Annotated in this window: 41 protein-coding genes and 1 rRNA gene (1 of these 42 cut by a window edge); 6 read left to right on the top strand and 36 right to left on the bottom strand. The window is 38.8% G+C overall.

Annotated features, from left to right (window positions below; genetic code table 11):
* From ACWM35_RS14440 to ACWM35_RS14420, 5 genes are all read right to left on the bottom strand, one after another.
* Positions 1-98 (bottom strand): 16S ribosomal RNA (locus ACWM35_RS14440); the annotation flags it as partial.
* A gap of 258 nt (positions 99-356) precedes the next feature.
* A complete protein-coding gene (locus tag ACWM35_RS14435) occupies positions 357-506 on the bottom strand; it encodes a hypothetical protein (protein WP_454819477.1) in 150 nt (49 codons plus the stop codon).
* Positions 507-706: 200 nt separating this feature from the next.
* Positions 707-1,393, bottom strand: coding sequence for a BsuPI-related putative proteinase inhibitor (locus ACWM35_RS14430; protein WP_454819476.1), 687 nt, complete (start codon positions 1,391-1,393; stop codon positions 707-709).
* Positions 1,394-1,503: 110 nt separating this feature from the next.
* Positions 1,504-2,541, bottom strand: a complete 1,038-nt coding sequence (locus ACWM35_RS14425; RefSeq protein WP_454819475.1) for an anthranilate phosphoribosyltransferase — start codon at positions 2,539-2,541, stop codon at positions 1,504-1,506.
* Between the two features lie 79 nt (positions 2,542-2,620).
* Positions 2,621-3,820, bottom strand: a complete 1,200-nt coding sequence (locus ACWM35_RS14420; RefSeq protein ID WP_454819474.1) for a CdaR family transcriptional regulator — start codon at positions 3,818-3,820, stop codon at positions 2,621-2,623.
* 165 nt (positions 3,821-3,985) lie between these two features.
* Here ACWM35_RS14420 and ACWM35_RS14415 point away from each other — a divergent pair, with 165 nt between their 5' ends.
* The 3 genes from ACWM35_RS14415 to ACWM35_RS14405 are packed head-to-tail and all read left to right on the top strand — an operon-like array spanning position 3,986 to position 7,616.
* Positions 3,986-5,149, top strand: a complete 1,164-nt coding sequence (locus ACWM35_RS14415; RefSeq protein WP_454819473.1) for an NAD(P)/FAD-dependent oxidoreductase — start codon at positions 3,986-3,988, stop codon at positions 5,147-5,149.
* 15 nt (positions 5,150-5,164) lie between these two features.
* Complete coding sequence (locus ACWM35_RS14410) at positions 5,165-6,130, top strand: ornithine cyclodeaminase family protein (RefSeq protein ID WP_454819472.1); 966 nt, start codon at positions 5,165-5,167, stop codon at positions 6,128-6,130.
* 16 nt (positions 6,131-6,146) lie between these two features.
* Positions 6,147-7,616, top strand: coding sequence for a sodium/proline symporter (locus ACWM35_RS14405; protein WP_454819471.1), 1,470 nt, complete (start codon positions 6,147-6,149; stop codon positions 7,614-7,616).
* 60 nt (positions 7,617-7,676) lie between these two features.
* On the opposite strand, the gene ACWM35_RS14400 is transcribed toward ACWM35_RS14405, so the two are convergent.
* The 7 genes from ACWM35_RS14400 to ACWM35_RS14370 all read right to left on the bottom strand — a co-directional run bounded on the left by ACWM35_RS14400 (position 7,677) and on the right by ACWM35_RS14370 (position 15,333).
* Positions 7,677-9,011, bottom strand: coding sequence for a flavin monoamine oxidase family protein (locus ACWM35_RS14400; RefSeq protein ID WP_454819470.1), 1,335 nt, complete (start codon positions 9,009-9,011; stop codon positions 7,677-7,679).
* Positions 9,012-9,034: 23 nt separating this feature from the next.
* Positions 9,035-10,462 (bottom strand): amino acid permease, encoded by a 1,428-nt coding sequence (locus ACWM35_RS14395; protein ID WP_454819469.1) that lies wholly within the window; start codon positions 10,460-10,462, stop codon positions 9,035-9,037.
* 89 nt (positions 10,463-10,551) lie between these two features.
* Positions 10,552-11,655: an aromatic ring-hydroxylating oxygenase subunit alpha gene (locus ACWM35_RS14390; protein WP_454819468.1), complete on the bottom strand. Its 1,104-nt coding sequence runs from the start codon at positions 11,653-11,655 to the stop codon at positions 10,552-10,554.
* Between the two features lie 192 nt (positions 11,656-11,847).
* Entirely contained in the window at positions 11,848-12,603 is a 756-nt protein-coding gene (locus tag ACWM35_RS14385; protein ID WP_454819467.1) for an amino acid ABC transporter ATP-binding protein, read from the bottom strand.
* A 33-nt stretch (positions 12,604-12,636) separates the two neighbouring features.
* Positions 12,637-13,293 (bottom strand): amino acid ABC transporter permease, encoded by a 657-nt coding sequence (locus tag ACWM35_RS14380; protein ID WP_454819466.1) that lies wholly within the window; start codon positions 13,291-13,293, stop codon positions 12,637-12,639.
* A 39-nt stretch (positions 13,294-13,332) separates the two neighbouring features.
* Positions 13,333-14,490 carry a saccharopine dehydrogenase family protein gene (locus tag ACWM35_RS14375; RefSeq protein ID WP_454819465.1) on the bottom strand — a complete coding sequence of 386 codons (1,158 nt, stop codon included), beginning with the start codon at positions 14,488-14,490 and terminating at the stop codon, positions 13,333-13,335.
* Positions 14,491-14,526: 36 nt separating this feature from the next.
* A complete protein-coding gene (locus ACWM35_RS14370; RefSeq protein ID WP_454819464.1) occupies positions 14,527-15,333 on the bottom strand; it encodes a transporter substrate-binding domain-containing protein in 807 nt (268 codons plus the stop codon).
* Between the two features lie 238 nt (positions 15,334-15,571).
* Between ACWM35_RS14370 and ACWM35_RS14365 the strand changes: the two genes are divergently transcribed.
* A complete protein-coding gene (locus tag ACWM35_RS14365; RefSeq protein ID WP_454819463.1) occupies positions 15,572-16,249 on the top strand; it encodes a GntR family transcriptional regulator in 678 nt (225 codons plus the stop codon).
* 58 nt (positions 16,250-16,307) lie between these two features.
* On the opposite strand, the gene ACWM35_RS14360 is transcribed toward ACWM35_RS14365, so the two are convergent.
* Positions 16,308-17,480, bottom strand: a complete 1,173-nt coding sequence (locus tag ACWM35_RS14360) for a saccharopine dehydrogenase C-terminal domain-containing protein (protein WP_454819462.1) — start codon at positions 17,478-17,480, stop codon at positions 16,308-16,310.
* 213 nt (positions 17,481-17,693) lie between these two features.
* On the opposite strand from ACWM35_RS14360, the gene ACWM35_RS14355 reads away from it, so the two are divergent.
* Positions 17,694-18,896 (top strand): CdaR family transcriptional regulator, encoded by a 1,203-nt coding sequence (locus ACWM35_RS14355; RefSeq protein ID WP_454819461.1) that lies wholly within the window; start codon positions 17,694-17,696, stop codon positions 18,894-18,896.
* Positions 18,897-18,992: 96 nt separating this feature from the next.
* On the opposite strand, the gene ACWM35_RS14350 is transcribed toward ACWM35_RS14355, so the two are convergent.
* The 23 genes from ACWM35_RS14350 to ACWM35_RS14240 form a co-directional block, all read right to left on the bottom strand.
* Complete coding sequence (locus ACWM35_RS14350; protein ID WP_454819460.1) at positions 18,993-19,331, bottom strand: hypothetical protein; 339 nt, start codon at positions 19,329-19,331, stop codon at positions 18,993-18,995.
* Positions 19,332-19,510: 179 nt separating this feature from the next.
* Positions 19,511-19,900 carry a DUF3221 domain-containing protein gene (locus ACWM35_RS14345; RefSeq protein ID WP_454819459.1) on the bottom strand — a complete coding sequence of 130 codons (390 nt, stop codon included), beginning with the start codon at positions 19,898-19,900 and terminating at the stop codon, positions 19,511-19,513.
* A 533-nt stretch (positions 19,901-20,433) separates the two neighbouring features.
* Positions 20,434-21,636 carry an MFS transporter gene (locus ACWM35_RS14340; protein WP_454819458.1) on the bottom strand — a complete coding sequence of 401 codons (1,203 nt, stop codon included), beginning with the start codon at positions 21,634-21,636 and terminating at the stop codon, positions 20,434-20,436.
* Positions 21,637-22,245: 609 nt separating this feature from the next.
* Positions 22,246-23,331: a Ger(x)C family spore germination protein gene (locus tag ACWM35_RS14335; protein WP_454819457.1), complete on the bottom strand. Its 1,086-nt coding sequence runs from the start codon at positions 23,329-23,331 to the stop codon at positions 22,246-22,248.
* A 10-nt stretch (positions 23,332-23,341) separates the two neighbouring features.
* Entirely contained in the window at positions 23,342-24,427 is a 1,086-nt protein-coding gene (locus tag ACWM35_RS14330) for a GerAB/ArcD/ProY family transporter (RefSeq protein ID WP_454819456.1), read from the bottom strand.
* A gap of 10 nt (positions 24,428-24,437) precedes the next feature.
* Complete coding sequence (locus ACWM35_RS14325) at positions 24,438-25,952, bottom strand: spore germination protein (RefSeq protein WP_454819455.1); 1,515 nt, start codon at positions 25,950-25,952, stop codon at positions 24,438-24,440.
* Between the two features lie 158 nt (positions 25,953-26,110).
* Complete coding sequence (locus tag ACWM35_RS14320; protein WP_454819454.1) at positions 26,111-26,659, bottom strand: pyridoxamine 5'-phosphate oxidase family protein; 549 nt, start codon at positions 26,657-26,659, stop codon at positions 26,111-26,113.
* A 335-nt stretch (positions 26,660-26,994) separates the two neighbouring features.
* The gene (locus tag ACWM35_RS14315; RefSeq protein ID WP_454819453.1) at positions 26,995-28,218 is read right to left on the bottom strand and encodes an epoxide hydrolase family protein; all 1,224 of its coding nucleotides are present in this window, start codon (positions 28,216-28,218) and stop codon (positions 26,995-26,997) included.
* Positions 28,219-28,456: 238 nt separating this feature from the next.
* Positions 28,457-29,032, bottom strand: a complete 576-nt coding sequence (locus tag ACWM35_RS14310; protein WP_454819452.1) for a TetR/AcrR family transcriptional regulator — start codon at positions 29,030-29,032, stop codon at positions 28,457-28,459.
* 237 nt (positions 29,033-29,269) lie between these two features.
* A complete protein-coding gene (locus ACWM35_RS14305) occupies positions 29,270-30,349 on the bottom strand; it encodes a tartrate dehydrogenase (RefSeq protein WP_454819451.1) in 1,080 nt (359 codons plus the stop codon).
* Between the two features lie 10 nt (positions 30,350-30,359).
* Positions 30,360-31,355: a hydroxyacid dehydrogenase gene (locus ACWM35_RS14300; RefSeq protein WP_454819450.1), complete on the bottom strand. Its 996-nt coding sequence runs from the start codon at positions 31,353-31,355 to the stop codon at positions 30,360-30,362.
* A 20-nt stretch (positions 31,356-31,375) separates the two neighbouring features.
* The gene (locus ACWM35_RS14295) at positions 31,376-32,569 is read right to left on the bottom strand and encodes a thiolase family protein (RefSeq protein ID WP_454819449.1); all 1,194 of its coding nucleotides are present in this window, start codon (positions 32,567-32,569) and stop codon (positions 31,376-31,378) included.
* A 16-nt stretch (positions 32,570-32,585) separates the two neighbouring features.
* On the bottom strand, positions 32,586-33,734 hold the full coding sequence (locus ACWM35_RS14290; RefSeq protein ID WP_454819448.1) for an acyl-CoA dehydrogenase family protein: 1,149 nt from the start codon (positions 33,732-33,734) through the stop codon (positions 32,586-32,588).
* An 11-nt stretch (positions 33,735-33,745) separates the two neighbouring features.
* Positions 33,746-34,522: an enoyl-CoA hydratase/isomerase family protein gene (locus ACWM35_RS14285; RefSeq protein WP_454819447.1), complete on the bottom strand. Its 777-nt coding sequence runs from the start codon at positions 34,520-34,522 to the stop codon at positions 33,746-33,748.
* A 13-nt stretch (positions 34,523-34,535) separates the two neighbouring features.
* Positions 34,536-35,216 carry a 3-oxoacid CoA-transferase subunit B gene (locus ACWM35_RS14280; RefSeq protein WP_454819446.1) on the bottom strand — a complete coding sequence of 227 codons (681 nt, stop codon included), beginning with the start codon at positions 35,214-35,216 and terminating at the stop codon, positions 34,536-34,538.
* Entirely contained in the window at positions 35,197-35,898 is a 702-nt protein-coding gene (locus tag ACWM35_RS14275; RefSeq protein WP_454819493.1) for a CoA transferase subunit A, read from the bottom strand. Before ACWM35_RS14275 ends, ACWM35_RS14280 begins: the two co-directional genes overlap by 20 nt.
* A 41-nt stretch (positions 35,899-35,939) precedes the next feature.
* The gene (locus ACWM35_RS14270; protein WP_454819445.1) at positions 35,940-36,788 is read right to left on the bottom strand and encodes a 3-hydroxyacyl-CoA dehydrogenase; all 849 of its coding nucleotides are present in this window, start codon (positions 36,786-36,788) and stop codon (positions 35,940-35,942) included.
* A gap of 96 nt (positions 36,789-36,884) precedes the next feature.
* On the bottom strand, positions 36,885-38,366 hold the full coding sequence (locus tag ACWM35_RS14265; RefSeq protein WP_454819444.1) for an aldehyde dehydrogenase family protein: 1,482 nt from the start codon (positions 38,364-38,366) through the stop codon (positions 36,885-36,887).
* A 22-nt stretch (positions 38,367-38,388) separates the two neighbouring features.
* A complete protein-coding gene (locus ACWM35_RS14260) occupies positions 38,389-39,561 on the bottom strand; it encodes an LL-diaminopimelate aminotransferase (protein ID WP_454819443.1) in 1,173 nt (390 codons plus the stop codon).
* A gap of 190 nt (positions 39,562-39,751) precedes the next feature.
* Positions 39,752-40,981: a DUF438 domain-containing protein gene (locus tag ACWM35_RS14255; RefSeq protein WP_454819442.1), complete on the bottom strand. Its 1,230-nt coding sequence runs from the start codon at positions 40,979-40,981 to the stop codon at positions 39,752-39,754.
* Positions 40,982-41,165: 184 nt separating this feature from the next.
* Positions 41,166-41,909, bottom strand: a complete 744-nt coding sequence (gene map, locus ACWM35_RS14250; protein WP_454819441.1) for a type I methionyl aminopeptidase — start codon at positions 41,907-41,909, stop codon at positions 41,166-41,168.
* A 151-nt stretch (positions 41,910-42,060) separates the two neighbouring features.
* Positions 42,061-43,422, bottom strand: a complete 1,362-nt coding sequence (brnQ, locus tag ACWM35_RS14245; RefSeq protein WP_454819440.1) for a branched-chain amino acid transport system II carrier protein — start codon at positions 43,420-43,422, stop codon at positions 42,061-42,063.
* 326 nt (positions 43,423-43,748) lie between these two features.
* Positions 43,749-44,675: an alpha/beta hydrolase gene (locus tag ACWM35_RS14240; RefSeq protein ID WP_454819439.1), complete on the bottom strand. Its 927-nt coding sequence runs from the start codon at positions 44,673-44,675 to the stop codon at positions 43,749-43,751.
* A gap of 213 nt (positions 44,676-44,888) precedes the next feature.
* Here ACWM35_RS14240 and ACWM35_RS14235 point away from each other — a divergent pair, with 213 nt between their 5' ends.
* On the top strand, positions 44,889-45,041 hold the 5' portion of the coding sequence (locus ACWM35_RS14235) for a hypothetical protein (RefSeq protein WP_454819438.1). Its footprint extends 108 nt past the window's final position; the window shows 153 of its 261 coding nt (coding positions 1-153); the start codon lies at positions 44,889-44,891; its stop codon lies beyond the right edge, outside the window.

The following is a 45,041-nucleotide window of genomic DNA, read 5'->3' as shown; positions in this document are numbered from 1 at the left end:
CTAACCAAGAGGTGCAAGCACCTCAAGATTCGCTCGACTTGCATGTATTAGGCACGCCGCCAGCGTTCGTCCTGAGCCAGGATCAAACTCTCCAAGAAAGTTGATATAGCTCATAAAGTTACGTTGGTTTAGTTTCTATAGTAGAAACTAAAATATTATTGTTTGTTGACGTTTTTGTTTGTTTAGTTTTCAAAGAACAAGTTTACTAGTGTTTCAAAGTGACAAGAAATATCTTATCACATCCCTTTTAATTGAGTCAACACTTTTTTTAGTTGTGAACTCATCCGCGAAGGGAACTTTTATATATTAACACCATTACCTGTACCTTACATCAGGAAATTCATTCCAATTCTTTTCTAATGAACTCGAATGACTTCTCTCATATCCTCATCATGGCGAATTCTCGTATGCTTTGACTCAATACGTTGAAATTCATCTACCCCTGTTTCTTCTATTGAATTAACCTTCCACCAATTCCTAAATTCCAAAAGAAAATCATCAAACATGCTAAAACCTCCTGTATGTAACTTCCAATTACTTATCTTCAATCGTCTCCGCATATTATTTACAAAAAGCCACATTTTTAAAAGCAGTTCTTTTACATTATTTCTTAGTGCATTGTCTAACAAATAACAATATTTCCGGATGGAATCGCGTTGCTTAATTCACATACATTAAAAAAAGTGCACTGGGTGCACTTTTTTTCTTATTCTTCCTCAATGATAAATTTTGCAATTGTTTTTTGGATTCCATCATCGGAATAAAGAAAGGAAACGGTGCTGCCTTCTTTTATCGTCGTGATTTGTTGGATGGCTTCCTCTGACAACTGAAAGGCTGTCGTTTCACCATCGACGACTATTTCGATAGAGTGAGGATCCATTCTACCAACATATTCTCCGCTGCCTTTCGTATACTTAGACTCTTTGACGATTAAATCCTTTACAACTTTCGCTTGCTCCTCTTTTGCTGTTAAAAAAACTTCCATTTTATATTGGCCGTTGGTCAAGTCCGAAATCGTAAATCCATTTTCAAGCTCTTGGTCTTTTTCTAAGACGACTTCCTGAATGGCTTGTGTGGATGACACCTCATCGGAGAATTGCTTCACCTTGTTTCCTTGTTGATCATATATAATGAAATCGGCTTTTAAACCACTTGAAAAAGTAAGCTTTTGAGATTCTTCGGAAACATTTTTTACTTTATAATTGACAATTACAGCATTATTTTCTTCCTTCATTTCAATAAACGTTTGGAATTTTTCTTCTTCCTGTTTCGGAGTTTCCTCTTTCACTTCCTCTTCAGAACCTCCTTTTGAATTTGCTTCCGTTCCACAACCTGTTAATAGTCCAAAAACGAATAAGGTACTGATGATAAACATCCATCTTTTATTAATCATAGTGAGAATCTCCTTTTTCTAATTGCTTTAATCTAATAGTCGAAGTTTATGAGCGAGAAGTTACAGCATAGACTAGATAAAGTTTTGAAAAAATGGATTCCCTTTGTGGATTAAATCTTGGATGTTGCTCTCCATTTATCTAGCTGAGCCATTCCTCTTTGCGATTGCAGCTGTTCTTTGGCAATGGCTATTCCTTCTTCTATCGTGGAAGTAACACCAAATAGAAAGTAGCGAATTCCAGTGTTAAATATAACCTGTTTGTAATAATATTCTAGTTCCTCTGACCTCTCGCCGCTCAATAGTGCAAAAATCAGATCTGTCTGTTCTTTTAACGTAAGTTTTTCTTTTCTTTCTTCTGCCAGCATGCCATAGTCTTCAGGTTTAACAATGAAGGAATCGGTTTCCCCGTTTGATAATCTATAAATAAAACTGTTGCGGTGGACAGGGAGATCCTCTGATCCTTCTACACCTTGTACAATATAAACTTCTTTATAGGACAATCTTGAGAAAATAGGTGCGATTTTATTAATGGCGGTTCTATGAAAAGCACCTAGCAAAATCGAATTCGCATTACCTATATTTAGAAGTTTCTCTACTGTATTTAATAAAGTTCGTACACCAATCTCCTCACGAAGCCCACGTAATTTTGCTAACGGCGGACAAAATGCATCTGTCCAGGCAAATCCAAGTTGATTCGATTCTATTGATTCAGAAAGTGCGTCACTGTCTAGATTTGTGTTCACCCCAAGGTCGTGAATCATTTCCTTTAATGAAGTACCATATTTCGGGGGAAGTGAATCACTGCTATGAAGAATTACGGGAATTCCGAATTCTGAAAGTAAAATAGCGCATGGAATTGTGGTTGCAAATAGATTTCTTCCGGTATAAGGTCCCGCAAAATCGATTAATTTTTTGTTCGTTTCCGGCGTTGTATGTATTCTTTCACAGCTCTCCTGAAAAGCATGAACAAATGCTAATAGCTCATCCGAGGATTCAGTTTTTAATCGCTGAGCAATGAAAAAGGCCGCAATTTGTGCATCAGATGCTTCTCCCCTAATAATCGTTCCAGCAGCTTCTAATGTTTCTTCATAAGTTAAATCTCGAGAACCCCGTTTTCCCCTTGCTACTTCCTTAATCCACTGCTGCATTCTAATTAGCCTCCCCAGTTTAGTAAGTATAATGTAAATTATTATACTTTTCGTGATCTGATGCAAAGTAAATGTTGCTTCAAACCTCATATATTCCTTTTTTTATTTTACTTCCTCTAATCGCTAAATAGAGAAACATACTTTGCTCAAATGAATTTATATTAATATGAAGAATCTCATTAATTTGGTTCAAGCGATATAATAAGGTATTACGATGAATATACAGCTTACGAGCTGCTTTACTCATGTTTAGTCCTTCCCCACAATAGGCAAGAAAAGTCTCGACTAGCACCTTCCCATTGGGATGATTAAGCAAATCGCCTATGTTATCCACAATGGATTCCATAAAGGATGGATTAATTTCTTCAATCATACAATTCACTAAAACATCCCAGTCATAAAAGGAATAAACCGTATTCCTCATCGAAAATGCTTTATCAACATTTAGTAGTTTTAACGCTTGTTGATAGGAACGACTTATCCCTTCTGCCCCTTTATAACAGTTCCCCAACGCCAAAATTGCCCTACAATTAAATTGATGTTTATGTAAGAATTGATTAATCACGTCTATTGCCTCTTTACTTTTTTCAATCATTTTTTCTTGCCCATTATCTTTTATTTCCTTTAACACTAGCCACTGCTTGATATTGATGGAGGTTACAATATCACCTGGTTGTTCATTAAATTGCTTACAAATTAAATGAAAAAGTTCATATTGCAAGATATTCATCAAACGTTTGTTGGTTTTTGATTCCATGACTTGGTGAGGAATATGAATAAGCAGACATATTCTTGGAATATCAACATTAAAACCGAGCATTTCACAATAACTATTCAATTCTTCCTTATTTCCAGAATCTCGTTGATGGAGCAAATAATGAATAAAGTTCTCGGTTATTTTTAATTGCAACGATAAGGATTCCGCCTTCATTGTTTCCTTGAGCAACATTTCAACATGATTACGGACTAAATACACATATTTAATAATATCTTTTGGGTCTCCTATGATACCCAATACACCAATAGGCTGCTTCTGATAGAAAATAGGTGTTGCCACTCCCGGTAGGACATTTTTTCTCCCTTTTACCCTTTCCACTGAATACTCCATGGCCTTCCCAGCTTTAAAAACTTCTCTTGTCGCCTCATGATAGGTACCAATCCTTTTGCTATCCGTACATCCAATAATTATTCCTCGTTCATCTGTTATACTCATGGGTGCCTCTAAAACGGTAGAAGTTTGTTCAACAATGGATTGTGCAATTTGCTCAAAAAATCTCAACCGCGTCACCTCTAGTTTTCCTATTATTTTTTTCCATATTTATCAATGATTTCAAGTTGATTATATCAGAATTTTGTGTAAATTATACATTTTCTCTCGTTTGTTTTTGCAGTATAAATATAATAGTTAGAATTATCAAATAAATGCAAATTATGGAGGTTGCCTATGCAGAAGGCTGATATTATCATTGTCGGAGGTGGAGTGATGGGTTCTAGCACTGCTTACTCACTTCGAAAAAATGGGTATACAGGTAGAATCATTGTATTTGAGAAAGATCCAATTTATGAGTTTTCCTCCACTTCCCGGAGTGCAGGTGGGATTCGGCAACTATACACAACGGCCATTAACATCCAAATTAGCCGCTACAGCTTGCAAGTTTACAAAAACTTCCCGAAGAGGATGGAAATTGATGGTGAACCTTTTGAAATCAATTTTCGTCAACGAGGCTATTTATTTTTAGGCACCGCCCATATGTTGCCTGCACTACAAAAACAAGTTACTCTCCAAAATCAATTCGGCGTTCCATCCGTAGTATTATCGGCCAATGAATTACTCAACATCATTCCAGAATTGTATATCGACGACTTAGCCGGAGGTCTTTACTGCTATGAGGATGGTTATCTAGACCCTTACTCCGTCATGCAAGGATATCGCAAAAACGCCCAACGGATGGGAGTTGAGTACATTTCCGAAGAAGTTGACACGATTTTAACCGAACAAAATCAGGTAACTGGAATTCGCTTAGTCAATGGTGCAGAGTACAAATCTCCAATTGCCATAAATTGCGCTGGTGCTTGGGGAGTTTACTTAAGCGATAAAATGGGTATCCCACTTCCCGTTCACCCATTAAAACGGCAAATCTTCCAATTCGATACCACTCAGCCGCTCCAGAAGGAAATGCCGCTGACAGTCGATCCTACTGGTGTTTACTTCCGTCATGAAGGTGATAAGATTCTAACTGGTTTCTCAGAAGATGTAGAGCCTGGAATTGATTTTTCTGTAAAACGTTCCCTCTTCTACGATGAGATGTGGCCAATTTTAGCCAGTCGTGTAAAAAACTTTGAGCAAGTAAAAGTGACATCAGCCTGGGCGGGATTATACAGCTTTAATACAGTTGACCATAATGCAATTATCGGAAACCACCCAACGATGAAGGGTTACTATATGGCATTAGGCTTCAGCGGACATGGAATGCAGCAAGCACCTGGAGTAGGTCAAGGATTAGCCGAGTTAATTCATAATGGGAAATATGAAACCATTGATTTCACTCCGCTACGATTTGAAAGATTTGCAGAGAATGATCTTGTTTTGGAGGATGCCATTGTATAAGGAGGACTTTACCCGATGCTAATCCTGAATGAAAATGATATTTACCAATCTGTTACTATGAGCGAGCTTATCCAGGCAATTGAAGAAGCCTATCTTCTCTATGAAAACAATGATTTTAACATGCCTGTAAGAAATCAAATTCCTGATAAGGAAAATACCCTCCTTCTTATGCCCTGTGTAGCGAAAGGTTCCACAGGGACGAAAATTGTAAGCGTTTTCCCGAATAATCATGAATATCCTGTAACCCAGGGTGTTGTGGTACTTAACGATCGTGCTAATGGGACAACAAAGGCGATCCTAAATGGCACTGTCTTAACGGGTCTAAAAACGGGTGCGGTCGGTGGTGCGGCGATCAAATATTTATCTCCCCCTCATGCACAAACTATAGGGTTAATCGGAACCGGTTTTCAAGGCCTCTATCAGTTATTGGCTGCCTGTGCTGTCCGAGATATTAAACAGATTTACCTATATAATCGAACTTCAACTAAGTTATTATCATTTGTTCAATCTCTCAAACTGCATCTGAACAAAGAAGTAGAAGTTCAGATAGTAGAAAATTCCCTAAAGTTAGTGGAGAGGTCCGAGATCATCATAACCGCTACTACATCACATACACCGGTTCTGCCTGAAAGTGAATCTATTTATCATGGGAAGCTAATTGTTGGTATTGGATCCTATCAACCGCAAATGCGAGAGTTCTCACAAGCGGTATATAGGAATCTAGATAAATTATATATTGACACCCTAGACGCCATCGAGGAAACAGGAGATATTATTGATCCAATCGAGAATCAATGGATCGACAAAACACAAGTCGTCTCTTTTTCTAAAGTGATTTCAAAGAAGGTCCATCCGGATTTAACAGAAGTCCGCCCTATCGTATTTAAATCAACTGGAATGGCTCTGTTTGATCTCGTTGTTGCCGATGCTATTTATCAAAAAGCCGTACAGCTAAAGATTGGACAGTCTGTTAATTTCTAAAAGGGAGTTGGTTACATTGAATACGATCATTATGGTTGAATTTATTCTTTATTGTATCCTCATGCTGGTCATCGGCTATTTATTTAGCAGAAAGGACATGGGCCATTCGGATTTCCTCCTAGGGGGTAAAAAGATTCCGGGCTGGGTCTTAGCATTTTCAGAAAGGGCTACCGGTGAATCTGCATGGCTGCTCTTAGGATACACCGGATTTGTGTTTGCAACTGGCTTGTCAGGAATTTGGGTAGCAGTAGGAATTTCGTTAGGAATTGTTTTTTCTTGGCTGTTTTTAGCCAAAAGGTTTATGATCGATGCAGAAAAATATAAAGTTATGACTCTTCCAGGTTATTTAGCAAAAAGATTCCCAACACATGGAAAAATCATCGTGTGGATGTCAACGATTCTTATTTTTAGTTTTATGATGTTCTATTTTGGAGCACAAATTGCTGGTGCTGGAAAAACCCTTCTAACCGTATTCAATATTAATACAACGATTGGAATGCTTTTAAGTATTGTGATTGTCATTATCTTATCTTATGCTGGCGGTTTTATTAGCGTTGTATGGACCGACATGATTCAAAGCATCATGATGCTGGCGACCCTTGTCGTCCTTCCGATTGTTGCCCTTTTCCAGATTAGTGCCAACGATTTATCCATTAGCCAAGCATTAATCTCATCAGGGCCGGAAATTAACTCATGGACAGGCGGCGCTATTGGATTTGCTTTAGGACTTTTATTATTTAATAATTTTGCCTGGTTCTTCGGATTTCTTGGAGGTCAACCACAATTAAGTGCCCGCTTTATGGCCTTGAAAAATAAAAAAGAGGCTACTACAGGCAGTGTTGTGGCCATCCTTTGGACTTTGCTTGCCTATGCCGGTGCATTCATGATTGGGATTACCGCTTTAACGCTTTATCAGGATCGTAGTTTTGCCGATGTTGAAACGATTTTACCATTTATGGTCCTAGACCTTCTGCCGCCTTGGATTGCTGGTCTTTTACTAGCGGGTATTTTAGCCGCGATTATCTCTACTGCAGATTCACAGCTCCTTGTTATCACAAGTTCTGTTAGTGAAGACATAGTACGAAATGCAATGGGTAAAAACTTATCAGAAAAGCAGCTGGTTAAAATATCGAGAATAACCATCATTGCAGCGGGATTAGTTGGTTTACTCATCGCCTTAACCTCAAAATCACTGGTTTATTTAGTCGTCAGCTGGGCATGGGCCGGTGTGGGCTGTACCTTATCACCTGCGATCATCCTAACTTTCATATGGAAACGGTACTCTGGTGCCGGTGTTATTGCCACTATCATTTCAGGCTTTCTCAGCACCGTTATTTGGATTTCAACACCCCTTGAGGCGATCATCAGCTCTCGTTTTACAACTTTCTTTATAGCAGCTATTTTTGGAATCGTTTTCAGTCTCCTCTACCCAGAAAAGCAAAATATGCATAAACAGGCAAAACACTCAGATGAGATAACAGCGTAGCGTTTGATAAAAAAACAAAAGTGTTCTCTTTCAACAAAGAACACTTTTGTTTTTCCTCTATTATATAATTGGCAGCTTATGCTTTTGTGCAACATCAACAGTAAGATATTTATGAACTCTTCTGCTGACGGTTAAGCCATTTTCAATCGCTCCATCAATAAATCCTGCCCAGCCATTCGCATACGTTGTTCCACCTAGGAAGACTGCATTTTCAGGGGTATTCCATTCCTGATGATAGGTAGTTAACTGATTCGGCTTCAGCATTGGCCATGTCTCTCTCGAGAATTCATCATTTACCCAATCATGACCAGTGCTTTCAACCACTTCTATGTCTGGTAACCAATGCTTTAAGGCAAGTTCTACAGCGAATCTATCCTTCGGATCAAGAATTACTGCACTTGGCCCGAATCCGACAACAATACTATCATCACCGACATAACGGTCCAAATGAACCGAATTTAATGGATAATTTCCTGGTGCCAAAGCATCAAATGGAGCTAACTTCCCTTTCACCTGTGCCCACACTTTCACACCTTTGGAGGTTTGACCTTCTCTTGAAGATGCCTGTTTCTCATGAGACAGGGCAGGGCTAAACTCAATATCTTGTAGAGTAGTTAATGGCACCGTTACGATAACAGTCTGTCCTTTATAATAGGTTCCATCTGCTGTAATAACTTCCACTGAATCTTTCGTGTGGACGATTTTTTTTACAATCGTGGACAGTTTAACCTCAGCATCTGCATCTGCGGCAATGGCTTCGATCAGTGCTGAAGTTCCATCTTTTAAACGGTAGGAGGAAACCATGGCACTATGTGTTTCCCAGTTTCCTTGTGAAAATGCCCACCAGCGAAGAATTTGGGTCGCTGCGCCTGCTTCAGGTGCCCCGCAGAAATCGGATGCAACCCAGCCATGAATGATATCATACTCCTCTTTTGTTATATCGAACTCTTTAATAAATTGATCTGCTGTCATTCCATCTAACTCTCGAAACTTATCTGAAGTCATTGGCTGGAAAGGCTGGGGCAGATACTTATTACCCTGTTTTAATAATTTTTCAATCGCATTTCTGAGTTGATCTTTAAATTCGGCTACAGGAGTACAATAGGATTTTCCATCGGCAATCCAATACACTTTTTCCGTACTTGGTCCTGTTGTTAGCTCCATTCCATAACGGGTGATTTCCGTCCATACATGCGGCTGATGCCAATGCACATACGTGCCTCCCATTTCTAACCGGGAGTTCAATCGATCGTCCACCCATGTCCGCCCGCCAATTCGGTCACGAGCTTCTAAAACTAGTACTTTATGCCCTAGCATCCGAAGTTCCCTTGCAGCGGTAAAACCGGAGAAGCCTCCCCCAACAACAATCACATCATATAAATTGGAATCAACCATCTTTTCTGACCTCCTAAACCTTTCTAGATTTCTTCCGTTTCAATTCGAGTTGCGGGCGTATCAATGGGAAGCTCGATATTTTTCCGTTTAAACATTAGGTAGTAATATAAATAACAGGCACCAATAAAACCAAATCCCCAATACAGAGAGGTACGCTGTGTTTCGTCGTAGAAAGTAAAGGCAAAGATAAATAAACACATGACAATACAAAGAATCGGAACCAATGGGTATAACTTAACTCTGTATTTTAAATCTTCGACTTTGCCGCCATTTTTAATATATTGCCTGCGGAATCCGATTTGGGCAACGGCGATCGCAAGCCATGTCAACGTTCCACCAATACCACTAATCGATAACAAAACAACAAACAAGGTGTCTTCTGCGACAAAACTAGTAAGCAAAGAAAGTAACGCGAATCCTAGTGTTAGTAATAAAGCATAGGAAGGGACGCCGCTTTTATTTAATTTGGAAAAAATCTTTGGAGCCATCCCACTTTCTGCAAGGGAATACATGACCCGTGTACAGGCGAATAATCCCGTATTCCCAACCGAAAGGATAGCAGTGAGAATAACAAAGTTCATGATGTCAGCAGCGTATGGGATTCCTACCATATCAAAAACAGTCACAAATGGACTTTCTAGCACCCCCGCCTCTTGGTATGGAACAATAGCAGATAATACAAAAATAGCTAAAACATAGAATAATAAAATTCTAAACACGATTGTCCGAATCGCCTTCGGAATATTTTTCTCCGGTTCTTCTGTTTCTCCAGCTGCCACACCCATAATTTCAGATCCTTGGAAGGCAAAAACAACGGTCATCATCGAAATAAAGACTCCTACCATTCCAGCTGGAAATAATCCATCGCCGATGAAATTAGATAGATATGGCGTTGGTTCACTTTTTAAATCAATCATACCAAAAATAGCAGCGCCACCAATGACGATAAAGAGAATAACGGCAAGTACTTTAATTCCGGCAAACCAATACTCTGTTTCCGCAAACACCTTCGTTGTCAATGAATTGATAGAAAATAGTAAAATAACGAAAAATGCACACCAAATCCAAGTTGGGGTATCCGGAAACCATCTTTTCATTAGAAGCCCTGCTGCAATAAATTCAAGTCCTACATACATGGCCCAACTTAACCAATAGACCCAGCCAACCACAAATCCTGTTGCCGGACCAATAAATTTTGTCGCGTGAGCTTGGAACGAGCCGGAAACAGGCATGACAACCGATAATTCTCCCAAGCAAACCATAGCCAAATACATAAGCAGCCCGCCGACCAAATAGGCCAAGATCGCACCTAATGGACCCGCTTCACCGATGGCGTAACCAGAACCTAAAAATAGACCAGTCCCAATGACTCCCCCTAAGGAAATCATAAATAAATGCCTGCTTTTCATCTCCCGCTTTAACCGTGGTTGTTTTTCTTGACTAACTGCCATTATAATTTCACCTATCTTCCATTAATAGTTTCAATAATTCGGAAGCGCTTACACAATGGTGATAATGAAAAGAGATAGTTAACTATCTCTTAAAAAGCTGTAGTTGTTTTTGATTTTGGCATCGGCAGTACCGTTTCTAAATCATTTTGTAGCAATAACTGAAAATGATGGACTAAATTTTCTGTAAGTGAGAATCTCCCCTGTGTATAGGCACCAGTCTCCAGTCCCTTTTGAACAACCTCACAAATATCAAGATCCTCTTTTCTAACTAAATCGTCCATGGCTAATAGCTCTTCCTCTTCCGCAGTCATTTCATCGTTCATAAAAAAAGTAGTATAAACATACTTCGTGGTTCTATGATCAATTGGAATTGATTGATGAATCGAAAGATTAGCAGGACCTGGATCAAATGAGAACCAAGTATTTGGATAAAGCCAGTAGTAGCGGCCCCCTTGACCTAAACCGAAATCGCTTGACTTCCCTTTAAGCGGGGTACCCTGGTAGGAATAGTAATCATACATCGCCATCTCATATTTCTTCATATCAAGCTTAGAAACAAGCGTTTTATGAACAATCGAGCAATGGTCACATTCAAGATAATTATCAATCCCTATCTTCCAGTTTGATTGACAGATCGTTTCCTTCACACGTACTCTTTTTAATTGACTAAGGTCATATTTTGCCACATGCTGAAATAAGTCAGGAAATTGTGTAGCCATCGAAGGGGCCCCAGGATCTAAATTCACAAATACAAAAGATTCTACCACTTCGAGCTGGATGTTTTTCAAACAAAAGTCTTGATGATCAAAATTTTCACAGCCGCCCATATTAGGTGCTCTCAGAAGTGAACCGTCTGTTCGAAATGTCCATGCATGATAAGGACAAGTAAAAACCGATTTATTGCCCTCACCTTCAACAAGCTTTGCAGCACGATGGGTGCAGACATTATAAAAAGCCCGTAATTCTCCATCATTTCCATAACTGATGATAATCGGACGATCGGCTACTTCTGTTGTAATGTAATCTCCTGGTTTTTTAAACTGACTCAAGTGTCCAACATATTGCCATGTCTTGCTAAAAACCTCTCTTTTCTCTACTTCTAGTACTTCAGGCTTTGTATACATCCAAGCTGGCAAGGTGTGTGCTTCACTAAGCTTCTCACTAACACGTACTTCTCCTTTATTCAATTGCATAACCTCCCCTACTTATTAAAATTCGCATTAACCACATTACTATAGTGATAATAAAATTATTGTAAATTAGAAATATTCTGAAAGATATGTACATTTTGAACGAAAATAGGTGGAAAGTTTTATATGTTTTTGTTTTCTTTCACCAAAAAAAAACTGCAGTAACCATGATGGTTCTACAGGTTCATCTCCTATCTATTCCTCTACTACCATTGCTAAAAATCGCTTCGTTCTCTCTTCCTTGGGGTGATTAAATATTTCTTCTGGAGATCCTTCCTCTACAACCACACCCCCATCCATGAAAATAACCCGGTCCGCTACATCCTTTGCAAATTTCATTTCATGGGTAACAACGACCATCGTCATTCCTTCTTGGGCTAGATTCTTCATTACTTGAAGAACTTCTCTAACAAGTTCTGGATCCAAAGCGGAAGTTGGTTCATCGTAAAGCATAACCGAGGGGTGCATGGAGAGTGCTCGGGCAATCGCCACCCTTTGCTGCTGTCCCCCTGAAAGCTGTGAAGGGTAGTGGTTCTGCCGGTCACCAAGACCGACTTTTTCCAGCAGAGTTTTGGCAATTTCTCTCGCCTCTTCTTTGGTTGCACCCTTCACAACAATCGGACCCTCCATAACATTTTCAATGGCTGTTTTATGGGGAAAAAGATTAAATTGTTGAAAAACAAAGCCCGTACTCTTACGTAATTCTCTAATTTCACTTTTTCGTTTCCGATCTAGTTTTTCACCAGCTTTTAATGTTTGTTTTCCTATTCTAATCATTCCATCTGTTGGTTCTTCTAAAAAGGTTAAACAACGCAACAGCGTTGACTTTCCGGAGCCACTAGGTCCCATCAGTACTACCACTTCACTCTTATTAACAGAGAGATCAATCCCATGGAGGACTTCATTATCTCCAAACCTCTTTTTAAGGTTTTGCAGTTGAATAATACTCATATCTATCCCCCTTTTGAAATTTAATAACGAATCCTACAGTGCAATATGCTGAGATGTTCGTTTTTCAAGTTTGTCTAATAAGGCAGAGAATACGGCAATAAGTATCCAGTAAAGTGCAGCAGCTATTAAATAGATCGTTAACGGTTCAAAAGTCTTAGCGATGAGCAGGGAAGACATCTGGAGTAATTCTGTGACGGTGATTACCGATATAAGAGACGTATCTTTAATTAATACAATAAATGTATTTGATAAGGTTGGGATCGCAATCCGAAGACTTTGCGGCAAGATTACTCTTCTTAAGGCTTGACTATAAGTCATCCCCAATGAAACTGCTGCTTCCATTTGACCCTTATCGATGGAAAGAATGGCTGCACGAAAAGATTCGGATAAATAGGCTCCTGCATTTAAACTTAATGCGAGGATTCCAGAGGGGATTGGATCCATCTCAATATTAATCTGAGGTAACCCATAATAAATGACGAACACTTGTACAAGCAATGGAGTTCCCCGAAAGATCGATACATAGAATGCAGCCAATTTAGCTAAAATTTTTATGGTGGATATTCTTGCTAATGCTGTGAAAAATCCAAGAATTAGCGCGATAATTATGGAGACAACTGCTAAAAAAATAGTCATTAAAGTTGCGTTTAGTAAAGATGGTAAGGAATCTATTATGATTGTAAAATCCATGAACTTTCCTCCAGTCTAGCAAACTACAAAACAAAGCTATTACGGTACTAATACTTCTTCATTAAAGGTAATTTCAATACCTAAATCTCTCAATTCCTCTAAAAATGAACTAAATCGATCACCGAATATGATATTTTCAATCGGTACAATCCCTACTTCTTTAATTTTCCCCATTGCGATCCAATTCGCAGCTAAAAGAGCAGGGAGTGCTGTCGTTTTCGCCATCGATGTAATATCTCGATCATGATCATATAAATCAACCATTTCCCATGTGTATTTCGTTTCTATGCCTGCTTTAATGCCGCTGACTTCAACGCGTAAAACGGTAATGTCTTCCTTGGAATTCCCTTTCATTTTTGGGGCTAATACTTTTTCTGAGAAGGCTCGAGGACTTATCTGGTGTCCATCAATCTCAATGGGCTGATCATCCAAATAGCCTAGTTGGCTTAGGATATTCATCCTCTCCCAATGCCCTTCATATCTCACAGTTTTCTCATAAACTCTCTTTACTTTATCCTTTAGGGTAAATGCTGTGCTGTGAGCATCTGTGATAACAGCTTCGCAATCTCCCACAGGTTCAGGAAAGGTTAGCTTTTCTAAACCTGAAAAAGGTGGATATTTAACTAATTCTCCATTTTCAGCTGCTAAAGCTGGTTTTGTATAAAGCCCTAACACGCTTTCTAGTCGAAAAACGACCTGATACCATAGTGGGGGAAGTGGAAATCTTGGGATTCCTCCGCAGATCATCACGGCTTCATCCGCCTCATCAAGCATATGAATACCTTGTGCCGCTAAAAAGTTTGTGATTCCAGGAGCGACGCCACACCCAGGTATGATCACGACACCAGCCTTTTGGGCTTCCTCATTAAGGTTTACTTTTTCTTCAAACTTAGAACCTACCAAGTCCACTAGATGACATTTAGCAGAAATCGCTGCTTTAATAGCAGTAAAACTTAATGAGTGTGGTAAACAAGCAACCGCAACGTCAGCACCTTGTAAAACTCTTTGGATGTCTTCTTCCGTTTGTAATGTTGCACATTCGCCGATCACTTTGAAGTTATTGGCTATTTTTAAACACTTATCAACACTTTTTTGATTAACATCAACGGCAATGACGGAATCGATATTCTGAAATTTTGCTAATTCAGTTACAACTGTAGTGCCAATCATTCCTGTTCCTAACACGACTACCCGCATTTTATCAGTACCTCCCTAGTAAACTCTAAAATTCGATTATTCAACTTCTAAAGGCTCTGTTCCAAACCATTTTTTATAAATTTCGCTATAAGTTCCATCCTCTCTTATTTCAGCTAATATGCCATTCACCTTTTTAACAAAATCTTCGTTATCCTTTTTTACGGCCATACCAATTTCATCTTTGTTTAAAATATCGCTTGTAATCTTGATTGGCAGATCTTTCTCCTGAATATTAAAGCTCATGAGTAATTGGTCATTGATAATAACATCTAAGCGATTATTCATTAGATCTGTTATATAATCATTTACTGCTTTATATAACTTAACATTTGCCCCATCTACGCTATTTGCAACTTCCTCAAAAGTTGTCCCTCCGCCTACTCCAACATTTTTCCCTTTGATATCCTCCAGTACCTTGATATCATTGGTATCTTTTCTTGTAACCAATACGGAACCCGTTACAACATAGGGATCAGTAAAATCTACACTCTTTTTTCGCTCTTCGGTTACCGTCATTTGACCGATGATAATATCAAATTTATCGGATTTTAAACCGCCAAGCAGACTATCCCATTTTGTTGCAACAAACTCTGCCTTTACTCCAAGGCGTTTTGCAATTTCATTCGAAATGTCTACATCAAACCCATCATATTTCTCGTTATCATTTAAATAATTGAAAGGTGGATATGTACCTTCAAAGCCAACCTTTAATACTTTTGATTCTTCAACACGATCTAGGACACTATTCTTTCCGTTGCCACTTGCTTCTTCTTTTCCACCACAACCAGCTAAAACTCCAATTATGAATAAACAAATGATCGACAATAGCCACCTTTTCCTCATCATTGAATCCCCCTTATTAACTAATAAAATCTGTTAGCGCTTACAAAATTTACGAATTTCCTCCTTTCTGATTAACTACACAAAATTGTTGTTCGAAATTGTAGAACTAAATTGTAGTACAATTTAGTTTAGTGTATACTGATTGTGAGTTAGTTGTCAATATTTTTAGAATATTAAAAATAATGATTTTGGTATAATGTAAACAACTATTTTGATAAAATATAGTGGGTGAAATTTTATGGAAAAACAATCAATGGAAATTCATGTATACAATCATATTAAAGTAGCGATTCTCTCTCGTAAGCTAGCACCTGGGAAACAATTAGTAGAAAATAGCATTTCTTCTACTCTTGGGGTTAGCCGTACTCCGATTCGAAATGCTATAAAAAAATTATCCCTTGAAGGGTTAGTCGATATATTCCCGAATAGAGGTGCTTTTGTAACCAATCCTAGTAAAGAAGAGATTATCCAAGCTTATGAATTACGAGCAAACTTAGAATATTTAGCAGCCAGTATCGCAATGGATTTTATGAATGATGATGATTTTCTTAAAATCAAGAAGATTATTGAAGAAGAGAAACTGGGACTTACCAATACTAAAAACTCAGAAGAATATGTCATGCTTAATAAAGCCTTTCATATTGCGATTACCCAAAAATGTCATAATAAATTTTTAAATGAGTTTATTGAAAAACTGATTAATCAAACAAATATTTACCTGATTCTTTATGATGAATATTTTGAAAATCCTCAGCAGGAACCGTTTAGTCCCGATGAACATACGTATATTGTTACGTTAATGGAAAATAAGGACAAGGACGGATTAAAGGTTGCTTTAGAGAATCATTTCCAACATTCGATTAAGAGTTTAGATATTCGCAATAGCGGGTACAAAGAATTGGATGAAATTTTTTAGAGTTACATCAATAAAAAAATAGCTCCCTCTACGTTACTAGAGGGAGCCTTTCAACTATTTATGCCTTTACTGCTGATTTTTCTTGTTTCTCAATTTCAGTGATAATAATGCCACGTTTCGCCATTTCTTCGATATATTCCTTACCAGGGACTATTTGTTCTGGCGGGTATACGCCTTTTTTAGAAATGGTAGCGTTTCCAATCATTTGTGCAACAACGGAAATTGTATTCGCTGTGGCACGCGCCATCGCTGTCACTTTATTTACACGGTCTTTTACCGTAGTCATTTCATATTCATAAGTTGTTTTCACACCATTTTTTTCCCCTGAAACAATCACACGAAGTAACACGGCATCGTCTTTGTCTTTTAAATCAACAATCGGGTCGAGAACCTTCAATAATACTTCTCTAGGGTTGATCTTTTGCCCTTTTACTTCTACTTCATAGTCATTTCGTGTAAGATTAAGATCTACTAATAATTGGAATTTCGATGCATGACCTGGGTAGCGGATCGTTTTATATTCCAATGTATTTAAATTCGGATAGGATATAGGCAGCGTTGAAGTTCCTCCTGAAGTATGGAACGCTTCTAGTGGTCCGAATTTTTCAAAATAAATTCTTTCAACCTCTGATAAAGATGGTACTTCTTGCTTGACACCGCCGCGAATGATTAAAGATGGATCGGTATAATGGTCGAATAACCCTTCCATTGAAAAAACATGATTATATTCAAGCGGCGCTTCAGGTCTAACCGGAATTCCGCCTACATACATTTTAATCGAATCGGTCTTATCCAGTTTGCTTGCCCCATACCCTGCTAAAATATTGATCATTCCCGGAGCAACGCCCAAATCAGGAATAATCGTAGAATGTGCAGCCGCTGCTGCTTCTTTAAGTGTTAAAACTTTATCAGTAATATGACCAATGTGCCCACCAAGATCAACGGAACTTACCCCTGTTTCAATCGCTGTTTTGGCAACAATTTCATTAAAGGAATAAAATAGCGCATTAATCACAACATCGTATTGACCGATAAATTGTGCAAGCTCATCACGATTTCCGGCATCGACACAATAGGCCTGAATCTTTTCCGATTGCAATTGACGGCAAACTTCCTGCGCACGCGCAAAATCTATATCAGCCAAACCAACGGCTTCCACTCCATCACTATTTACTAAATCACGTGCTGCTTCTTTCCCCATTAATCCAGAACCTAATACAGCTACCTTCATGTAAATCCCTCATTTCCTTTAGTATCTATTCACCTTCAAAAGGATTTCTTCAATATAATATTATTGTAAATTAACAATCTTCAAAATTGTATGTACATTTTAACCAAAAATAAATATAATTAGAATGAATAATTTGGTTTTTTTTACTAATTATTCAACATTTCACATACTTCATTTCGTGCGTATTATTAATGAAAGGAATGGGAATTTTGGATGAAAATACTCGAGCATATTGCACAGGAAATCGTCGAAAAAACGAATGAAATCTTAGACTATCCAATCAGCATTACGGATAACGAGGGGATTATTATTGGGTCAACCGATAAAAGCAGAATTGGGATTTTTCATCAGCCCTCCCTCGAAGTCATTAAGAATAATATAATGGTAGATTGTAAGAGCCAATTAGAGAAAAAAATCCTCCCTGGTGTTTCCGCACCAATAAAATTTAACAACAAAGTAATTGGTGTACTTGGAATCGTTGGGAACCCACGTGAGGTCGAAAAGTACGTTCAACTCGTGAAAAATCAAGTAGAAATGATGTGCCAGGAAGCCTTTCGAAATGAGATGGTCGAGTTAAAAGAAAAAATGGTGGAAATGTTTGTACACCAAATGATTAATCTTCAAGATAAGGATCCCGAAAAAATCGAGCCTATCGCCCATTATGCGAAGCTTCTTGAATATGATTTACATAAAGATCGTGTCTGTCTTCTGATTCACATCCATAATTTGTCAGAAAAAATCGCCGAAAAAAACGAGGTTTTCGGGACCTTCCAGTACTTTCAAAAAGAGGTACTAAACTTTTTACATTTAATTTTCCATGAGAATAAAGACGACATTGTCTCATTATTAGATTTTGAACGATTTATCATCATCAAATCACTCCCTTACCAACAATCCTATTCTACATTAATTGCTAGTTTAGAAGAAAAGCTATACAAGATAAACGCCTTTCTGAAGACAAAATATCATGTTTCTGCCTCTATTTCTGTCGGTGATGTTAGCAATGGTTTAAATGGAATTTCAGAATCCTATCATAATGCATTAAAAGCATTAAGCATTGGAATAAAGTTTGAGCAAGAAACCAATATTTTTGTTTACAACGAACGTGAAACCCTGCTATGGCTGATGCCAAAAGAGCTAAATCACGCTTACCAAAAAAAGCTCATTAAGACGATTTCACCTTTAATTGAACATGATAGTTATGAAGTATTATCCACAACCTTTCTCGGCTTCTGTAAATACAATATGAATCTAAGTGAAGCTTCGAGAAATTTATTTATTCATCGAAACACGATCATTTACCGGCTGGAAAAAATCAGTGAACTTACGTCCCTGAATACGAGCAGCTTTGAGCATTGTATGCTGCTCTATACTGCGATTCAGTCTTATGAGGAAACAAAACATAAAAACAATTAAATATGGTAAATCGATTATTAAATGTGGAAATAAAAATGCTCGAAGCGAATCAAGGGCTTCGAGCATTTTTTCTATATCTAATAGAACCAAGTTTGTTTAATTAGGTGGTTGCTTTAATCCTTCTTTTTTTGAAAAATAGAGGGTAAGATTGATTATCCCCATGCCTGCAATCGCTAAAAACAAATAAAAAGATACAGAATCTCCCCCTAATCCAATCTCATCAACAAAGAATCCCTCATAGAATAATAGTTGAGCAGCAACCAAAATAGAGATTGCTGACAAACTAAGAACGGTAAATCCATTAATCATTTTATTGTTAAATTTCGGGATGATAATCATGAAAAATATAAACAAGGATACAGTCAAAATAGTGATAAAAGTAGGTCTTAGCAAGGTAAATACTCCTAAGTTTTCAAACGGTTCGTATGTATACAATTCCAGTCCTCCTCCTTCAACCATAGTTCTAATTATTTGAGTGTAGGTTATTTCCATAAGATGAGGGTCAATTGCTTCCTTAGAGAACGCACATTTATTTGATAATTCCCTTTTAAATAATGGGGAGAAGCAACTATATCAAAAGACTAAACTCACTCCCTTCCATTCATACCTCCTCTTTACTCTTCCTTATCTATTATCTCAATCTTTAATCCTTTAGTTTGTGGTGGATATGATTCAAGAATTTTGCCTCCATGCCAAACCCTAACATTCTGACCTTCTTCTAAACTATTTACGATTGTTTCATTATTTATACTGATATTTACTAACGTACCCTCCGCAAATGAAGAATTCCCCTTTGTTACTTCAAGTAAAAATCCATTTTCAGATAACAACTTTGTTACTTCCCCCTCAACAACGGCTTCATCATTTATCTCCTCATCAAGATTCTTATCGGTGATTTTTTTATCATCACTCTTTTTAGTTTTAGAGCTTAGATTTATAGAACAACCTGCAATCATTAGTACAAGGCTAACTAACACGAATGTAACTGTTACCCTTTTTTTCATTATATCTCCCCCTGTTTAAACAGACGGAATATTATGGAATTGAGTTTCACCTTACCTTACAATAATAAAATATAATGACCACCATGACTGACAACTGCAATTTGAACGGACGTTTTTTCCAATTTATTTTAAAATAAACTTATAAATCTCTGGGGGTTTTATATGTCACTACTATTTTTTGTCTTAACACTGATTATGATTGGTATTTTTCTTATTTACCGTTATAACAAGTTACCCCACCCAGTAATTACATTTTCTCTCGTATTTGCAATTATGTGCTTGATTTATGCGTTACGATTTGTTTTTATGTTCCTAACAGGATCCTAATTAAATTACAATAAGAAATCCCCTGAATAGGGGATTTCTGCGGATTCTGCTAATGAAAATTTGAAAACCAAAACCTTGAATCTTTTGATTTTTACCAATTTCTTTTGTATTAAAAATCCAGCTGCGGTCCCAAGTGTATTAGCAAAATGTCATTAATATCTGAGATTCTGCCGCTTCCCAATGTGACTTCGATTATTAACTTTTGTTTAGTTAGTTAACCGAATTAGATTGTTACTAGCCATTTTTTTCGAATAGTAACGATTAAATCTCAGTGAATAAATCAACACATAAATAACAATAAGGGTTGCAAAAAAATTTAGTACAATCAATGAGATGTTCAAATTGAAAAATTGAGTCAGTACTCCCACTACAACAACCGGAACAATAAATCCGAAGTATGCACATATATAAAAAGCCGAAATCACTCGTGGGCGCTCAACTGGTTTTGGTAATTCACTAGCTAATCTTAAAGTAACTTGAAACGTCCAACCGGCCCCAATCGCTTGAAGGAATATCCCTGCCCAAAGTAAAAATAAATTCGCAGTCTGACCAGAAAAAACTATAACCCATGATCCAATGGCAAGAAACAGGATACCTAATCTCATTCGAGTAACAGTATTACCTGGCCAAGGAAAGAACTGCACCAAAGCCCCTCCGCCCAGAAGCAACAATATTAACAACCCAGAAATAGAGAGATTATCGGTGTGAATGACATTCTTGGTGAAAGCAGGAATCAGTGAAATTACAATCCCGCATAAAGTAAAAACAGTAAAGATTGGAAGTCCAATAAAAGACCAAAAATTGGATCGAATATCGTCCGGAACACCCATCGAAATCTTAGTTTTAGACGGTTTTTGCACTTGGGGATCTTCGTGCTTCGGTAATATTTCTAAAAATATCAAGGAACTTAATAACATGACTAGCAAGAACCAGTAGGGTAAACTAAGCGGTTGAAAATGTATATATTGTATGATTAAGCCTGAAATAGCTGGACCCAAGCCAAAACCAATATTTACTGTTATTCCTGACAATTTAAGGGCTGTACTCACTTTATCATGAGAGATTTGTTTTATTAAGAACGCACTCGCAGTACCCGTAAAAGCCCCATATGCGATCCCTTCTAATATCCTCGCCACATATAAATGCCAAACCTCAAAACTCACAAGAAAAATCAATGTCGAGACAATCGAAATCCATATACTGAAACGAATGACTCTTTTTAATCCCCACTCGCTCCCCTTGGCCCCTACTAAGAGCAAAGTTGGCAGCAAAAATGCAGCATAGATCGCAAAGAGGATGGTAATTTGCAAACTATTTAACTGATAGAATTCACTATATAAAGGAAATAACGATGAAATAAATGTTGCACCACAAGACATCATCAGAATAATCCAAAACATTTTTTTCATTATGTTTCCTACCTTTACGAATTTAGTTTTATTCAATAGAACTCCTTTCAAAACAAATTTAACATATTCAAGAACGTTCGGTCAATAATAATTTTGAACGTTCATTCTTAAATGAACAGAAACTAGCTCTCACTTAAAAAAATGGATGTTTCGCAAACTTTGTTATTTTTCCTATCAACCAACTACATTATCGTTTCTACACTTAGTAGAGCTGATTTATTAGGTTTAATTGGTAATAATACGCGACCACTGATACCCATCCACAATTTTTTTCTTATTAAACGGGCATCAGATTTCTTCTCTAATGCCCGTTCAAATGATTTTTCTTGTATAACGGGTATCAGATGTACTCTCTGATTCCCGCCCACACGCTTTTTCTTGTAAAACGGGTATCAGATTTCTTCTCTGTTGCCCGTTCAAATGATTATTCTTGTATAACGGGTATCAGATGTACTTTCTGATTCCCGGCCACACACTTTTTCTTGTAAAACGGGTATCTGATCTCTTCTCTGTTGCCCGTTCAAATGTTTATTCTTGTGAAACGGGAAACAACATTCTTTTAGAAAAGAGCAAAAAAATAAAGAGCTCCAAAAAGCTCTTTTTTAACCTCTACTTTGATTTTCCTGTATTAACCAAATCGATGTTTACCTTAATTTCAAAATCCAATTTTGAGTAAATTTTATCCCTTTTCAACTTCTTCCATTTTTCATAGGAAGTATGATTGCGTACGACTGTTCCTATGCCAATTGGATCTGTTTGATATTTTTGCAATTTTTTTAACAGCCTTTGTGATTGGGTTATGAGATAATTTTCAACTTGTTTTTCCAATTGTTTTTGATATTTTTCATTACTTAAATCCATGGTACCTGTATATTCAAGTACAGTTCCTTTCAAATTTAATAAGAATTCGAGCGACACATTCTTTCTTTTTCTTGTATTCACTTTTTTATTATTATCAGAATGGATATTACTTAAGTAAAGCTGTTCAGCTTTCCCAGTCTCTTCATTATTCATAGTTATCATTAAACTGCCATTATTGATGTCTCCGCTTAAAAGATTTAGGATGTGTGTTTCACCTAAAGTTAGCCGTGTAACAAATTGATCTCCTTTAAAAGTACCCAAGCCCTTTAATTCAATATTCCCGCCTTCATTTGAAAAAATAGGTAAAACCGGATCTATACCATCGTCATAATAATCTCTTAAAAAGCGATACTTATTTGTGTTTAATATTTTATTCTGATTGCTTATTTTCTCCATAAAAGTATAGAGGTACGCAGCATTATCTGGAATAGAAGGCATCTTACTTTTAAGCAGTGCTTCTCCTTTTCCCTCGACAATCGCAAATTTAACGCGCGTTCCCACTTGAGGATCCCTTGTAAACGACCCAACAACGCTCATAAGGCCATTTTTCGCCAGTTCTTCCCCAAACAGAATCGTACTTTGCCCTCCAACTAAATTTAAATTTGTTAGATTCTGAAGCTTAATGTAGGTATCATGAGTTGATTTTCCATTAGCAGTAAGAGTCTGAGTATCAAATTTTCCTTCTTTAGAAACTGTGGGAAATAGGACGGTTGTTTTTATAGGATTATCTTTACTTTCGGACAAATCGAATGCAACAGATTGAATAATTCCTAAATCTTCAATAATATTACTTGTTCCACAACTTGTTAAAAACAAACAAACTATCACAATCAATACAACCCTATTATTTCGCATGATCTATCTCCCTGATCAAACGACGTTGAATAAAAAGGAGGCATAGTACAAAGAAGGGTAATGCCCATGCGATACCAATTGCACATTTACTCAGCCATATTAACCACTTTTCAACATCAACCATAGAATCTGGGATTAATGCAAGGATAAAACCAGTTGCTAGTATTAGGGTTATCCAAATATTAGGTTTAACCCTTTTCATCATATTTTCAAAAATCTGCTGACATCCCCAGTAATAGATGACAATGGTTGTTAATACCTTAAAAGCGAAAACCGAAAAACAAAGATTTTCGGCTCGTGATAGAAAAGGAACTTCTGTATATTCAAATAATGTCATTATTGGGTATTTATCATTTAATATTTGATCGAAGCTAAAAAAACCATAACTTAAAAAGAGGATGGAAAGATAAATTACCGTGGATATAATATTTCCAATAAACAGCGCCTTTGTCCATTTTTTTTCAACCATAGGAAAAAAAAGAATGGAAACCTCAATACCTAAAAATGCTGTATAGACATGAAGTGCTCCCTTGAAATAATCTGTTTCTCCTTTGAAAAAGAAAGTAGTAAAACGTGAAAAATTAAATTCAGGAAAAAGATAAAAGACTAAAAAAATCATCAGCTCCACGAAGAAGAATAAAACGACACTGGCTTTCGCGATCTGGTAAATCCCACCTCTTAGTAATTGAAAACTAATAACTGTAAATAAAATGATAAAAAGGGTTTCAGGTAAAGCTGGAAAAAACATCAACTTATATATAAAGATATATTCCTTCATAATCATGCTTGCGATTCCGATCCAAACACCAATGATAAACAGATAGATGGGCGCCATTACCCATTTCGGAACCGACTCCTCAATGATTTCAAAAATGGACCTGCCTTTAGCGAACTTATAAATGATCGCAATCATTAAAAGATTAATATTAACGATGAGGAAAATGAAAATGATACTTATCCAGCCATTTGTCCCGAAATATTCGGCTGTTAGTTGCGGTAAACTATACAAGACGAGACCATTTTGTATCATCATGGTTAATATAGATAGTTGAAGTGGATGGAGCCGTTCTTTCATATGATCACCTTTAATTCCTCTTTTTTTCACCATCGTTCTGGATCAAAGTTTGTGCTGGCTGCCCCTTTTTTATTTTATTAAAAGGCCCTCTGACAAGACTATCCAGCCAATCTTTGAAGTAGGTAGGAGAAATCGGCATAAAATAAGGTGAAGATAAATTCGTTAAGCCAGTTAAGTGGACGATTAATATTCCAAAAGCGAAAAAAATTCCGATATTCCCTAAAAAACCTGCTACTAAAATAAATAGGAACCGAACAATTCTAATGGAAGCACTCATAATATAACTTGGGACAATAAATGAAGCGATGGCCGATACCGCTACAACAATGATTAAAATATTACTGGTAATTCCAGCTTCAACTGCTGCTTGGCCTATGACAATACCACCTACAATTCCAATCGTTTGACCAATTTTGGTCGGCAGCCTTGCCCCCGCCTCTCTTAGTAGCTCAATGACTATTTCTAAAAAAATAGCTTCAACTAAAGGTGGAAAAGGCACTCTACTCCTAGATTGCATAATGCTTTGTAAGAGCGATTGCGGAATCATCTCGTAATGATAGGTACATATAGAAACATAGAATGCTGTAAGTATTATTGTTATAAATAAGGCCAAATATCGCAGTATCCTAACCGCTGTTCCGATAATCCATCGTTGATTATAGTCATCTGGAGACTGAAAAAAATCAAAAAAACTAGAAGGAGTACAAAAGATGTTTGGACTTTCATCGACAAGTCCAATTATTTTACCAGAATATAGTTTGGTCACAGCGATATCTGGCCTTTCAGTGGTATAAAATTGTGGAAATGGTGATTGTTGATGATCATCAATCATTTGAATCAAGACATTAGAATCCGTGATGGAATCCACTTTTATGGATTGAATCCTTTCTAATAATCGCTCCACCATATCCCTCTTTGCCATACCCTCAATGTAAATTAAAAGAACCTTGGTTTTTGAAAACTCCCCAACAGTTAATTGAATCATTTTTAAACGAGAACTTCGGACTCTTCTTCTAATTAACGAAACATTTGTTTTTAATGTCTCGTTAAAGGAATCGTGAGGACCATTAATTACAGTTTCTGTTTCAGACTGAGCAATGGATCGTTTCTCGAATCCAGCTACATTAATTAAGTATGAATGCTTCCCAAAGAACAGTGCCACATTTCCGTCTAGTATTCCGTTTAGTATTTTTTCCTGACTCTTTTCTCGTTTAAACAAGGATTGTTGAAAAGCTTTTTCCATATTACTAAATGACATTTCCCTTAAGGGTGAAAGTATTTCCCATTCTAAGGTTTTGGAATCTACTAAGGAATCTAAGTAGATAATGTGTATTTCATCTTGATTAAATGAACGATGAACAAGGTCAAAGGAATCCGATAATTCGGCAAGGGTCTTGTCAAATGTTGATTCCGGAAAGGCTTCTTCTTTGGATACTTGTCTATGAATATTCAATTGAAGTGGTTGATCATTTTCAGTTTCCTGTTTGAACAAAAACTGTTTAACTTTAATTCGAAAGCGACCCATTCAAGTTCCTTCCTTTAAACCAAGATAATTTCTATTGTTTACCATTATTTTCATTATTATGTATTTAGAAAATTAGAATAAAAATGTAGCCCTGAATATTTGAATATCAAAAAACTGCCACAAAAATTTTGTGGCAGTTTTTTGATGGGTACTCTCCGTTATCCTTTATCGGTTAGAATGGTCCTGCCTTCATAGAACATACGATCAGGGATCACTTCTTTCTCCTTGGCAGTAACGGATGTTGCAGGTAATTTATAAATCAATGTTTTACTTCCTGAGGGAGAAATATATCGTTGCAAATGACTCTTTGCCAATGAACGATCATAATACCCTGGCACATATTTGTTCAGCATGACTTGCATAGCAGCTGTTGCCTCGTTAATATCAGTTACACTTTGCAATGCACCTTCAATAATTACACTCATATAAGCTGTATCTGTTAGGGCGGGAATGGGACTCGTAATTGTCCCATAACTCTCGCTTACGGTGAAACAAGCCTGAGGGTTCCTCCCGATGTAAGCTCCTTTTCTGCCTTCTTCTGACCCATGAAAATAGATGGCGTCATTCAGCCAAACAAAATTGAGTGGAATGACATACGGAACATCCTCTGAAGATAATCCGAGAAATCCAGTTTGGGCAGTTTGTAGAAAGTGCTGGATTTTATGGGTGTCCGTACAATTGCGAATCTGATTGCGAATTGGAAACATCAAAATCCTCTCCTTTTACGAGTCGAAAGGCGTAATAAATTTTTTAATAGGCTTTTGTTATTATTCATTGTTGATTTTCGTTTTGGCAGGAGAATTCATAAGGGAAGAATTTTCCGTTAATGCATATCAAGGAAGTCTATGAAGCCAATATAAGCGAAGAAATTTCGCTTATATGCTCTTAATAAGTCAAAATCCAAATATTTAGATCCTATAAGCGAAAAAACTTCCCTTATTATGAAGGAAATATAGATTTCCCAATTTAAACGAAATTTTTTCGTTTATTTTTCTAACACAACAAAATCAACATTCAGTAATAACATTGTCTTTTTAAAATACTAGCGTAACGACTTGAACGCAGTACGTAATTCCGAGATGATGTACCCCGGTTGCTCCCAAGCTGCGAAATGTCCACCCTTAGGAAGCTTGTTGAAATGGATAAGATTCGGGTAAGCCTTCTCTGCCCAGCTCTTTGGTGCTACGTACATCTCATCCGGAAATACGCTTACCGCAACCGGGAGCTTGACACCTTTGACGGCGAAGAAGGAGATTCCGGCAACAGTATTCTCCCAATAGAGGCGAGCCGCGGAAACCGCTGTGTTCGTCAACCAGAAGAGCGTGATGTTGTCGAGAACATCGTCGCGCGTGAGGCCTTCTGTGACTCCTTCAAAAGATCTCGCAATCAGGGCATGGCTCTTCCAGTCATGGTCAATCATAAAGGCAGCCAAACCAACAGGCGAATCTACCAATCCAGTCAGTGTCTGCGGACGTGTTCCCATTTGAAATGCGTAGGCGAATTTATTCTCGCGAACTTGCTCACACGCTTTCTTCTCTTCTTCTGTGAGACCAGCAGGCAACGGGTTTCCAGACCAGATCGCCGCATCAACTTCTGGCGGTATTACTTCAGGCATATTGGTATGGATGCCTTTCAATCCTTTAGGCTCTTCAACCCCCATAAAGTTAACAACAATTGAGCCCCAGTCGCCCCCTTGGGCTACATACTTCGTATAGCCCAGACGTGTCATCAGCTCACCATAAGCGCTTGCGATACGTTTAGGATTCCAACCTGTTGTGGTCGGCTTTCCTGAGAACCCGTAGCCAGGCATTGATGGAATGATCACGTGGAAAGCATCGGCCGCACTTCCGCCATGTGCAGTCGGATTAGTAAGTGGTTCGATAAGCTTCATTTGCTCAATAATCGAGCCAGGCCAACCATGCGCAATCAGGATTGGCATTGCATCCTCATGCTTCGAACGCACGTGAATGAAGTGAAAGTCTAATCCATCGATTTCGGTCACGAAGTGAGGGAACGAGTTAATTCTCGATTCGATTTTGCGCCAGTCATATTCATCCGCCCAATACCGAGCAAGTTCTTGAATCGTTGCGAGTTGCACCCCTTGCGATTGATCTAGGACTGTTTCCTTCTCAGGCCATTTCGTTGCTTTAATGCGGTTCTTCAATTCTAAGAGTTCCTCTTCTGGAACATTTACATGGAAAGGTCTAATTTCGTGCTTGTCTGTAGATTGCTCATTAATTGGTTGTTGAGTACTCGTTTGTGTCATTTCTCTATCTCCCTTTGTGTATATTTTTGGATTGTATTATGTCAGTTTCTGAGAAAACGCCATATTGTGGTTCGAGCATTATGCATGTCCCACGATTTCTCAATCATTCCTCCTTGCGAAAATAAATTTAGCATATTCAAGAACGATCGGTCAAGAATTATTTTTGAACATTCGTTCTTGAATGTGTTTAAAAAAGATCGTAAGGCCTGTGCCTTACGATCTCAATCATATCAACCATTCATTCTAATACCGACAAATTCATTTCAATAATTTGGCGTAATTTATCCTTATCAGATATCGTCTTAACCATAACACGAAGTCCGATTAAGGCATTAAGAAGATAAGAGGACAGTTCTTCCGGGTTAAATGTCTTGGAAAATTCCCCCGATTGTTGTCCTTTCACAATAATGTCTTGAAATAATTCTTCTGTCGTGGTCCATCGCAGATGAACCCAATCTATGGCCTCAGAATCATGTATGGCCAACTCAACTGCAGTATTGACCAGTAAGCAGCCCTGAGGAACCTCTTCTTGAGGTTGAATAGCAATTTCAAACAACACTCGAATTGCCTCCTTGGCAGAATGGGTATCGGCCATACGTTGCTTAACCATTTCCTCCAACATTATACTGTATCGTTTTAATGTTTTAATATATAAGGATTTCTTATCTCCAAATGTATCATACATGCTCCCTTTATGTACCCCCATATGTGAAACCAGTTCCTGCATTGATGTCTTCTCATATCCTTGTTCCCAAAATAAGCGCATGGCTTTAAGAAGAGCAGCATCTTCATCAAATTCTTTTTTTCGTGCCACCTTAATCCTACCTCCTTAATAAGTGGTATCTGTGTTACTATCCCACAATATAAATGAGGATCCAAATCCCCTAACCCTCGTCTTCCTTTAATAAAAAACAGATTAATAATTATTTTCCGTGATATAAAATATAATAGCATAAGTAATTTACATAGTCTTAATATACTATTCGTAATCTCCATATAACTAAAAAGGGAAAACAAATCAACGTGACTTGTTTTCCCCTTTGCCTATTTATTATCCCAGCTTACTTTTAAGCTTTTCACAAATATAATCCCCAACCAGCTCGGTCGTTGACTGGCCACCAAGATCTGGAGTCAGAACCTCTTTCTCCTGCAGGACATCCTCCATCGCATCCATAATCGCTTTGGCTGATTCTGGCTGCCCTAAATGATCCAGCATCATACTTGTACACCAAATCGAAGCAAGTGGATTGGCGATTCCTTTTCCAGCAATATCTGGTGCCGAACCATGGACCGGTTCAAACATCGAAGGATACTTCTTTTCCGGATTGATATTCGCCGAAGGTGCAATTCCCAGTCCGCCAACAATCGCTGCGCCCAAATCTGTTAAGATATCGCCAAATAAGTTAGAAGCAACCACCACATCCATTGTTTCAGGTTTGCTGACGAAAAAGGCGGCAAGTGCGTCAATATGCACCGTGCTGCTTTCTACATCCGGATATTCCTGATTGATTTTCTGAACATACTCATCCCAAAATGGCATCGTATGATTAATTCCGTTGGATTTTGTCGCTGCCGTAACATGCTTTCTTTTACCCTGCTTCTGAGCAAGGTCAAAGGCGTAGCGTAATACCCTTTCTACCCCTTTTCGAGTAAAAACACTGTTCTGGATGGCCATGTCCATATCAGTACCTTCATACATCCGGCCGCCAATACTGGAATATTCCCCTTCATTGTTTTCCCGAATGACAATAAAGTTTAGATCGTCAGCGGTTTTGCCCGCAAGTGGCGATTGAATACCTTTTAATAATCTAACTGGACGCAAGTTAATATACTGCTCAAATTGCCGTCTGATTGGGAGAAGCAGTCCCCACAAAGAAACATGGTCAGGTACGCCAGGATAGCCGACAGCACCGAGAAAGATAGAGTCAAAATCTTTTAATATTTCCAAGCCATTATCCGGCATCATTTTTCCGTGTTTGGCGTAGTATTCACAGCTCCAGTCAAACTCTTGATAGGAAAGCGAATATCCCCCATGAAGCTGACTAACGGTATCTAATACTTTTTTCCCTTCCCTAACGACGTCTACGCCAATTCCATCACCAGGTAGTAAAGCGATTGAATATTGCTCCATGATTGTACTCCTATTCTAGTATTTTCGAATTCAGCACTTCGGGATTTGCAATATACTTAGGCATTTTTCCTTCAAGTACTTTTAAAACATTTTCCGCTACTGTAGTTGACATAATATAATTACACTCAATTGTCGTCCCGCCTATATGAGGGGTAAGGACGACATTCGGTAAGGATAATAGTGGAAGATCCTTTGCTGGAGGTTCCGGGTCAAATACATCCAATCCGGCTCCTGCGAATCTTCCCTCTTTCAATCCATTAAATAAATCGTCTTGATTGATAACCGCACCGCGTGCTGTATTGATTAAAAAGGCAGTTGGTTTCATAACAGAGAAAAACTTATGATTGATTGAATGTTTCGTTTGCTCATTTAATGGAATATGAAGAGAAATAAAGTCCGACTGCGCGAATACTTCTTTCATATTCGTATTAATATGAACTCCAATTTCATGGGCCATTTTATGTTTTGCAGGATTATATTCCCTCACCCATGCCGTAACATCCATTTCAAATCCAAGCTTTAATCGCTTGGCTACCTCTTGGGCAATATTGCCAAAACCAATTAAGCCTACCTTTTTTCCTTTTAATTCAAGCGTTGGGATACTCATGCGAGAATCATAGTTTCCTTTCCTCATATTTTCATGAAAAGGAATGACGGATTTCGCCAAGGCCATAATTAACATAACCGCATGCTCGGCAGTGGATACCTTGTTCACCGCAGGTGCGTGTAGGACAGGTATCCCTTTTTTCGTTGCGTAAGCGACATCAATATTATCGAGGCCAACTCCTGCGCCAGAAATGACCTTTAAATGAGGATTGGCATCAATGACTTCTCGTGTGATTTTTGCTGGAGCTCGGAGAACAATTCCTTCAACATTCTGTACCGCTTCACACAAATGTGGAAGATCATACTGATTGGTTTGAATCACCTCTGCGCCCTGCCCTAAAACTTTTTCCCCCTCATGATGATACATTGAGAGAATCTGGAGAACCCGTGGTTTCTTCATATTCTTTAACCTCCAGCGGTTTAGACTCTTAAGTTTTCTACGATGGTTGCAATTCCCTGTCCACCGCCGATACAAGCTGTAATTAAGCCGTAACGGCTTCCACGCCGCTCCAACTCATTCATCATTTTCACGGTCAAAATCGCCCCAGTACCGCCAATTGGATGCCCTAATGCGATAGCACCGCCATTAACATTTAATTTCTTTCGATCAATATTTAATTCTTTTACACAGGCTAGTGCCTGAGCGGCAAATGCTTCGTTTAACTCAATCAAATCGATATCTGCTAATGAAAGACCTGCTAGTTTAAGTGCCTTCAATGTCGCAGGAACCGGCCCAATCCCCATGATTTCTGGTGAAACGCCTGCCACGGCTTGTGAGACAATCCGGAGACGAGGTTTGAGTTCCCGTTTTAATGCCTCTTCTTCCGACATCATGATGAAAGCGGCTGCCCCATCATTACGACCGCTTGAGTTTCCAGCTGTAACCGTTCCACCTTGTTTAAAAACAGGCTTTAATGAAGCAAGCTTTTCAAGGCTTGTGAGACGTGGATGTTCGTCTGTTTCAAAGCTAATTTTCTCTTTTTTCACCTTGACTTCATATGCGACGATTTCATCCTTAAATTTCCCAGCACTAATGGCGTTAGCCGCTTTCTGCTGGCTTTCAAATGCAAATTCATCTTGTTCCTCGCGGCTGATGCTATATTTTTCCGCAAGATTTTCTGCTGTCATTCCCATGGTTAACTGACCGTATACCTCAATCGGCTGTGCCCGAGGTTGACTTTCGGTATTGGAATCAACGATTTCTGCATTTCCAGCACCATATCCATATCTTGCTTTTCTTAAATAATAAGGAGCGTTACTCATGCTTTCCGCACCGCCAGCCAAGACGATTTCAGAAAGACCGCAAATAATTTGCTGTGCCGCATTATTAATTGCTTGTAGACCGGAACCGCACTGGCGATGAACGGTATATCCAGGCACTTCAATTGGAAGATCTGCTCTTAAGGCAGCTAAACGAGCTAAATTGGGCACGTCGGAGCTTTGTTTTGAATGGCCCCAAACTACTTCCTCAACGTCCTTCCCCGCAACACCGCTTTTCTCTAATGCCTCTCTCATAACCTTTTCCGATAAAAAATCAACCTCTACATCCTTCAGGGTGCCACCCATTCTTCCAATCGCTGTCCTGACTCCATCAATAATGACTGCATTCCTCATTCTCAACACCTCCGTTTTATCGAAACTCTCGTTTTAATTCATTGGCAATGATATTCTTCTGAATTTGGCTTGTGCCTTCATAAATTTTTGTAATCCGGGCATCACGGTAGAATCGCTCGATCGGATAATCCTTCATATATCCAATTCCTGCATGAATTTGTACAGCTAAATCAGCGATACGGTTGTATACCTCGGAACCATATAACTTCGCCATCGCCGCCTCTTTCACGACCCGCATTCCTTTATCCGTCATCCATGCTACACGATAGGTAATCGAACGAAGCAACTCGATTTCCATCGCCATATCCGCTAACATATGCTGAACCGCCTGCTGTTCAAAAATCGGCTTATCAAATTGAATCCTTTGCATCGCATAATCCATGCTGTGCTCAAGTAGCTTTTCGCAAGAGCCTAAATTACGTGCCGCAAGGCCGGCCCTGCCATTCGCGAGGATTTTTAACGCGTTCACGTAACCTTGTCCTTCTTCGCCGAGGACATTCTCTGCTGGAACTTCCAAATTTTCAAAGAAAAGCTCAGCCGAATGAGAACCACGAAGCCCCATTTTTTTCTCGACATTTCCAACAATAAAACCAGGGAAATCCTTTTCTACGATAAAAGAGGTAATTCCCTTTGCCCCTTTACTTGGATCGGTTACGGCCATAACGGTAAATACATTACCGCAAACCGCATTGGTAATATAATGCTTGGAACCATTTAGGATATATTTGTCGCCCTTTCTCTCCGCTCTTGTTTTTAAATTAGCGGCATTCGAACCGGCACTTGGCTCGGTAAGGGCAAAAGCACCAATCCATTCCCCACTTGCCATCTTTGGAAGATACTTTTCTTTTTGTTCCTTCGTGCCAAGCTCAACAATTCCGACCGAACCGATTCCTGTGTGGGCACCGATTAACGTGGTATAACCATTATGTGTTTTTCCTAGTTCCTCATAAATCGCGCATTTCCCCACCATATCAAGGCCAAGACCGCCGTATTCTTCAGGAATACTTAAGCCAAATAACCCCATTTCCTTAGAGGCTTCAATAATTTGACTAGGAATTTCATCCTTCTCTTCTATTTCCATGGCGACCTTTTCTACTTCACCCTGAACAAAATCATGCACAGCTTTCTTTAATAATTGAATATCTTCCGATAATGTGAAATCCATTTTATTTCCCCCTATCTCCCTTGAAATTGTGGTTGTCTTTTTTCCAAAAAGGCTTGTGTCCCTTCCTGTTTATCTTCTGATCCGATTAAAATCGTCTGTGATAATTTTTCTAAGTACAGGGCTGTTTCCATTTCGATGTCTGCCCCGCGGTTAACGGCCGCCTTCGCTAATCGTAAAGCTAGTGGAGCCTTTAGACTAATTTTTTTAGCATATTCCTTTGCTTTTTCCAAAAGCTCCTCTTGGGGAACTGCCTTACTTATGAGGCCAATTTTCTCGGCTTCCTCTGCTGAAATGATGTCCCCTGTTAAGATCAGATCCATCGCTTTCCCTTTTCCTACGATTCTCGTAAGTCTTTGTGTCCCACCTGCACCTGGGATAATTCCTAAGGATACTTCAGGGAGACCTACCTTTGCATTGTAGGAGGCGATGCGGATGTCACAGGCTAGTGCGAGCTCTAATCCGCCACCAAGAGCAAATCCATTAATCGCAGCAATTGTTGGTTTTTCATAGTCTTCGATTTTCCGGTATGTCGCTGTCATATTAGGTTGAAGCGCTTCCACCATCGTCCGTTTATTTAATTGACGGATATCAGCACCTGCTGCGAATGATTTTTCTCCTGCTCCGGTAAAAATAACGACGCGGATCTGATCATTCATCCTCAGCTGTTCGAGCGCTCGCTCAATTTCTAACAAAGTCTCTAAATTTAAAGCATTCCTTTGTTCTGGGCGATTAATGGTGATCAACCCAAGTTCCTTTACCTCTTGTACGATAATATTCTGAAACGACATTCCTTCCCCACCTTTACACAGGCATCTTTGTTAAATTTTCAGAAACAACGAATTCTGCTTCTGTCAGTCTGCGAACTTCCTCCACACTGCTGTTCTCGGCTACTTCTTCAAGCATTAACAGACCGTTTTCGATCCGAAAGACCGCTTTTTCAGTCACAATCATTTCTGCAGTCCGAATACCACTAGTTGGACAGGTTAGTTTTTTTACAATTTTCGGTTTCAATTCCTTCGTAACATGGGAAATCGCGATGATAATTTTTTTTGCGCTGGCAACTAAATCCATTGCTCCGCCGACTCCAAGAATATCCTGTCCTGGAACGGCCCAATTGGCAATTTCTCCTGTCTCACTTACTTGTAGAGCCCCCATAACCGCATAATCCACATGTCCTCCGCGAATCATCACAAACGAATCCGCACTTGAAAAAATCGATGAGCCATGACCTAACGTAATCGGATGTTTACTAGCACTGATTAAATCCATATCGAGTTCATCCTCAGGCGGTGTTGGTCCCATCCCTAGTAACCCATTTTCGGATTGAAGGTAAACCCGGCTGTCCTTCGGTAAATAGTTTTGGATCAAAGTCGGAATTCCGACTCCTAGGTTCACAACCATGCCGTCCTTTAGCTCCATGGCAATCCGTTTGGCGATTCTTATACGGTCTGTGGCTTGCTCCTTACCGGTTACGTTCAACATATACACCCCCTACTTTTTCATAGCGATCATTTATAACAACGATGTCAACATAGGAATGAGGTGTGACGATTTGTTCAGGATCGAAGCTGCCTGCTTCTACAATTTCATCGACTTCCGCAATCACGATTTTCGCGGCTGTTGCCATCATCGGGTTGAAATTTCGCGCTGTTTTGGAATAAATCAAATTCCCCATCGTATCTGCTTTTGCTGCTTTAATTAATGCGACATCCGCTTTGATTCCTCGGACAAAGAGATAGCGTTCCCCGTCAAACACTCTCTCTTCCTTCCCTTCGGCAAGCTTCGTTCCTACGGCTGTCTTCGTGTAAAAGCCTGCGATTCCAGCCCCGCCAGCTCGGATGGCTTCGGCTAAGGTTCCTTGAGGAATCAGCTCAATTTCGAGTTCACCGCTTTTCCATGCTTTTACCGCATCCCGATTCGAAGTAAAATAAGAGCCGACTGCTTTTTTGATATGTTTGGAGATTAATAGTTTTCCAAGTCCTTTGCCTGCTTCGCCAAGGTTATTACTGATAATCGTTAATTCTCTCGCATGGTCAGACTCTGTTATCGTATCGATTAACGTAAATGGCGTGCCGCAAAGCCCAAAGCCGCCAACTAACACACGGTCGCCCTTTTGAATCCAATTAATCGCATCTTCCGCTGATTTTAGCTTTTCACAATTCATCGTTTTTCCCAATCTACTTCCCTCCAATCATTGTGAGCTGGTTAGTTCTCATAATGATAGAATCCAGACCCTGATTTCCGTCCGAGCCGGCCTGCCTTTACATATTTAATCAGCAATGGGCATGGACGATACTTTTCCCCCAATGTCTTATAGAGATATTCCATATTCCGCAGGCGAGTATCTAATCCAACGAGGTCCGCCAGTTCTAACGGTCCCATCGGATGATTTAATCCCAGCTTCATCGCTTTGTCGATATCTTCTGCAGAAGCCACACCCTCCATCAGCAGATTCATCGCTTCATTCCCTATTAAGCAATTCATCCGGCTCGTAACAAACCCGGGGAATTCATTTACTTCAACTGTTTCTTTTCCTAACTTCATTCCAATTTCTTTCGCTTTTTCAACCGTTTCATCTGAGGTCTCCAGCCCTCGAATGATTTCAATCAGCTTCATTTTATGAACTGGGTTAAAGAAATGCATCGCTACACATTTCTCTGGTCTTGAGGTTTGTGCCGCGATTTCTGTCGGACTCATTGTTGAGGTATTGGTAGCAAGAATCGTATGCTTCGGACAAATTTTGTCCAATTGTTTAAAAATATCAATCTTCAATTCCATCAACTCAAAAACAGCTTCGATAACCACATCCGTATTTCCTGCTGCATTTTCTAAATTATTTGTATATTCAATATTTTTCAAAGCTGCTGCCGCTTTTTCCCGATTGAGATAACCCCTGTCTGCACTTTTCATCATTTCTTTTTCAATATATAATTTAGCCTTATCCAAATTTTCTTGGTTAACATCATGTAAAAAAACATGAAAGCCACCAAGTGCCGCGACATAAGCAATGCCTCTGCCCATGACTCCTGAACCAACAACCGTTAACTTTTCCATTCCCGTCTCTCCCCTTTAACGAATGAACAATTAACCTGTATTCCTTTGCTCTTATAAAAAGAACCTACAAGGACGTACAGGTTAATTATCTATAAATTAGTTGTTATCAATTTGTGCTCTTTGCAGTTTTCCACTGTAGTCAACATAAATCGATTTCCATTCTGTATACACATCCAACGCAGCCACACCTGAATCTCGATGTCCATTTCCTGTCCCTTTTGTTCCACCGAATGGCAAATGGATTTCAGCTCCCGTTGTACCTGCATTCACATAGACAATTCCTGTGTCTAAATCTCTGATTGCCACAAAAATTCGATTCACATTAGCAGAATAGATCGCACTGGAAAGACCAAATTCTACACTGTTATTGACTTCAATCGCTTCTTCCAAGCCTTTTACCGCGATGATCGAAACAACCGGTCCAAAAATTTCTTCTTTCGCAATTCTCATGTCTGGAGTTACGTTCGTGAAAATCGTAGGAAGATAGTAGTTCCCGCCTTCCAGTCCTTCAAGGTTCGCAATTTTTCCTCCAGCAAGAAGCTTTGCTCCCTCTTGTTGACCAATTTTTACATATTCGTCAATCCGTTCTAGAGAAGAGCGATTGATGACAGGACCAACCTTTACCGTTTCATCAAGACCATTACCTAGCTTTAATTCCCCAATGCGATTTAGAAGCTTTCCTTCTAATTCCTCTTTTACAGACTCATGGACAAGTACTCGGCTTGTAGCGGTACACCTTTGTCCGCTTGTTCCAAATGCTCCCCAAAGGATACCTTCTACGGCAAGGTCGAGATCAGCATCTTCTAGAACCGTAATCGCATTTTTACCGCCCATTTCAAGGGAAGTTCTTTTTAATAACGCACCTGCGCGGCCGTTGATTTCTTTTCCAACCTCATTGGAACCCGTAAAGGAAATTAGATCGATGTCTGGGTGTTCAACCATGGCATTTCCTACTACACTTCCGGAACCGTTAACGAGATTTAATAAACCTTTAGGGAGACCTGCCTCCTCATATATCCGGACAAATGCTGCGGCAACCATCGGTGTTTCCGTCGCTGGCTTCCAAACTACGGCATTTCCGCTAACAAGTGCAGGAAGGGATTTCCATGAAGCGATCGCGATTGGGAAGTTCCAAGGGGTAATTAAACCCGCCACTCCAATCGGAACACGAACGCTCATCGCGAATTTATTTCGAAGCTCAGACGGTACTGTATCACCAAATAGGCGGCGGCCTTCCCCAGCCATATAAAACGCCATGTCAATCGCTTCCTGTACTTCTCCTCTTCCTTCATCAATGACTTTCCCCATCTCACTCGTAAGGATTTGCGCTAATTCTTCTTTTCTTTCTTTTAACAGAAAAGCCACTTTATATAAAATTTCGGCACGTTCTGGGGCAGGAACTAAACGCCAAGATTTTTGTGCTTCCTTAGCGGCTTGAACAGCACGATCGACGTCTTCCTTTGATGATTGCGTGACTTCTGCCAAAACTTGACCGTTTGCTGGATTCACAACCGGTGTAAATTTACCTGTAGTAGCTTCAGACCATTCACCGTTAATGTAATTTAAGATTTTTTTCATGTTATTCCCTCCAATATGTTTACTAGATAGTTATTTTTAATCGTTGTTTGATTCTATCTACTGCTTCAAATAATCTTTCAGTTGGAACAGAAAGCGAGACTCGAAAATATCCCTCACCCGAAGGCCCAAAAGCTGTACCTGGCGTAAGAATCACACCAGTTTGCTCAAGCACACTGGTAACGAATTCTGAGGATGTATAGCCTTTGGGAACAGGAGCCCAAATGAAGAAGCTTCCTTTAGGAGGATCCACCTCCACACCAATTGATTTTAGCCCTTCGAGCATTGCCACCATGCGTTCTTTATATATTTGGTTGTGCTTGGTGACACAGCTTTGATCACTATTTAGTGCATAGGCAGCGGCTTTTTGAATCGGTGTAAACTGACCTGTATCCGTATTGCTTTTTAAAACAGAAAGCGCTTTAATCATTTCGCGATTACCAACCACAAAGCCAATCCGCCAGCCGGTCATATTATACGTTTTGGAGAGCGAGCCGAATTCGACGGCAATCTCTTTTGCACCTTCAATCTGTAAGATACTCGGCGCTTTGTAATCTTCAAATGTGACTAAGTTATAGGCAGAATCATGGGCAATCGGGATAGCATTTTTCTTGGCAAATTCCACTGCCTCCTTGAAAAAACTAAGATTCACGGTGGCTGCAGTAGGATTACCTGGATAATTTAAAAACATCAGTCTAGACTGTTTCAGAATCTCAGTTGGAATGGCTGAAAAATCAGGTTCAAAGTTATTTCCCTTTGTTAATGGCATATTGTGATAGTTACCGTTCGCTAGTAAAGTTGCCATGCGATATACCGGGTAACTTGGGTCTGGAATTAGCACATAGTCACCGGGATCAATGAGCGTCGGAACGAGATGCGCGATGCCTTCTTTTGAACCAATTAAGGCAAGTACTTCTGTTTCCGGATCAAGCTCTACTCCATACTGACGGGAATAAAAATCCGCCACAGCTTGGCGAAACTCCTTGATTCCGATGAAACTCGGATATTTAAAGTTCTTCGCGTCCTGCATTTCCTCGACTAGTTTATTCACAATATGAGCAGGTGTTGGAAGATCAGGGTCGCCAATTCCTAGATCAATAATATCTACGCCCGCCTTTATCATTGCTTCTTTCTTCTTATTGATTTCAGCGAATAAATAGGGTGGGATCTGATCGATTCGATTTGATTGATACTTCAAAAACTCACCGCCTTTTCTCTCTATCAACCCAAAAATTATTCAGAAAATTAGAATTTCTATATTTCAAATTTATCGTTTTTTCTGGTAGATAACTATGGTTGTTTTAAACAAAAATAGCGGCTAATTTTGACATCCTTCCGTATGAATCATACAAAAATAAGCCTCCCACAAAGGGAGACTTATTTTTCGTTTATGATAGTATCCGTTTTTCACCGTCGATGGCTTTGATGGGATCGATGTTTTGGGTGAATTCTAGGGTACCGATGTATTTTCCGTTTTCATTACGGACTGCAAAATAGCGGATATAAACGTATTTATCACGGAACTTAATCCAGAAATCCTCGGTGTCTTTTCGTCCTGCTTTAAAATCGGCCAAGAGCTCTTCGACCACATGGACACTTCTTGGCGGGTGACAGTTTTGAACAGTACGGCCAATGACTGCCTTCGTCCTGGCAAAGATTCTTTCTTTTCCATGGGAGAAGTACCTAACAACATCCTCGTGATCAATGAAGGTAAGGTCAACAGGCAAATGATTCAACAACAGTTCCAGTTGTTTCAAAGATAAAATGCCTGTTTCCATTTTAATATAGCCTTCAGAAATCGCATTAGCATCTAGTGCTTTTCTATCTGGCTTCCATTCAGCAGCGGGACCAATTAAACAAAAACCTATTTCATCACTTTCATGAGCAATTTTCACCCATTCATCTTCAGTTAGATTTTTCAATGCCATTGGGAAAAGAATATTTTCCTCTTTATAGATCATTCCACTGACTTCATTCAATATGAAGGTAAAGATCTCGATCACCGCTTGTTTGTCACCACTATAAGTCGCTAATCTTTGTCTTGCCTCTTTAATACCATCACGGATAAAGTCATCAATTCTCCACATATTGTTTGTTGGACCATAGATACCGTACTTTTCTAAATAGGGGAAAATCAAATTTTCCTTTCGGCTGTAATGCTTATCAATATCTAACAGGAGGTTGATATCTTCTAACAGTTTATAAATGTTGTCTGCACAATCATCCTTGTCAAACTCATCCAAGTGGACTTGAACCCTGGAGGTAAGTAGCTGTTCAATTTCCTTGTTTTCTAAGATAAAAGTATGGATCGGATGGCCAGGTTGATCTTCTGGATTATTATCGCGATGATCTTTATCAATTGTCCCATTAAAAAGGTCTGTATGTGCTTGATAAATCCGTTGGAATTCAGCGATGGGTATACTTCCCTCTTCAATAAAATCATGCTGAAGATGGGCAATTTCATCAACGGTAATTTTTCCAATGAAAGCATCAAAATGAGCCTTCACCTCTTCTACATTTTTTCCGGCATGAAGGTCTTGAAAGATTTGTTTTAACATCTCAAGCCGTTTTTTATTATTCAATGTTTTTTGTTCACGGTTATTAATAAACTCACTCATAAGGATTCTCCTTTGTAATGATGCTAGTTACGATTGATAATATTTCTCATCCATAAAATATCATTTCTTCGATAACTTGTTTGTGATTTACATCATTGTTAAAGGAATTACTTTAGAAAATGTGAATTTTTTTAGACAAAAATGAATACAAATAAAAAAAGCGGAGCAAGCTCCGCTTTTAGTCTTAAAGTGTTATGATCATCGGTCCATTTTTAGTAAGAATGATCGTGTGTTCCAATTGGGCTACAAAGCTTTTTTCAGTGACATATGTCCAGTCGTCACCTTCAACTTGAAATACTTCCTCTTCTTCTGTTGAGATAAATGGTTCGAAGGCAATAACCATACCTTCTTTCAACAGTTCGTCGTCCCAGGTATCATGATAATTATAAATATGATCCGGTGCCTCATGAATCCGTCTACCAATACCATGTCCGGTTAGGTTCATGATTACCGTTAAACCATGCTTTTTAGCCGTTTGATGCACTGCTTTGCCAATCCCACTCTTTTTAGAGCCTGGTTTCGCCTTTTTGAGTCCTGCATCAAAGGCTTCTTTGGCCACTTCACAAATTTTTGCTAGAATTTCATCTCCCTTGCCAACAACAAAGGAAATGCCTGTATCAGCGAAATATCCATTTTTCGAACCTGAAACATCGATATTTACAATATCTCCTTCTTGAATCACGCGATTTCCTGGAATGCCATGTGCCACTTCTTCATTGACACTAATGCATGTGTAACCTGGAAAGTTATATTCACCCATAGGAGCAGAGAGTGCTCCTTCTTTTTCAAAAAGTTCCCCTGCCATATTATCAAGCTCTTTCGTGGTAATGCCCGGTACCGTTCTTTGTACCATTTCATCACGAATCGATGCAACAATCCTGCCGATTTCCTTTAATCCATTAAAATCCTCTTCTGTCTTTGCGATCATATTATCAAACCTACTCTTTCAATTTTTGTGATTTCTCACCATTATATTATTGTAGCTTTTCTTCTATAAAAAATTCAAGAGTGAATGTCTAATAACTTCCTTACGAAAAAACACATCAAACCCATTGGATTAGATGTGTCTAAAATAAGCCCTAAATTTTAACAGGTGTAGTCGAATCCTTCTGCGATAAAACAATGACACTAGTAACGATAATCGTAACCACAACCGGTAATAACCAGCCCAGCCCTTCATTATATAAAGGTAAATATCTCTCATAAAAGGAAACAATTGCTGACAACCAATTATAATATTCCATCTCAAGTAATTGGCATAAGGTTTTTAAACCATCAATGGTACTGATCATCAATGTAACAACAGTAGCGGCCACATATACTATTTGGGAATCCTTAAACAACTTTGATAAAAACGTTAACAGCATCAAGACAATCGCAAGTGGATATAAGAACATCAACACCGGAATCGAAAATGTAATAATATTCGATAAGCCAAAGTTAGCGATGATAAATGATACAAGTGAAAAGAAAACAACAAACTTTTTATAGCTGATTTTTGGTAAAAGAGAATGAAAATATTCCCCACAGGCTGTAATCAATCCGATACTGGTCGTCAGGCAAGCTAGGATGATAATAACCGACAGCATCACAGTTCCTAAGGATCCAAAGTAATGAAAGGCCGTTTTCCCTAAAACAGGCCCCCCGGTATCAAATAGACCAAAAGCCGCTGTGCTCGTTGCCCCTAAATAAGAAACTCCGACATAAATAATCGCAAGAAAGACGATGGCCACAATCCCAGACTTAGCGGTTGCTGAGAGAACTCCACGAGCAGAAGTAACCCCCATTGAACGAATCGCATTAATGACAATAATTCCAAATACAAGTGACGCAAGGGCATCCATGGTGTTATATCCTTCCACAAACCCTTTCATAAACGCTCCACTCGCATAAGCTGCTTGTGGTTCTCCAATCGGACCTAAGGGCTTAACAATTACCATAACCAATAAAACAAAAATAAGAATAATGATGGCTGGTGATAATAATTTACCAACATGGTCAACCAGCTTTGCTGGGTTTAATGAGAACCAAAGAGTAACGGTAAAAAATAACAGAGTAAAAATAAACAAACCTATTTGCCCAAATCCTTCACCTACAAATGGCGCAATCCCAATATCATAGGCAACGGCTCCAGTCCGTGGACCGGCAAAAAATGGTCCAATTGTCAAATATAGGAGGGACGTAAAAACCACTCCATAGACTGGGTGGACTCGACTTGAAAGTTCCTGTAGATTCTTACTGCCAGAAACGCCCATTGCCAATATTCCCAGAAAAGGCAAACCAATTCCAGTAATTAAAAACCCCGCAACCGCTACCCATATATTCGATCCAGCGTGTTGACCAAGGGATGCCGGAAAGATTAAATTCCCTGCACCGAAAAATAGTGCAAACAACATGACTCCTATAATAAAATACCTCGAAAACGGTAACTTGCCTTGCATAAATATTGGTTCCCCCTAAAATCATTCCAAATTATTAAACTATTCAAATAGCTTTTAATAAAGTACGAGAATAATAATACTATTCAAAAAATCGAATTGCAACTATCTTTTAAGGATTATTTTGATAATTACGAAATGAAATAAATGACAGTTAATCATTGTTATACTTAGACTAATGAAAAATTAGATAAAATATACATTTAAACTTATAATTATCTATAGAAAATTCCTAAAAAAAGATTATGTTATCTTGATATAATAATTTAATTGGATAAGGAAAAAGGCAGTGATTATAAGAAATCACTGCCCTTTTTGCATCTATTCTTTTAATAAAAAGCCTTTTTTAATGCATGGCCGGCTTTGTTTAGTGCTTCTATTCCTTGATCAATAACAGCTGCCATGCTGATGAAACCGTGAATCGTTCCGTCATAGCGCACTTTTTCCACTTGAACCCCAGCCTCAGCTAGCTTGTCTGCATAATCTTCACCCTCATCTCTTAGTGGGTCATATTCTGCGGTAATCACGAGTGTAGGAGGCAGGTCTTTAAAGTCTGCAAATAGCATTGGGGAAGCTAGCGGATTTCGTTTATCCTCTTCACCATTCAAGTAGCAATCTCTAAACCAAGCCATGGTTCCACTGGTTAAGAAATAGCCCTCTGAATTTTCCTTCATGGAAACAGTTGGTTCACCTGCTAGTTTCGTACTTGGATAGAGTAATAGTTGATAACAGATTGCTGGAGTCTTTCTTTCCTTCGCGAGGTTAGTGACAACAGCAGCTAAATTACCACCTGCACTATCGCCGCCTACAGCGATCCTAGTACGGTCCACCTGGAATTCTTCTGCGTGGTCAAACACGTATTGAACAGCCGCAAAGGAATCTTCGACGGCAGCAGGGAATTTATGTTCAGGAGCTAGGCGGTAATCTACTGAAATCGTGACACAGTTGGCAATATTCGTAAGTGCCCTGCAGATATCGTCATGAGAATCGATGTTTCCAACTACCCAACCCCCACCGTGATAAAAAACAAGTGCTGGATATGCCTTTTGCTCTTCCTTAGGATAATATACACGGATAGGGATATCCGACTCAGGACCAGGAATCATTCGATCCTCAACCTTTCCAACAGGTTCGACTTCGCCCTTTGGAAACATCATTGCTGCCCTCGCCTGCTCTGGTGTCAACGTTTCCATTGCTGGTGCCCCTGCAGCTGCCAATTGTCCCAATACAAATTTCGTTTGTGGATCAAGAGTCATTTCTTCGCCTACTTTCGTTCCAAAATATACTTACATGTATATTGTTCGGTATAAATTATAGTAATCCTTCTGAAACTTTGGAATATTTAACCAAAACCAACAACTTAATATACAAATCACATAAATTTGAACAAATTGTGAACAAGACCGAAAAATAGTTTTGACAATTTTGTGAACAACGTGAATAATATAGATAAAAGGAGGATGAGTGAGATGAACTCGAAATTAAAAATCCTAAATGCTATAAAATATGTCGGAGGAACTGCTTTAATCTTTGGAATTGTATCTTTTTTATTCGGTTTCTTTGTAAGCGATTACAGTTATTTCACAGGCATTGGTATCGGTGCATCAATTGGTGCGGTGTTT

This window comes from Neobacillus sp. K501 (assembly GCF_053749995.1).
The sequence above is the reverse complement of the archived record's forward strand: the minus strand, read 5'-3'. Positions and strand labels throughout refer to the sequence as shown.

Coding starts and splice junctions, on each gene's coding strand:
- ACWM35_RS14435 (WP_454819477.1), bottom strand. CDS start 506: ATGTTTGATGATTTTCTTTTGGAATTTAGGAATTGGTGGAAGGTTAAT.
- ACWM35_RS14430 (WP_454819476.1), bottom strand. CDS start 1,393: ATGATTAATAAAAGATGGATGTTTATCATCAGTACCTTATTCGTTTTT.
- ACWM35_RS14425 (WP_454819475.1), bottom strand. CDS start 2,541: ATGCAGCAGTGGATTAAGGAAGTAGCAAGGGGAAAACGGGGTTCTCGA.
- ACWM35_RS14415 (WP_454819473.1), top strand. CDS start 3,986: ATGCAGAAGGCTGATATTATCATTGTCGGAGGTGGAGTGATGGGTTCT.
- ACWM35_RS14410 (WP_454819472.1), top strand. CDS start 5,165: ATGCTAATCCTGAATGAAAATGATATTTACCAATCTGTTACTATGAGC.
- ACWM35_RS14400 (WP_454819470.1), bottom strand. CDS start 9,011: ATGGTTGATTCCAATTTATATGATGTGATTGTTGTTGGGGGAGGCTTC.
- ACWM35_RS14395 (WP_454819469.1), bottom strand. CDS start 10,462: ATGGCAGTTAGTCAAGAAAAACAACCACGGTTAAAGCGGGAGATGAAA.
- ACWM35_RS14390 (WP_454819468.1), bottom strand. CDS start 11,655: ATGCAATTGAATAAAGGAGAAGTACGTGTTAGTGAGAAGCTTAGTGAA.
- ACWM35_RS14385 (WP_454819467.1), bottom strand. CDS start 12,603: ATGAGTATTATTCAACTGCAAAACCTTAAAAAGAGGTTTGGAGATAAT.
- ACWM35_RS14380 (WP_454819466.1), bottom strand. CDS start 13,293: ATGGATTTTACAATCATAATAGATTCCTTACCATCTTTACTAAACGCA.
- ACWM35_RS14375 (WP_454819465.1), bottom strand. CDS start 14,490: ATGCGGGTAGTCGTGTTAGGAACAGGAATGATTGGCACTACAGTTGTA.
- ACWM35_RS14370 (WP_454819464.1), bottom strand. CDS start 15,333: ATGAGGAAAAGGTGGCTATTGTCGATCATTTGTTTATTCATAATTGGA.
- ACWM35_RS14365 (WP_454819463.1), top strand. CDS start 15,572: ATGGAAAAACAATCAATGGAAATTCATGTATACAATCATATTAAAGTA.
- ACWM35_RS14360 (WP_454819462.1), bottom strand. CDS start 17,480: ATGAAGGTAGCTGTATTAGGTTCTGGATTAATGGGGAAAGAAGCAGCA.
- ACWM35_RS14355 (WP_454819461.1), top strand. CDS start 17,694: ATGAAAATACTCGAGCATATTGCACAGGAAATCGTCGAAAAAACGAAT.
- ACWM35_RS14345 (WP_454819459.1), bottom strand. CDS start 19,900: ATGAAAAAAAGGGTAACAGTTACATTCGTGTTAGTTAGCCTTGTACTA.
- ACWM35_RS14340 (WP_454819458.1), bottom strand. CDS start 21,636: ATGAAAAAAATGTTTTGGATTATTCTGATGATGTCTTGTGGTGCAACA.
- ACWM35_RS14330 (WP_454819456.1), bottom strand. CDS start 24,427: ATGAAAGAACGGCTCCATCCACTTCAACTATCTATATTAACCATGATG.
- ACWM35_RS14325 (WP_454819455.1), bottom strand. CDS start 25,952: ATGGGTCGCTTTCGAATTAAAGTTAAACAGTTTTTGTTCAAACAGGAA.
- ACWM35_RS14320 (WP_454819454.1), bottom strand. CDS start 26,659: ATGTTTCCAATTCGCAATCAGATTCGCAATTGTACGGACACCCATAAA.
- ACWM35_RS14315 (WP_454819453.1), bottom strand. CDS start 28,218: ATGACACAAACGAGTACTCAACAACCAATTAATGAGCAATCTACAGAC.
- ACWM35_RS14305 (WP_454819451.1), bottom strand. CDS start 30,349: ATGGAGCAATATTCAATCGCTTTACTACCTGGTGATGGAATTGGCGTA.
- ACWM35_RS14300 (WP_454819450.1), bottom strand. CDS start 31,355: ATGAAGAAACCACGGGTTCTCCAGATTCTCTCAATGTATCATCATGAG.
- ACWM35_RS14295 (WP_454819449.1), bottom strand. CDS start 32,569: ATGAGGAATGCAGTCATTATTGATGGAGTCAGGACAGCGATTGGAAGA.
- ACWM35_RS14290 (WP_454819448.1), bottom strand. CDS start 33,734: ATGGATTTCACATTATCGGAAGATATTCAATTATTAAAGAAAGCTGTG.
- ACWM35_RS14285 (WP_454819447.1), bottom strand. CDS start 34,522: ATGTCGTTTCAGAATATTATCGTACAAGAGGTAAAGGAACTTGGGTTG.
- ACWM35_RS14280 (WP_454819446.1), bottom strand. CDS start 35,216: ATGTTGAACGTAACCGGTAAGGAGCAAGCCACAGACCGTATAAGAATC.
- ACWM35_RS14275 (WP_454819493.1), bottom strand. CDS start 35,898: ATGAATTGTGAAAAGCTAAAATCAGCGGAAGATGCGATTAATTGGATT.
- ACWM35_RS14270 (WP_454819445.1), bottom strand. CDS start 36,788: ATGGAAAAGTTAACGGTTGTTGGTTCAGGAGTCATGGGCAGAGGCATT.
- ACWM35_RS14265 (WP_454819444.1), bottom strand. CDS start 38,366: ATGAAAAAAATCTTAAATTACATTAACGGTGAATGGTCTGAAGCTACT.
- ACWM35_RS14255 (WP_454819442.1), bottom strand. CDS start 40,981: ATGAGTGAGTTTATTAATAACCGTGAACAAAAAACATTGAATAATAAA.
- map (WP_454819441.1), bottom strand. CDS start 41,909: ATGATCGCAAAGACAGAAGAGGATTTTAATGGATTAAAGGAAATCGGC.
- brnQ (WP_454819440.1), bottom strand. CDS start 43,422: ATGCAAGGCAAGTTACCGTTTTCGAGGTATTTTATTATAGGAGTCATG.
- ACWM35_RS14240 (WP_454819439.1), bottom strand. CDS start 44,675: ATGACTCTTGATCCACAAACGAAATTTGTATTGGGACAATTGGCAGCT.